Raw genomic sequence first — 57,671 nt, 5'->3', positions numbered from 1 at the left:
ACCAAGGCCGACCTGGTGCCGGACCCGGTCACCCTCGCGCACCTGGTGCAGGACGTGGAGACGAGCGCGCCCGGAGTGCCGGTGCTCACCGTCAGCGCCCTGCACGGCGAGGGGCTCGACGGCCTCGTCGCGCTGGTCGGCTCCGGTACGTCCGTGCTGCTCGGCCAGTCCGGCGCGGGCAAGTCCACGCTGGCCAACGCACTCGTCGGGGCGGACGTCATGGACGTGCGGGCCGCGCGGGACGTCGACGGCAAGGGCCGGCACACCACGACCACCCGCAATCTGCTCACCCTGCCGTCGGGTGGGGTGCTGATCGACACCCCCGGACTGCGGGGTGTGGGCTTGTACGACGCCGAGAGCGGGGTCGGCCAGGTGTTCTCCGAGATCGAGGAACTGGCCGAGCGGTGCCGGTTCCACGACTGCGCCCACGAGACCGAGCCGGACTGCGCGGTGCGGTCCGCCGTGGAGAGCGGCGAGCTTCCGCAGCGCCGGCTGGAGAGCTACCGGAAGCTGGTGCGGGAGAACCAGTGGATCGTGGCCAAGACCGATGCGCGGGTCCGTGCGGAGCTGCGACGGGACTGGCGGCGGAAGGGCGCCGAGGGGAGGGCGGCGATGGAGATCAAGCGGGGGCGTCGGATGTAGGGCGCCCCGGGCAAGCCCGCCATCGCCATGTCCGATTCCCGCCAGCCCCACCCCCGGCCGCGGTCCACACTGGAACACGTGATGGACGAGGACACCAGGTACGAGGCGGTACGGAGCCGGGACGGGCGGTTCGACGGCGTGTTCTTCTTCGCCGTCGAGACCACCGGCATCTACTGCCGGCCCAGCTGCCCGGCGGTGACGCCGAAGCGGCACAACGTGCGGTTCTTCGCGACGGCCGCCGCCGCGCAGCGCTCCGGGTTCCGGGCCTGCCGGCGATGCCGGCCGGACGCCGTGCCGGGGTCGGCGGAGTGGAACGTGCGGGCGGACGCCGTCGGGCGGGCCATGCGGCTGATCGCCGACGGCGTCGTGGACCGCGAGGGCGTCGCCGGGCTCGCCGCGCGGCTCGGCTACAGCGCGCGGCAGGTCCAGCGGCAGCTCACCGCGGAACTCGGCGCCGGCCCCGTGGCGCTCGCCCGGGCCCAGCGGGCGCACACCGCGCGGGTGCTGCTGCAGACCACCGAGCTGCCGGTCACCGAGATCGCGTTCGCGTCCGGGTTCGCCAGCGTGCGGCAGTTCAACGACACCGTCCGGGAGGTGTACGCCGCCACGCCGACCGAGCTGCGGGCCGCCGCTCCTCGGGGCCGGGGCGCCTCCCGGGGCGGCCGGGGAGTCCGCCGGGCCGCTCCGGGCGCCGGCATACCGCTGCGGCTCGCCCACCGCGGGCCCTACCAGGCCGCCGCCGTCTTCGACCAGCTCGCGGCGGAGGCGGTAACCGGTCTCGAGGAGGTTTCCGGCGCGCCGGGCAGCCGTACCTACCGGCGTGCGCTGCGGCTGCCGTACGGCACGGGGATCGTCGCCGTCGAGGAGCGTACCGGGGCGCCGAGGACCGGTACCGGCACCCATCCGGGCGGCTGGCTCGACGCGCGGCTGCACCTCACCGACCCCCGGGACCTGACCACCGCGGTGCAGCGGCTGCGCCGCCTGTTCGACCTCGACGCCGACCCGTACGCCGTCGACGAGCGGCTCGGCGCCGACCCCCGGCTCGGCCCGCTGGTCGCCGCGCGGCCCGGACTGCGCTCGCCCGGCGCCGTGGACCCGGCCGAGGCCGCCGTCCGCGCCCTGGTCGGGAAGGAAGGCGCTCAGGAGCTGGTGCGGCGGTACGGCAAGGCGCTCGACGCGCCCTGCGGCAGCCTCACCCATCTCTTCCCCGAGCCGGCCGTCCTCGCCGAGGCCGAGCCGGACGGGCCGCTGGGGGCGCTGACCGCCGCCCTCGCCGACGGCACCGTACGGCTGGACCCGGGCGCCGACCGGGACGACGCGCAGCAGGCCCTGCTCGCCCTGCCCGGCATGGACCCGGCCACCGTCGCCGCCGTTCGCGTGCGCGCCCTCGGCGATCCGGACGTCGCCCCGCCCGGCGCGCAGCTGCCGGACGACTGGCGGCCCTGGCGCTCGTACGCCGTCCGGCATCTGCGTGTGGCAGGGGAGTGGAACGACCGATGACAACCGTGTACTGGACCGAACTCGACGCCCCCGTGGGCCGCTTGCTGCTCACCGCCGACGCGGACGGGGCGCTCACCTCGCTGTCCGTGCCCGGGCAGAAGGGCGGGCGGAGCGTGCAGGACGGCTGGCGGCACGACGCCGGGCCGTTCCGCGCCGCAGCGGACCAGCTCGCCGCCTATTTCGCCGGTGAACTCAAGGAGTTCCGGATCCCGTTGAGCACGCACGGCACAGAGTTCCGGCAGCGGGTGTGGGCCGCGCTGGACCAGGTGCCGTACGGCGCCACCGTCACCTACGGGGAGATCGCCGCACGGATCGGCGCCGCCCGCGCGGCGGTTCGCGCCGTCGGCGGAGCGATCGGCGCCAACCCCCTGCTGATCGTACGCCCGTGCCACCGGGTCATCGGCGCGGACGGCTCGATGACCGGGTACGCGGGTGGAGTCGAACGGAAGGTGTGGCTGCTGACCCTGGAGGGCGTGCGCGTTCCGCCTCGCTGAACGCGGTCATGACGCCGGCCGAGCACGCCCGCCCGCCCCGCACATCGGCTCGCGCCCTGGGCCGGCGTCAGATGCATGCTCTCGGCGCCCGGTTGCGCCGAGCGGGTGGACAGCCGTCGCGGATGCGATGGCGCGGCCCCGGCGTGTGGCACGGTCTGCTCCGACGGGCAACGGGGAAGGGCAGATGCGGAGATGGCCGGGGCCGGACGGATCCTCGCGGTGCTTTTGCTGGCGATGCCGCCCGGCACGACGGCGTCGGCGGTGGCGGAGCCGGCACCGCCGCCCTGGACGGGCAGCTGGGAGACCGCGCCCTCGGGAACCGTTTCCGCACTGCCCGGCGCCGCGATCCGCAACGTCGTCCATCTCAGCGTCGGCGGTACGGCCGTGCGCATCCGCCTCGGCAACCGTTTCGGCACCGCGCCCCTGCGGCTCGGCGCGGTCACCGTCGCGCTGCGCCAGGGCACCGGCCCGGACGCCGTGCCCGGCACCCTGCGCACCGCCACCTTCCACGGCACCGCGACCGCCACCGTCCCGCCCGGGCAGGACACGGTCACCGACCCGGTGCCGCTGCCCGTCCCGGCCGCCGCCGACCTCCTCGTCACCGTGTACACCCCCGACGACAGCGGCCCCGCCACCTACCACCAGACCGCCCTGCAGACCAGTTACGTCGCCCCCGACGGCGCGGGCCGGGCCGCCGACGAGGACGGCGCCGCCTACACCACCCGCATCAGCCGCTGGTACTACGTCACCGGCGTCGACGTCCTCGGCTCCGCCGCGGGCAGCATCGTCGCGTTCGGCGACTCCCTCACCGACGGAAACGGTTCCACCCCCGACACCAACCACCGCTGGCCCGACCGGCTCGCCGAACAGGTCCTCGCCGACCGGCTCGGCGTCCTCAACGCGGGACTCTCCGGAAACCGGCTGCTGCGCGACGGCACCGGACCGAGCGCCCTCGCCCGCCTGGACGCCGACGCCCTGGACCGGGCCGGGGTACGGGTCCTGGTCGTCCTCGAGGGCATCAACGACATCAAGGGCACACCCACGGCCGACGACATCACCGCCTACGCCGCCGCCTACCGCACCCTCGTCGCCCGCGCCCACGCCCGGGGCATCCGGGTCGTCGGCGTCACCCTCACCCCGTACCGGGGCTTCGCCGCCTACACGGACGCCCGCGAGGCCGTACGGCAGCAGGTGAACGCCTTCATCCGCACCGGCGGCACCTTCGACGCGGTCGCCGACGCCGACGCCGCCCTCCGCGACCCGACCGACCCGACCCGCCTCCTGCCCGCCTACGACCCCGGCGACCACCTGCACTTCAACGACACCGGCATGACAGTGGTGGCCAGGACGGTACGCGGAGCCCTCGGCGCGGTGCGGTGAAGTCCGCCTCCCATTCCGCCCTTCATTCCGTCCCCCCTCCCACCGACCGTCGCCCCGCCGTGGCCCGGCGACCGCTCAGCCCCACACCACCGCCCCCAGCCACGCCCCCGCGATCAGCAGGCAGGCGAACAGTTCGGTCAGCACACTGGAGCCGCCCGAGCGCATCGCCGTACGGAGGGCGGCCATCGCCTCGCCGTGCCCGCCCAGGCGGAGCCGCTCGTGCAGATAGATGCCGGCCACGAAGCCCGGCAGGGCGCCCAGCACCGGCAGCAGTACGAAGCCGAGGAACGCCCCGGCGCCCGCGTACACCCCCATCCGCGGTGTGGCGCCGCTCTCGCGGAGCCGGCGCGGGGGCAGTGCCGCGCGCACCGCCAGCGACAGCAGCAGCACGGCGGTGGCGCCCATCAGGACCGCCCAGGCCAGCGGCTGCGGATCCGTCAGCGCCCACCACAGCACCGCGGCCCACACCAGCCACGAGCCCGGCACCCCGGGCACCAGCACTCCGCACAGGCCGAGCACGACGACCACACCGACCAGCAGGAGTTCCCACACTCCCATCTGCCCAGAGTGCCGGAGAAGGCACCAGAAGGCAGGTGGGTGCCGGGTCGGCCGAGCCTACGCCCGGCCGCCTGCGCCTCCGCCGCGTTCTCCACGCCGGAGACGACCACCGGATTGCGTGATCCACTGCGGCGGTCGAAGGGGGCTCGGCGGCGAGGGTCATGCGCTGGAGGTGAGGGTGTGCCAGCCGTTCTCGAGGAGATCGAAGGCGCGGGTGATCGCTTGGCGGGGGTCGTCGTGATCGCGGGCCGCGCGGGGCGCCTGGAGGGCGAAGTGGGCCAGGGCGGCGCAGGCGGGATCGTCGGCCGGCAGGCCGCTCTCTTCGGCGATGACCTGGGCCAGGGCGGCTGTGTGGCGCAGCCACATGCTCTGTGCGTAGTCGCGCAGGGCTGGCGTGCTGTTGACGAGGTCGAAGAAGGCGGTGAAGCGGGCATCGCCGTCGGCTGCGGCCATGCGGTGGCGCAGCGCGTGCTCGCGCAGCGCGGCGGGAATCGACTGTCCCTCGGGGCGCCGGCGTACGGCGGCGAGCAGCTGGACCTCCTGATCGGCGTCCTCGTCGAAGACGAGGGCCTCCTTGACCGGGAAGTGCTTGAACAGGGTCGTGGTGGACACGTCGGCGGCATCGGCGATCTCGCGGATGCCGACGTCGTCGTAGCCGCGCTCCAGAAACAGGCGCAGTGCGGCGTCTGCGATGGCCTGGCGGGTGGCGGCCTTCTTGCGCTCGCGGCGCCCCATCGGGGCGGGGCCGGTCTCGGTGTCGGTCATACCGGGAGCCTACCCTTCGATTGCCCAAGTTCAAAAGTTGAGCTGTTGCACTTATTGAGCTGGTGTGCTCTTCTGGGACGGCGGCCGTCGAATCTCCGCCCACCCCGTCCTCTTCAGCCCCGCTCAAGAAGGCCGGGCCGCCCCCGCCCTCGCTCGACACCACCAGGAACGCCCGCGCGAACTGACGCCGAGTCACGGCGCCGCAGCACACACGCCCCGCACGAACGGAGACCCACCGTGAACACCCCGCGCACCCCGCGCATCGCCATCATCGGCGCCGGCCCAGGCGGCCTGACCTGCGCCCGCATCCTGCAGCTGCACGGCATCGCCGTCACCGTGTACGACCAGGAGAGCTGCCCGGCCGCCCGTAACCAGGGCGGCACCCTCGACCTGCACCAGGACAACGGCCAGATCGCCCTGCGAGAAGCCGGGCTGCTGGACGACTTCTTCCGGCTCTCCCGCCCCGAGGGGCAGGAAATGCGGCAGATGGACAGCGCCGGCGCCCTCCTCTTCCACCACATCCCCGAAGGAGGCGAACGCTTCAAGCCGGAGATCGACCGAGGCACGCTGCGCGACCTCCTGCTGAACTCGCTGCAACCCGGCACCGTCCGCTGGGACCACACCCTGCGCTCCGTCGGGGGACCCTCGGTCGGCCCCCGCCAACTGCACTTCGCCGACGGCACCGTCGTCGAGGCCGACCTCGTCGTCGGAGCCGACGGCGCCTGGTCCAAGGTCCGCCGCACCCTCTCCGAAGCCACCCCCCAGTACAGCGGCGTCAGCTTTCTCGAGGCCCGGTTCCACGACGTCGACAACGCCCACCCTGAGATCGCCGAACTCGTCGGCCAGGGCTCAGCCGCAGCGGCCGACGGCAGCAGGGGCCTGTTCGCCCAGCGCAACAGCGGCGACCACATCCGCGTCTACATCATCCAGCGCGCCCCCGCGGACTGGATCGCCGCGGCCGGTCTGACCATCGAGGACACCGACGGCATCCGTGCCCTCCTGCTCGATCACTACCGTGACTGGGCACCGAGCCTGCGCCGCCTGCTGACCGACAACGAAGGTCGCTACGTCGACCGCCCCATCTACGCTCTGCCGGTGCCGCACACCTGGGAGCACAACCCGACCGTCACGCTGCTGGGAGACGCCGCCCACCTCATGCCCCCGCTCGGCGTCGGGGTCAACCTTGCGATGCTGGACGCCTGCGAACTGGCTCTCGCCCTCGCCCGCCATGACACCCTCGACAACGCCGTCCGTACCTATGAGAAGACGATGCTGTCCCGCTCCACCGAGATGCAACAGCTCCTCGAGAACGGCGCTGAAGAACTGATCTCCGAGGAACTGCCCGACTTCGCCCAGGACGGGGTGCCGGTGACGAACGTGCCATGAGCCCCAAACCAGGTGTGGATCTTTGCTGCGGTCTGCTGCACCTGGTCCGTGGCGAACCCGGCGAGGGCGCGCACCTGCTCGGCGGTGGGCAGGGCGGTGACGGTTGGGGGGCCGCCCGGCGGCCATCTGCCGCCTCCCGTACGGCTGTTCACTCCCTCACCCGACACGCCGTTCGACGGGCCGGGTGCGCCGGATTTTCCTGATGCCCCGTTTTCATACGCCCCGTGCGGTGGACAATTAGGGGCATGAGCCAGCAGGGGGGAAGGCCCGCCCGTCCTGAGGACGACTGGTGGGGACAGCTGTACGACGACTCCACCGAGGACACGGGACCCACGGGCGCGCCCGATTCCCTGGACGACCGTTTCGCCTCCGCGAAGCACACGGTGACGGGCCTGCCGCCTACGACACCGCCGCGTCAGGCCGTACCGCCGCGTGCTCCGGCGCCGGGCAGGCGGGACGGCGACGGCGACGCGCGGAGAGAAGACGGCGGCACGGACCGGGGTGCCGGGGGCGCGGACCGAGGTGCTGGAGGCGCGTGGGAAACGGAGTCCCCGGAGCCCGTGGTGCCGACGCAACGCGCCGCCCAGGACCCCGTCACCCCGCCGCCCGTCCCCCCGGCTCCGGCGACCCCGGCCGAGCCTCCTCCCGCTCCCGGCAAGGTGACCGGCGCGCCACCCCGGCAGCGGTCCCCCTGGGAGCCTGCGCCGGCCACACCCCCGACCGCGTCGACGTTCCTCCCGGCCGCCGGGCCCCCGGAACCGGCCCCGACACCGTCGGCACCGTCCGACCGGCAACCACCCCCCGCCCCCTCCCTGCCGACGGCACCGGCGCCCGACCGCCCGGAACAGTCCCAGTCGGCACCTGCCTCCGTCCCTGAGCCACAGATCCCACCGGCCCCCGCCTCGCCCTCCGCGCCGCCCGGAGACGGCTCGGCGCAGGAACTGCCGCTGCCGGCGGCGGGCACCGGGCTGCCGTTCCCGGAGGTGCATGCCGCGCCGCCGGGCACGACGGTCACCGCCGCCCGGTCCGCCGAGCCCGGCTCGCCCCGGCAGCCGGAGGACCTCGTCCCGCCCACCGGGTCGCAGGAGACATCCCTGCGTGTCGGGCCCCCTGACCCGCGCGAGCTGCCCGCGCCTCCCGCGACCGACCCAGCCACAACTCCCGCTGCGGGGCCCGCGCCCGACGTCGCCTCCTCGCCCCCGCCCCCCTCCGCCGTCGACTACGTCGGCTCCGGTCCGCCCACCTACGATCCCGAGCCCACCGCGCTGCCGGTCGCCGATCCGGACGGGCTGGGGGAGTTGGTCGCGGACACCGTGCTGGACGGTGCCCGGTACGGGGCCTGCACGCTGCGGGCCGTGTCGTTGCGCGGGGACTCGGCGCGGTACCGGGGCGAGCCGCGCCGGGACTCGCTGCTCACCGCCCGGTTCGGGTCGGGGGAGCAGGCGCTGGTGCTCGTCGCGATGGCGACCGGAGTGCGGGGCACCCCGGGCGCGCATCTGGCGGCGGCCGAGGCGTGCCGGTGGATCGGGCGGGCCGTGGGCCGCAGCCATCACCGGCTCGTGGAGGACATCCGCGCGGCCCGGCGCGGCGACCTGAAGTCGGGGCTGCACCGGCTGACCGACCGCAGCCTCGGCAAGCTCCGCGCGAGCGCCGCCGAACAGGGCATCGACCCGGAGGAGTACACGGCGAGCCTGCGCTGTCTGCTGGTGCCCGCCGACCCGGACTGCCGTACCCGCGTGTTCTTCGGCGTCGGCGACGGCGGCCTGTTCCGGCTGCGGGACGGCGCGTGGCAGGACATCGAGCCACAGGTGTCATCCGCCGACACCGCGGGCGGCTCGGTCGTCGGCTTCGGGTCGCCGCCGGCGAGAACGTTCGCCGAAACCCCCGATGGCGACCGGCTCACCATGGACTTCGGCATCCCCACCCCACCGAGCCCGTACGAACCCGCGCCCGAGCCGCCCCGCGCGCCGTTCCGGTTCCGTGCCTCGGTAGCCCGCCCGGGTGATGCCCTGGTGATGTGCACCACGGGCCTGGCCGATCCGCTGCGCGGCGAGGCCGCCCTCTGCGCCTACCTGGCCCGCCGCTGGTCCGGCCGCACCCCGCCCGGGCTCGCCGCGTTCCTCGCCGACGCCCAGGTGCGGGTGAAGGGTTACGCCGACGACCGTACGGCGGCGGCCGTGTGGGAGGCGTAACCGTTTTCCCTGTGCATCCATGGGTGCATGGCCAAACAGAACGTAGCCGAGCAGTTCGTCGACATCCTCGTCCGCGCCGGTGTGCGCCGCCTCTACGGCGTGGTCGGGGACAGCCTCAACCCGGTGGTGGACGCCGTCCGCCGCAACGCCGCCATCGACTGGATCCACGTACGCCACGAGGAGACCGCCGCCTTCGCGGCCGGCGCCGAGGCGCAGATCACCGGGAAGCTGGCGGCCTGCGCGGGCTCCTGCGGCCCGGGCAACCTGCACCTGATCAACGGCCTGTACGACGCGCACCGCTCCATGGCGCCGGTGCTCGCGCTCGCCTCGCACATCCCGTCGAGCGAGATCGGCCTCGGCTACTTCCAGGAGACCCACCCCGACCGGCTCTTCCAGGAGTGCAGCCACTACAGCGAGCTGATCTCCAGCCCCAAGCAGATGCCCCGGCTGCTGCAGACCGCCATCCAGCACGCGGTCGGGCGGAGCGGGGTCAGCGTCGTCGCGCTGCCCGGTGACATCGCAGCCCAGCCGGCCCCGGAGAAGGCCGCGCAGAGCGCCCTCGTCGCCTCCCGGCCGACGGTACGGCCCGGCGACGCCGAGATCGACGCGCTCGTGGAGATGATCGACGCGGCAGGGAGAGTGACTCTTTTCTGCGGCAGTGGCACAGCAGGAGCGCATGCGGAGGTCATGGAGTTCGCCGGGAAGATCAAGTCTCCGGTGGGGCACGCGTTGCGCGGCAAGGAGTTCATCCAGTACGACAACCCGTACGACGTCGGTATGAGCGGACTGCTCGGCTACGGCGCCGCCTACGAGGCCACTCACGAGTGCGACCTGCTGATCCTGCTCGGCACCGACTTCCCCTACAACGCCTTCCTGCCCGACGACGTGCGGATCGCCCAGATCGACGTGCGGCCCGAGGTGCTCGGCCGCCGCTCCCGCCTCGACCTCGCCGTGTGGGGCGACGTGCGCGAGACGCTGCGCTGCCTGATCCCGCGGGTGCGGGAGAAGACCGACCGGCGCTTCCTCGACCGGATGCTGAGGAAACACGCCGACGCGCTGGAGGGCGTGGTCAAGGCCTACACCCGCAAGGTCGACAAGCACGTCCCGATCCACCCCGAGTACGTGGCCGCCGTCCTCGACGAAGTCGCTGACGACGACGCCGTGTTCACGGTCGACACCGGCATGTGCAATGTGTGGGCCGCCCGGTACGTCTCGCCCAACGGCCGGCGCCGGATCATCGGTTCGTTCTCGCACGGGTCGATGGCGAACGCGCTGCCCATGGCGATCGGCGCCCAGTTCACCGACCGGCGCCGGCAGGTGGTCTCGATGTCCGGCGACGGCGGGTTCTCCATGCTGATGGGCGACTTCCTGACGCTCGTACAGTACGAACTGCCCGTCAAGGTCGTACTGTTCGACAACTCCTCCCTCGGCATGGTCGAGCTGGAGATGCTTGTGTCCGGGCTGCCCTCCTACGGCACCGCCAACACCAACCCCGACTTCGCCGCCGTCGCCCGCGCCTGCGGGGTCTACGGGATCCGGGTGGAGAAGCCCAAACAGCTGGCCGGCGCGCTCAAGGACGCCTTCCGGCACAAGGGACCGGCGCTGGTGCACATCGTCACCGACCCCAACGCGCTGTCCATCCCGCCGAAGATCAGCGCCGAGATGGTCACCGGTTTCGCGCTGTCCGCCTCCAAGATGGTGCTGGACGGCGGTGTCGGCCGTATGGTCCAGATGGCCCGCTCCAACCTGCGTAACGTGCCGCGCCCCTGAACCCGGAGGTGGAGGGGTGGATTTCGGCCACTTTCACGGCGCGTGACGGGGTGCCGACGGCCGATGCCGGGCGCATCTGCCTTGCCGTCCCGGGACGTCCGTGGCGCGCAGAGCCCTGCGGGGAGCCGGCCACCCGGGTGCGGCAGGGCCCGGCGGCGGGCCCGTACGCCGTACGGCCGTGGCCGAACCGCCGGTCATCGGGCATGTGTGATGACTGCCCGTGTGCGTGCTGGGCAAGGATCCCCCGTGAACGTGTTCGACCAGGAGGGGCAGGGTCCAGCGGCGTGCGGGCGGGGGTCATGAAGAGTCAGGCACGAGGGGGCGGTCCCGCGGTCGTCGGGGGCTCCTCGGCGACGGCGGGGGAAGAGGCCGGCACCATCACGGAACACGCGCACCGGCTCCGGCGCAGGCTGGGGCGGGCGGATCTGAAGGCGGTGCCCGAGGCCCGCCGGGAGTTGCGGGAACTGCTGCGGCACTGGGGGAAACCGGGCCGTTCGGAGATCGCCGAACTGCTCACCAGCGAACTGGTCACCAACGCGCTCGTCCACACCGACGACGACGCGGTCCTCACGGCGGTCGTGCAGCCGGGCGGACTGCGCGTGGAGGTACGGGACTTCCTGGCCCGCAGACCGGAGCTGAGAGGCCCGGACGCGGACGACGACACCCACGGGCGGGGTCTGGTGCTGGTGCAGTCCCTGGCGGACGCCTGGGGCGTACGGCCGCACGGGGTGGGCAAGTCGGTGTGGTTCGAACTGGGCGCCGAGGCTGCGTGACGCTCCGCGGGAAGGCCGGCTCACCGGATGGGTGCGGACAGAGCGGGAAACGGGCCGGGGGTGCGACCGGTGCGGTCACACCCCCGGCCCGTCATGAGCGGTGGTTCCGGTCGGACTGCCCTGCGCGGCGGTCCTAGCCGAACTGCTGCTCCAGGTCCTTCAGTTTGCGCTCCAGGGAGTCCAGGCGCGGCAGGGCCATGGTGTCGTCCTCGGCGGTGAGGTCGACGGTCACCTGCTCAGCGGACCCGCTGCGGACCGGCTGCAGGGAGGGGCGGGCGCGTACGGGCAGCTGTTCCGCGGTCGATATGGCAGGCTCCGCGGTGGCCGGGGCGGGGCCGCGCTCCACCGCCTGCACCTCCACCTCGACCTGCCGTCCGCCCCGGTTGACGAAGCCGCGGTGGCCCCGGCTGATGGCCTTCAGCTGGGCGCGCTCGATGCGCTGCTGCTCGCGCCGGCGCTGCCGCTGCTGCTCCTTCTGCCGCTTGTCGTCGCGGACCTCCTCGACCGCCTCGTCCAGGCTGCGCACGCCCTCCAGGAGCATCAGCGACCAGGCTCGGTAGGTCTCGCGGGGGGCGCGCAGCCAGCGCACGATGCGGATCTGCGGCAGCGGACGCGGCACCAGGCCCTGCTCGCGCAGCGCGGCCCGGCGGGTCTGCTTCAGCGCGCGGTCGAACAGGACGGCCGCCGACAGTGACATACCGGAGAAGAACTGCGGCGCGCCCGCGTGGCCGGCGCCCCGGGGCGCGTGCACCCAGTTGAACCAGGCCGCCGCCGCAGCGAACATCCACACGAGTATCCGGGAGCCGAGGGCCGCGTCACCGTGGCTGGCCTCGCGCACCGCGAGGACGGAGCAGAACATCGCCGCGCCGTCCAGGCCGAACGGCACGAGGTACTGCCAGCCGTCGGTCAGCCCCAGGTTCTGTTCGCCGAAGCCGACGAGGCCGTGGAAGGACAGGGCGGCCGCGACCGCCGCACAGCAGAACAGGAGCACGTAGGAGGCCGTGCCGTAGATGGCCTCCTTGCGCCTGCGGCGCTCCTCGCTGCGCTCCCACGAGTCGTCCGCGCTCGCGTTCTCCCCGGAGGAGCGCTTGCCGCGCGCGAGCACCGCCACCGCCGCCAGCATTCCCAGGAGCAGTACGGCGCCCGGTAGGAGCCAGTTCAGCGATATGTCGGTCAGTCTCATCAGGGGTCCCTTGCATTGGGATAGGGCGTAACGCCCGCCATAGTGGCCCACTCCCGACGGCCCTCAGGGGGTTTCGGGGCAAGAGGCCGCCAAGGAAGTGCAAGGGAATGCCCAGGGCGGCGTTCTGCTCGAACTGCCGCATGAGGGGCGGGAGTTGAGTTCGAATAAGACTACCGGTACGGGTGGTTCCTCGGAAAGTTCCCGCGACAGGTGGGGAAGTTGTGAATCACTCGTCCGCGGGGCCCGTCCGTCGGTGACCGGTCCGTCCCCGGTGATCTTAGTGGACCCGGGGCCGTACTCGGTCCCCTGAGGAGGCCTCAGGCCGCCGCGCTCGCCACGAGTTCCCGGATCGGGGTGCACGGTGTAGAACATGCGGCAGCTCGTCCGGTCCCGGGTGGGCAGCCGTGAGGGGCCGGCGCACGGCCATGCGGCCGGCGGTGTGGTCGTACGAGACGTGCGTCACATGCGGCCGGGGCGCCGCGATGGCGTCCGGGCGGGTCCGGTGCCCGTAGCCCCGCGGCATCTGCGGGCCGACCTTTGTAGGTAAGCCTAACCTTAGCTACTGGTCGGTGAATTTGAACTACCGGCTCGGACGCCTAAGGTGCTTGACGGACGGGTGACAACCCACCGTTAATGACCCAAGTGCCGACAAGCCGCCAGGAGGGACCCGTGAAGCAGAGCGCGCAGGGCTCCGCCGGGGCGGGGACATCGCGCGGGGCGCCGCCCGGTGGCGCCCGGGTGCCCGCGCAGCCGCGCCCGGCGGACGCCCCCGACAGCTTCCGCGAGCGGCACACCGCCGTGCCCGCCGCGCGCGGGGAGCACACGCACAGTGAGCGGCCGATTCCGGAGCCCCGGCCGGCGGTGCAGCGCTCCTCGGTGCGCGGGCAGATCCTGGACGCGCTGCGTACGGCGCTGGTGACCGGGGAGCTGAAGCCCGGCGAGGTCTACTCGGGGCCGGTGCTCGGTGAGCGGTTCGGTGTCTCGGCCACGCCCGTGCGGGAGGCCATGCAGCAGCTCGCCCTGGAGGGCGCCGTCGAGGTCGTGCCCAACCGTGGGTTCCGGGTGGTCGAGCGGGGGGCGCGGGAACTGGCCGAGCTGGCGGAGGTGCGGGCGCTCATCGAGGTGCCGGTGATGCTCCGGCTCGCCCGGACCGTGCCGGGTGAGCGGTGGGCCGAACTGCGTCCGCTCGCCGAGGAGACGGTACGGGCGGCCGGCACCGGCTGCCCGGCGACGTACGCGGAGTCCGACCGCGCCTTCCACCGCGCCCTGCTCGCCCTGTCGGGCAACGAGCAGCTGGTCGGCATCGCATCCGATCTGCACCGGCGCTCGCAGTGGCCACCGGTCCGGCGCGGCCGGGCCTGTCTGGTCGCCGACGCGGCCGAGCACCTGGCTCTGCTGGACGCGCTGATCGCCGGAGACGTCGATGTGGTGCGGGGGCTGGTCACGCAGCACTTCGCGGGCGCGGGCTGAGTGGGCGCCCGGCGCCGGGGAGACCGGGTGGGTTCGCTTACGGCGCCTTGACGGCCGACGCGACTACGCCGTAGCCACCCCCGGAGCCGGCGGCGCCAACTGCCGGGCCAGCCACGTCGGTACGCCTCCGAGCAGCCGGAACAACCGGCGCGCCTCCTCGCGCAACCGCGAAGCCTCCGGCTCGGTCTCCGCGTCGGCCAGCGAGGCCAGCGCAGGGGCCGTACCGACCAGATAGCCCAACTCCTCGCGGATCCGCAGCGATTCGGCGAAGCCATGCCGCGCCTCGGTCAACTCGCCGTCGCGCAGGGCGAGTCCGGCGAGGTGGCGCCAGGTGAAGGACAGCAGCAGCGGGTCCGCATGCGCGGCGGCGCCCGCGTGCGCCCGGCGGTACGCGGCCCGCGCCGCCTGCGGGGAACGGGTCAGGTTCTCCGCGATCAGGCCCCGGCGGAAGTCGAGCAGGGCCCGGCCCGGCGCTCCCGGAGGGATCAGCGCCGCCGCCCGCCCCAGCGCGGCCCGCGCCTCGTCCGCGCGGTCCCGGACGCCGTGCAGCGTTGCCGTGTAGGCGAGTTGGCCGCGCTCACAGGCGGCGGCCCCCCGCTCCTCGTCGGTGTGCGCGAGCGCCTCCGCCGTCCGCAGGGCGTCCTCCGCGTGCTCCCAGCCCCGCTCGGTGTACAGACACCGTTCGACCAGCAGCGCGGCCCGCTGCAGGGACGTGGCGGGGGTGTCCGGCGGCAGCAGGGCCGCCGCGTCCGCCCAGCAGGCCCGCGAGCGCAACCGCCATACCGCGGTCTGGAGCGGATCGTCACCGGCGGTCGTTCCGTTACCAGACATGGCGGGATGCGCCACGTTGCCCTCCCCGAGCACGCCATCGAGCTGTTGAGTGGTGGCGGCATTCCAGCACCAATCGCCGGGCCGGGCCAAGAGGGTGGGTGAAAGATTTCACAAAGTCGTGGGGCGCGGGCGTGACCGGGTTTGGCCGCCGCGCGCCCCCGCCGGCCTCAGCTCATGCGCAGCGCGAGGAAGAAGTCGAGCTTGTCCTCCAGGCGCGACAGGTCCCGTCCCGTCAACTGCTCGATCCGGCCAACCCGGTAGCGCAGCGTGTTGACGTGCAGGTGGAGCCGGGTGGCGCAGCGCGTCCAGGAGCCGTCGCAGTCCAGGAACGCCTCCAGGGTCGGGATCAGCTCGGCCCGATGGCGGCGGTCGTAGTCCGTCAGCGGGTCCAGCAGGCGCGCGGTGAAGGCGCGGCGGACGTCGTCGGGCACGAAGGGGAGCAGCAGGACGTGCGACGCCAGCTCCTGGTGCCCCGCAGCGCAGACCCGGCCCGGGCGGGCGGCCGCCACCCGGCGGGCGTGCCGGGCCTCCTCCAGGGCCCCGCGCAGCCCCTCCGCGGAGTGCACGGCCGCGCTGACGCCGAGCGTGAGCCGCCCGTCGTCGTTCAGGCCCGCCGAGAGCGTCTCCCGCACCGACTGCAGCAGGGAGTCGGCCAGCAGCCCGGTCTCCGAGCCGTCGTGCTCGGCGGAGACGGCCGGCAGCGGCACCAGGGCGATGGCCTCGTCGCCGGTGTGCGCGACGGCGATCCGGTCGGACGGCTCCGGGCCGGTCGCCTGCGGGTCGACCAGCACTTCCTCCAGGAGCGACTGGGCGACCGGGCCGCCCTCGACCTCGCCGCCGTCCCACTCCACGCGGGCCACCACGACCTGCCAGTGCGGGGCCGCGCCGAGCCCGGGCAGCAGCACCGGGGCGGCCACCCTCAGGCGGGCCGCGATCTCGGCCGGTGCGGCGCCCGTCTGGACCAGCTCCAGCACCTCCTGGGCGAGCCGGCGCCGCACCGTGCGGGCCGCGTCCCGGCGGTCCCGCTCGACCGAGATCAGCTGGGTGACGCCCTGCAGCAGGTCCAGCCGCTCCTCGGGCCAGTCGCCGGCGTCCGCCTCGACGGCCAGCAGCCAGTCCGACAGCACCGACTCGCGCACATCGCGGGCGGCCTGCGGGGAGCGGCCGGAGGAGCGGATCGGGAAGAGGGAGTAGGTGCTGCCGCCGAGCAGGACGCGGTGCGGGCCGCGGCGGCCGGTGCGGGTGGCCGCCAGGTGTTCGGCGGCGAGCTTGGCGCAGGTGTCGGCGGGCAGCGCCGGCCCCGCGACTTTGGAGCCCGCGATCAGCCGGCCGGTCGGGGCGAGCACCCAGGCGCGCAGGTCCAGGTCGGTGCCGAGCAGGTCCAGGACCACGTCCGGGCCGCCGCCCGCCGGGCCCGAGGTCATCATCCGCCGGTGCCGGTCGACCACGGCCGCCAGGTCGCCGGCGCGCTCGCCGGAGACCTGCCGTACGACGTGCTCGGTGATCGTGGCGAAGGCCACCGACTCGTGCACCGCGAACAGCGGCAGCCGGTGCCTGGCGCAGGCCAGCACCAGGTCGTCCGGCACATCGCCCAGCTCCGCCTCACCGGCGGCCAGCGCCGCCACCCCGGCCTGCACCAGGATCCGTACGAACGGCTCGGAGTCGGCCGCGTCCCGGCGCCAGGCCAGGCCGGTCAGCACCAGCTCGCCCCCGGAGAGGTAGCGGCTCGGGTCGCGCAGGTCCGTGGTCATGACCCCGCGCACCGTACGGTCCAGTTCCTCCTCGCCGCCGAGCAGCCGCAGGCCCAGCGCATCGGTGTCCAGAAGTGCGCGCAGCCGCATCTCGTCGCCGCCGTTCTATGTCTCGAAACCTACGATGGATCTTGGAGGGTGACGGGGGAGTCACCCCGAACCTGTGGCCCGGGGACGCGTTCGGCGGCCCTCCTGCTGTTTCCTGCGTTTCTCCAGGAAAACGGAGAGGTTACCGATGACCTCCGTTCATACGAATCTACAAGATGCTCGCCGTGGCCAGCGAACTCCTTCATGGTTTCGGTGACTGACCCCGCCGGAGCACAGGGCGGTGTACTGAGTCCACTCCGCGTAAACAGCACATGAACGAGCCGCGCCCGCCGCACACGGATTGGCTCAATCTGTACGACTCACGAGACGAAGAAGAGAGCCGGTCATGGACTTCCTTCGCCCCGCCAGCTGGGAGGAGGCGCTCGCCGCGAAGGCCGAGCACCCCACCGCTGTGCCGATTGCGGGTGGCACCGATGTGATGGTCGAGATCAACTTCGACCACCGCCGGCCCGAGTATCTGCTCGACCTCAACCGCATCGGTGACCTCTACGAGTGGGAGGTCGGCGAGGAGAGCGTACGGCTGGGCGCCTCCGTCCCGTACACCAGGATCATGCAGCATCTCCGTGCCGAGCTGCCGGGCCTCGCGCTCGCCTCGCACACGGTCGCCTCCCCGCAGATCCGCAACCGCGGCGGCGTCGGCGGCAACCTCGGCACGGCCTCGCCCGCCGGTGACGCCCACCCCGCCCTGCTCGCGGCGGGCGCCGAGGTCGAGGTGGAGTCGGCGGCCCGGGGCACCCGGCTGATCCCGATCGACGAGTTCTACACGGGCGTCAAGCGCAACGCGCTCCAGCCCGACGAGCTGATCCGCGCCGTGCACGTCAAGAAGGCCGACGGACCGCAGCAGTACTCGAAGGTCGGCACCCGCAACGCCATGGTCATCGCCGTGTGCGCCTTCGGCCTCGCCCTGCACCCCGAGACCCGTACGGTCCGGACCGGCATCGGCTCGGCCGCCCCGACCCCGGTCCGGGCCAAGGCCGCCGAGGAGTTCCTGAACGCGGCCCTGGCGGAGGGCGGCTTCTGGGACAACGGAAAGATCATCACCCCGTCGGTCGCCAAGCAGTTCGCCGACCTGTGCTCGGCCGCCTGCAACCCGATCGACGACGTCCGGGGCACCGCGAGCTACCGCCGCCACGCGGTCGGCGTCATGGCCCGCCGGACGCTCACCTGGACCTGGGAGTCGTACCGCGGCGCCCGCCGCACATCCGAGGGAGCTGCGTAATGCGCGTCAACTTCACCGTCAACGGACGTCCGCAGGAGGCCGACGACGTCTGGGAGGGCGAGTCCTTGCTGTACGTCCTGCGCGAGCGCCTCGGCCTGCCGGGTTCCAAGAACGCCTGCGAGCAGGGCGAGTGCGGCTCCTGCACCGTGCGCCTGGACGGCGTGCCGGTCTGCTCCTGCCTGGTCGCGGCCGGTCAGGTCGAGGGCCGCGACGTCGTGACCGTCGAGGGCCTGGCGGACTACGCCAAGCAGCGCGCCGAGGGCGGCTGCGCATCCGGCGCCTGCGGTACGACCCTCCAGGACGCCCAGCAGTGGAGGGCCAAGGGCACCGACTCCCAGACCGGCGAGGGCACCGAACTCTCGCCGATCCAGCAGGCGTTCATCGACGCCGGCGCCGTCCAGTGCGGCTTCTGCACCCCGGGTCTGCTCGTCGCCTCCGACGAACTCCTGGAGCGCAACCCGAACCCGTCCGACGCCGACATCCGTGAGGCGCTGTCGGGCAACCTGTGCCGCTGCACGGGCTACGAGAAGATCATGGACGCGGTCCGCCTGGCGGCCGCCCGCCAGTCCGAGGGGGTCTGACCATGCCGGCCAACGGCGCTCCTACGAAGATCACGCAGGGCTACCGGACCAAGGGCGGCATCGGCGAGTCCACGCTCCGTCCGGACGGCACCCTCAAGGTCACCGGCGAGTTCGCGTACTCGTCCGACATGTGGCACGAGGACATGCTGTGGGGCCAGATCCTGCGCTCCACCGTCGCCCACGCGGAGATCGTCTCGATCGACACCTCCGAGGCCCTGGCCACGGCGGGCGTGTACGCGGTCCTCACGTACGACGACCTGCCCACCGAGGTGAAGAACTACGGCCTGGAGATCCAGGACACCCCGGTCCTCGCGCACGGCAAGGTACGCCACCACGGCGAGCCGGTCGCGCTCGTCGCCGCCGACCACCCGGAGACGGCCCGCCGCGCCGCCGCCAAGATCAAGGTCGAGTACCGCGAACTCCCGGTCATCACCGACGAGAGGTCGGCCCTCGCGCCGGACGCGGTCCTCGTCCACGAGAACCGCGACGACCACCACTTGGGGCACGTCCCGCACCCGAACATCGTGCACCGCCAGCCGATCGTCCGCGGCAACGCGGACGAGGCCGCCAAGCGGGCCGACGTGATCGTCAAGGGCGAGTACACCTTCGGCATGCAGGACCAGGCCTTCCTCGGCCCCGAGTCCGGCCTCGCCGTACCGGAGGAGGACGGCGGCGTCCACCTCTACATCGCCACCCAGTGGCTCCACTCCGACCTGCGCCAGATCGCGCCCGTGCTCGGCCTGCCCGAGGACAAGGTGCGCATGACGCTGGCCGGCGTCGGCGGCGCGTTCGGCGGTCGCGAGGACCTGTCGATGCAGATCCACGCCTGCCTGCTGGCGCTGCGCACCGGCAAGCCGGTGAAGATCGTCTACAACCGGTTCGAGTCCTTCTTCGGGCACGTCCACCGCCACCCGGCCAAGCTGTACTACGAGCACGGGGCCACGCGCGACGGCAAGTTGACCCACATGAAGTGCCGGATCGTCCTGGACGGCGGCGCCTACGCCTCCGCCTCCCCGGCGGTCGTCGGCAACGCCTCCTCGCTGAGCGTCGGCCCGTACGTCGTCGACGACGTGGACATCGAGGCCATCGCCCTCTACACCAACAACCCGCCCTGCGGCGCCATGCGCGGCTTCGGCGCGGTCCAGGCGTGCTTCGCCTACGAGGCGCAGATGGACAAGCTGGCGAAGCGACTGGGCCTGGACCCGGTGGAGTTCCGGCAGCTCAACGCGATGGAGCAGGGCACCATCATGCCGACGGGCCAGCCCGTCGACTCGCCCGCCCCGGTCGCCGAACTGCTGCGCCGCGTCAAGGCGATGCCGCTGCCGCCCGAGCGCCAGTGGGAGTCCAGCGAGGGCCCCGACGTACGGCAGCTGCCCGGCGGTCTGTCCAACACCACGCACGGCGAGGGCGTCGTACGCGGGATCGGTTACGCGGTCGGCATCAAGAACGTCGGCTTCTCCGAGGGCTTCGACGACTACTCCACCGCCAAGGTGCGCATGGAGGTCGTGGGCGGTGAGCCGGTCGCGACCGTGCACACCGCGATGGCGGAGGTCGGCCAGGGCGGCGTCACCGTCCACGCGCAGATCGCCCGCACCGAGCTCGGCGTCACCCAGGTGACCATCCACCCCGCCGACACGCAGGTCGGCTCCGCGGGCTCGACCTCCGCCTCCCGGCAGACGTACGTCACCGGCGGCGCCGTGAAGAACGCCTGCGAGCTGGTCCGCGAGAAGGTCCTGGAGATCGGCCGGCGCAAGTTCGGCTCCTACCACCCGGCCTGGGCGACCGCCGAACTCCTGCTGGAGGGCGGCAAGGTCGTCACCGACGGCGGCGAGGTCCTCAGTGACCTGGTCGACGTTCTGGAGGACCAGGTCGTGGAGATCGAACAGGAGTGGCGGCACCGGCCGACCGAGGCCTTCGACCTGCACACCGGCCAGGGCAACGGCCACGTCCAGTACTCCTTCGCCGCCCATCGCGCGGTCGTCGAGGTCGACACCGAGCTCGGCCTGGTCAAGGTCATCGAGCTGGCCTGCGCCCAGGACGTCGGCAAGGCGCTCAACCCGCTCTCCGTCGTCGGCCAGATCCAGGGCGGTACCACCCAGGGCCTGGGCGTGGCGGTGATGGAGGAGATCATCGTCGACCCGAAGACCGCGAAGGTCAGGAACCCCTCCTTCACGGACTATCTGATCCCCACGATCCTCGACACGCCGACCATCCCGGTCGACGTGCTCGAACTCGCCGACGAGCACGCCCCGTACGGGCTGCGCGGCATCGGCGAGGCCCCCACCCTGTCGTCCACCCCGGCCGTCCTCGCGGCGATCCGGAACGCGACCGGGCTGGAGCTGAACCGGACGCCGGTGCGGCCGGAACACCTCACGGGCACCGCGTAACACACAACCCCACAGCTCTCCGGGCGGCGCAGGGAACGTCACACACTCCGCCGCGCCGCCCGGAGGAACCCCCTTTGAGTTCCGCACCGCTCGCGGTCCTTGAAGTACCAGGAAATTCGTTCGTCTCGGGCCGTCCCCCGGGTCGTCCATTCCCAAATCCCGTGACCGTCAGCGCGGTTGCACGGGTGCCCCTGTGAACCTTGGGAGATGGCACCATGACCCAGCAGTCAGTGGAGCCCACGACCACCGCCGAAGACGCGGGCGCGGGTTCGCGTCCGCCGGCCGGCAGGTCGTGGCTCGACCGGTACTTCCACATATCCGAAAGAGGATCCACCGTCGCGACCGAGGTCCGCGGTGGCGTCACCACCTTCATGGCGATGGCGTACATCCTTCTGCTCAACCCCGTGATCCTCAGCGGCGCGGACAAGTCCGGCGACTCTTTGGGCCAGAAGGCCCTCATCACGGCCACCGCGCTCGGCGCGGCGGGCACCACCCTCCTCATGGGCTGGGTCGGCAAGGTGCCGCTCGCCATGGCCGCCGGACTCTCCGTCTCCGGTGTGCTCGCCGGTCTGGTCATGGGCACCAAGGACCTGACGTGGGCTCAGGGCCTGGCGATGTGCGTCGCCTACGGCGTGGTGATCATGCTCCTGGTGGTCACGGGCCTCCGCGAGATGATCATGAACTCGATCCCGCTGCCGCTCAAGCACGGCATCACGATCGGCATCGGTCTGTTCATCGCGTTCATCGGCCTGGTCAAGGCCGGGTTCGTGCATGCCGGTACGGCAACCCCGGTCACCCTGGGCAACGGGGGTGAGCTCGTCGGCTGGCCCGTCCTGCTCTTCGCCGTGACGCTGCTGCTCATCTTCGCGCTGCAGTCCCGGAACGTTCCCGGCGCCATCCTCATCGGCATCGTCACCGGCACCGTTCTCGCGGTGATCGTCAACGCCGCCGGCCTCGTCGACGACAAGGGCTGGGCCAACGGCTCGGGTCCCGCGCTGCACGGCAGCGCCGTGTCGATGCCGGACTTCTCGCTCATCGGCAAGGTGTCCTTCAGCGGCCTGGGCGACGTCGGCTACATGACGGTCACCTTCATCGTCTTCACGCTGGTGCTCGCCGGCTTCTTCGACGCGATGGCCACCATCATCGGCATCGGTACCGAGGCCGGACTCGCCGACTCCCAGGGGCGGATGCCGGGCCTGTCCAAGGCGCTGTTCATCGACGGTGCCGGCGGCGCCGTCGGCGGTGTGGTGGGCGGCTCCGGTCAGACCGTGTTCATCGAGTCCGCGACCGGCGTCGGCGAGGGGGCCCGTACCGGACTGGCCTCGGTCGTCACCGGAGGCTTCTTCGCCCTTTGCCTCTTCTTCACGCCGATCACGGCGATCGTGCCGCGCGAGGTGGCCTCGGCCGCCCTCGTCACCATCGGCGCGATGATGATGATGAACGCCCGGCACGTGGACTGGGGCGACCGCTCCGTCGCGATCCCGGTCTTCCTGACCGTCGTGATCATGCCGTTCACGTACTCGATCACCCCCGGTGTCGCCGCCGGTGTGATCTCCTACGTCGTCATCAAGCTCGCCCAGGGCAAGTGGCGGGAGATCGGTCCCTTCATGTGGGGTCTGACGGTGCTCTTCCTCGTCTACTTCTCCCTGCATCCGATCCGAGCCCTGCTGGGCGTGCACTAGCCGGTTGAACGTCCCTTCCACGCAACCCCGTTAGGAGACCGACAGATGCTGGACATCGCCGACGAGTTGAACCGGTGGGTCGAGCAGGGCCGTGACTTCGCCGTCGCCACCGTGGTCGCCGTCGGCGGCAGCGCCCCGCGCCAGCCCGGCGCCGCCCTCGCGGTGGACGCCGAGGGCACGGCCGTCGGCTCGGTCTCCGGCGGGTGCGTGGAGGGCGCCGTGTACGAGCTGTGCCAACGGGCGCTGGAGGACGGGCAGACCGTGCTCGAACGCTTCGGCTACAGCGACGAGGACGCCTTCGCCGTCGGCCTGACCTGTGGCGGCGTCATCGACATCCTCGTCACACCGGTCCGGGCGGACGGTCCCGCCCGGCCGGTGCTCGCCGCCGCGCTCGCCGCCGCCGCCCATGGGGAGGCGGCGGCGGTCGCGCGGATCGTGGAGGGACCGGCTGAGCTGCGGGGCCGGGCCCTCCTCGTGCGCGCCGACGGTTCCCGCGACGGCGGTTTCGGCGCCCATCCCGAACTGGACCGCACGGTCGCCGCCGAGGCCGGCGCCTTCCTCGACGCGGGCCGCACCGGCACCCTGGAGATCGGCGAACAGGGCTCGCGCTGCGGCGCCCCGCTGACCGTCCTGGTCGAGTCCTCCGTCCCCGCCCCCCGCATGATCGTCTTCGGCGCGATCGACTTCGCCTCCGCACTGGTCCGTGTCGGCAAGTTCCTCGGCTACCACGTCACGGTGTGCGACGCCCGCCCGGTGTTCGCCACGAAGGCCCGCTTCCCGGAGGCGGACGAGATCGTGGTCGAGTGGCCCCACAGGTACCTGGAGCGCACGGAGACCGACGGCCGTACGGTCCTCTGCGTCCTCACCCACGACGCCAAGTTCGACGTGCCGCTGCTCGAGCTGGCCCTGCGGCTGCCGGTCGCCTACGTCGGCGCGATGGGCTCCCGCCGCACCCACCTCGACCGCAACGAGCGGCTGCGCGAGGTCGGGGTCACCGAGCTGGAACTGGCCCGGCTGCGCTCGCCGATCGGCCTCGACCTCGGCGCCCGTACGCCCGAGGAGACGGCGCTGTCCATCGGCGCGGAGATCGTCGCCGGCCGGCGGGGCGGCTCGGGTGTGTCGCTGACCGGTGCGCACACGCCGATCCACCATGACACGAACCCGGCACCCGTCGGTCACATCGGCTCGGTGGCCTGAGGTCCCTTCGGCCGTTCTTCCGGGCGCCCGGGGGGAGCGTGCCGGGAAAACGGTTTGCCGGGCGCCTGGGCCGCCGTATTGCATGAGGTCATGGTGTCCACCGACCGGCTGGCGGCCTTCGCCGCCCTGTCCTTCCTGCTGATCGTGATCCCCGGCCCGAGCGTGCTCTTCGTCGTCGGGCGGGCGCTGGCGCACGGCCGGCGCGCCGCGCTGACCACGGTCCTCGGCAACACCCTCGGCGCGTATGTGCTCGTGGCGGCCGTGGCGCTCGGCATCGGCTCGATCGTGGAGCGCTCGGTGCTCGTCTTCACGGCCCTGAAGCTCGCCGGCGCCGCCTACCTCGTGTACCTCGGGATCAAGGCATGGCGGCAGCGGGGCTCCCTGCGGGCCGCGTTCACGCAGTCAGGACCGGCCCACGGCGGCCTGCGCACCCTCTGGGAGGGGTTCGCGGTCGGCGTGGCCAACCCCAAGACGATGGTGTTCTTCGCCGCCGTGCTGCCCCAGTTCGTGGACCGCGAGCAGGGCCGGGTGCCGGTGCAGATGTTGCTTCTCGGCCTGGTCTTCAACGCCATCGCGGTGGCCTCCGACAGCCTGTGGGGACTGGTGGCCTCCGCCGCCCGCGACTGGTTCGCCCGCTCACCCCGGCGGCTTGCCGCCGTCGGCGGGATCGGCGGGCTGACCATGGTCGGGCTCGGTGTGACGGTGGCGGTGACGGGGCGCAAGGACTGAGCGCTCCACGGGCTGCCGTGAGGAGCCGTCCGGCGTCTGCGCCACCGTCGTGGCCGGCCGCGCCGTTCCTTGCGCCCTGCGGACGCTCACTCCCGCCGCAGCAGCCGGTTCACGGCGCGCCCGAACACCGTACGGGCCGTGCGCTCCACCAGGCCGTCCGAGGCCGAGGGCAGGAAGCGCAGACTCACCTCCTCGCGCCACACGACCCGGCTACGGCCGCCCGGTCCCGGCCACACCTCGATCTCCGCCCAGCCGAGGACCATCCGTCCGCGTTTCTCCAGGCGGCACAGCCCGGCTTCGCCGTCGGCGGGCGGGCGCCAGAGGGTGACCTCCATCAGGTCGTCGAAGGCGAGCGGACCGATGCCGGACCGGGCCACGAAGCGCGTACCCACGTGGGTCGGCGGGGGCGTGAGCACCGTGATCCGGGTCAGCGGGACCACGTCGGCGTGGCGGGGCCACTCCGTGAGCCGGCGCCAGGCCTCGTCCAGGGCGAGCGGGGCCGTACGTTCGAAGGAGAAGGTGGGCACGGGATGATCGTAGGCAATGAGCGACCCCGCTACTGCCCCATATATAGAGCATGAGTTCGAATATCTCCCCAATGCCCGACCGGTAGCACCATGGAAGGAGGGGCACCGCGGAGGAGGACGATCATGCGCTTCCGGGATCGGGCCGAAGCCGGACGGGAACTCGCCGGACTGCTGAGCGACCTGCGGGAGCAGGGCACCCTGGTCGATCCGCTCGTCCTCGCCCTACCGCGCGGCGGTATCGCCGTCGCCGAGCCCGTCGCCCGCGCCCTGGGCGCCCAGCTCGACGTGCTCATCGTGCGCAAGATCGGTGCCCCGCATCACCAGGAGTTCGCCGTCGGCGCGCTCGTCGGGGACGACCCGCCCCTCTTCAACGCCGGGACCCTGGACCGGCTCGGCCTGACCGAGGAGTCCATGGCCCCGGTGGTGGAACGCGAGCGGCGGGAACTGCGGCGCCGCGAGGAGCGGTATCGCGGCGACCGTCCGGCGCCGGATCCTGCGGGGCGTACGGTGATCGTCGTCGACGACGGGCTGGCCACCGGCGCCACGGCCCGCGCGGCCCTGCGGCATGTGCGGCGGCGCCGGCCCGCCCACCTGGTGCTGGCCGTGCCCGTCGGCGCGCCGGACTCCGTGGCCCAGCTCGCCTCCGAGGCCGACACGATCGTGTGCCCGCACCGGCCGGCCGGGTTCACCGCGGTGGGGCAGTGGTACGAGGACTTCGAGCAGTTGACGGATGCGGAGGTGCTCGCGGCGCTGGGCAGTCGCGGGTAAGCGCCGTTGGGGTCTCTCGCCGTTGCCGGGTGCGGGTCCGTCTTGGGTTGCTCGCGCCCACGCGGCGGAGCCGCGTATCGATAGAGCCCCGCGCCCCTGCGGGGCGCTTCCTTCCCGCCCTTCGTAACACCCCCGTGCACACCAGTAGTACCGGGCCGGTACTCGGAGTAGCCTCGGGGCCATGACGCGCACGGGGGAGCGAGCCGTCAAGTCGCGGTTACGGACGCCGTCCTGGATCGCGCGCATCGAGGCGCCGGACGGACAGGTCCTCGGTGCCGGGGTGCTGCTCGCCCCCGACCGCGTGCTCACCGCAGGGCATGTCGTCGGGCCCGGCCACCGCTACACCGTCCGCCTGATCGGCGTACCCGGCCTGGACGCCGTACCCGCCACCGTCCGCGAGGACGAGTACGTGCCGGAGCAGGAGGACGCCTTCGGTGACCGCAGCGGTGATCTCGCCCTGCTGCGGCTGGCCGCGCCGCTGCCGGCGGCGCACACCACCCGGCTCTACCGGCTCGCCGCACCGCACGGACCGGTGAGCATGTACGGCTTCCCGGCCGGCGACGACGGCGGCCGCTGGCACGGCGCCACCCTGGTCGCCGCCCGCGGCCGGGACAGCCAGGTGCAGCTGCGCCCGCTGGCCCCGGGCGAGCTGGCCGCACCCGGCTTCAGCGGCGGGGGAGTGGTCGACCACGCCACCGACCAGGTCATCGGGATCGTCCTCAGCGTGGACGAGGGGCCGGGTTGGGCCTTCAGCTATATGAGTCCCACCGAGACCATCCTCCGGCATCTTCCGCAGGTCGCCGCCTGGACCGACGGCGCCGAGGCGGTCGACCCCCGGCTGCGCACCGGAGCCGCGGAGGCGGCCGGCGCGCTGGACGTGCCGTTCGCCACCGAGCTCGCCTCCTGGTTCCGCGGCGAGGGCTGGCCGGTCCTCGTCACCGTCGCCCCCGCCCGCAGCGACCGCGCCTGGACCCTGCACCGGGCCGTCACCCTCGCCGACCGGGAACTGCGCACCGACCGCAACACGAGCGGCTTCAGCCATGACCCGCCCGAGACCGTGCCCCCGGCCGGCGGGCACGATCTCGCCCTGGACGTCAAGGGGCTGACGGCCGGTCAGGTCATGGAGCGCATCGCCACCCGACTGGGCATCCGCGACGACATCCGGCCCGAACGGCTCGGCGCCCTGCGCGTCCCGCTCGCCGCCGTCCTGGTCGGCGTCGACCAGGCCGCCGAACCCGACGCGCTGCTCGGCCTGCTGGACCGGCTCGCCCGGCAGGGGGCCCGGCTGCTGCTGGTCTTCCGCCACCGGGGCCAGCGCGCGGAGCAGGCCGCCGAGTCCCTCGTACACCGCCCGCTGCACGACCGCTGGAGTCGACTGCACGACGAACTCGACCGTATCGTCCACGAGTTGGGACCGGGCCTCGACCGGCTCCGGGAGCGGGTGCTGCCCGGCGCCGGCACCCGGCAACTGGTGGAGCAGGCCGAGGCCGGAGTACGGCGGACCCGCATGCTGCGCGCCTGGGTCGCCCACACCCCCGAGCGGGAGCGCGAACCCGGCAGCGCCGACCTGCTGTTCACCTTCGAGGACGCCGCCGACCGCCGCAGACAGCGCCTGGAACAGGCCATCGGCGTCCTCGACACCCGGCTGCGCCGCCGCGAGGAACTCCTCGGCCGGGTCAGCGCCGAGTGGCCGCTGTGCCGCAGACGGGCCGCCGCGCACGGCGACCGGGTCATGGAGGCCTACCGGCTCTACGAGCACGCCCTGTCCCTGCTGCGGCACACCCCCTGCGACATCGAGCGGGCCGAGGCCGCCGTCGAGCGCTTCGTCGGTTTCTGCTCGGCCGCCGCTCCGTCCGCCCCGGCCGCGCCGACGCGGCCCGCCGCCCCCGGCGCACCCCGGAAGGAGAGCGCACCGTGACCTCGTGCGCCCGGCCCGGCTGCGCGGGCCACATCATGGGCACCGGCTACTGCGACACCTGCGGCCGCCGCCACGCCGAGCCGCACACCGCGTCGCATCCGGAGCCACCGGCACCGGCCGGACCGCGCGCCGAACCGCGGGCCCCGGCCCCCAGCACCCCGGCCGAGGACAGCCCCGGCCCGCCGGCCGTGCACGCCGTCGCCGGGGTCGGGGACCTCGACCAGCACGGACTGGTCGTACTGCCCGAGGTGCCCGTCCCCGACGACGTGCTCGTGACCGACCCCCGCCCGCCGACCGGCGGCCGTCGCTGCGGTGCGAACGGCTGCACCATGACCATCGGCGTCGGCTACGGCGGCCGGCCCGCCCCCGCCACGGGCCACTGCCCCCGCTGCGGCACGCCCTACTCCCTGCTGCCCCAGCTGAACGAGGGCGACGTGGTGGCCGGCCACTACCGCGTCCTCGGCTGTCTCGGCGGGGGCGGGCTCGGCTGGATCCATCTCGCCGAGGACACCCGCGCCGACGGCCACCGGGTCGTCCTCAAGGGCCAGATCGACGCCCACGACGCGCTCGCCCGCCGCACCGCCGTCGAGGAGCGCCGCTCGCTGACCGACCTGCACCACCCCGACATCGTCCGGCTCATCACCTACGCCGACCACCAGGTCCCGGGCCGCCCGCCCACCGGATACCTGGTCATGGACTACATCGGCGGCCGCTCCCTGCAGCAGCTGTTCGCCGCCGACGACGTCGAACGGATCTTCCACGGCCGCCCCCGCCTGGACCACGTCCTCACCTACGGCTGCAAGATCCTCGGCGCCCTGCAGTACATGCACGAACGCGGGCTGCTCCACTGCGACATGAAACCCGCCAACGTCATCCACTTCGGCCGGGCGATCAAGGTCATCGACCTCGGCGCCGTCCGCGCGATCGGCGACCGCACCTCCGCCTACGTCTACACGGCGGCGTTCGCCCCGCCCCAGGAGGAGATCGGCCGGCGCGGCTGGCACGTCGACAGCGACCTCTACACCGTCGGCATGACCCTCCAGGCGCTGTGCCACGGCACCGAACCGGCCCGCGGCCTCGCCCCGGACTCCTTCCGCCGGCTGATCGACCGCGCCACCCACCCGGAGCCGCGGGCGAGGTTCCGCTCGGCAGCCGAGATGTCCCGGCAACTCTGGGAAGTCCTACGGGAGTTCCGCTCGCTCCAGTTCGGCGAGCAGCTGCCGGAGAGCTCCACCCGGTTCCGCGCCACCGGCGCCAGCCTCGACGCCGGGCTCGGCGCGATCCCGGCCCTGGACCACTTCACCGCCCACCCCGGCGGGCAGCCGCCCGGCCTCGACGTCTCCCCGCCCTCCGCCGCCGAGGTCGCCGGCGCCCTCCCGGAACCGGTCCCCGACCCCGACGACGGCGCCGCCCTGCTGCTGGACACCTTCCCGCCCGACGCCCCCGACCGGGTCGCCCGGCAGTGGCCCCGCGAATCCCGCCTCGGCACCCCGGAGACCGCGCTGTGGCTGTGCCGCGCCTACCTCAGACGAGGCGAGCGGGACCAGGCCGAGAGCTGGCTCGCCGAGGCCGAGACCCAGCTCGGCGAACACGCCGCCGCACACGACTGGCGCATCGCCTGGCACCACGGCGTCCTCCACCTCAGCAGCGGCGAGGTAAGCCGGGCCGGCACCCGCTTCGACGCCGTCTACCGGGCCCTGCCCGGCGAGTACGTGCCCAAGCTCGCCCTCGCCTACTGCACGGAACACGCGTCCGAGGTGCCCGGCCCGCAGCGCATCCCGCGGGCCATGCGGTTCTACGAGGCCGTCTGGAAACGTGACTTCGCGCACACCGCCGCCGCCTTCGGGCTGGCCCGCGGTCATCTGGCCGGCGGTGACCGGGACGCCGCCGTCCGCGTCCTCGACGACGTGCCCGCCACCTCCCGGCACCACGACGCCGCCCGGATCGCGGCCGTCCGGGTCCGCGCCGGCATCCTGCGCGGTGACCCGCCCACACCGGCCGACCTGCGCGACGCCGCCCGGCGACTGCCCGAGCTGCGCCTGGACGGCGGCGCCGCCGACGGCGAGTCCCGGGCCCGGCTGGTCGCCGAGGTCCGCACGAACGCCCTGCGCTGCCGGCCGGACCAGGGCTGGGGACCGGAGTTCCCCGCCGGCGACCTCCTCGGACCCGGTGACGAGGACGGCCTGCGCCGCCTGCTGGAGCACTCCTTCCGCCTGCTGGCCGCGCAGGCCCGCACGGCCGACGAGCACGGCCGGCTGCTCGACCTCGCCCACGCGGTACGGCCGGTCACCACCTTCTGACGCCCGAGCACGCCCGAGCACACACCGTGAGCACCTGGGGGACACACGATGACCGTGGCCGAGGAGATCGAGGTGACACTCGCGGTCGGCCAACAGAAGGAACTGCCCGCCGTGCCCGCGCCCGGGCAGCCCGCCGACCGGGAGATGCACGCCATCCTGGAGATCGGCGTCCGCAGCCACGGCGGCCACGGCGGCCCGGGATCCGGCCCCGCCCCCGCGCACGGGGCGGGCCCCGCACTCGCCGAGGTGCTGATCGTCGACACCTCCCGCTCCATGCTCCACCCCGCCGCCAAACTGCACGCGGCGAAGGACGCCACCGCCGCGGCACTCCGGCTGCTGCCCGACGGCACCGCGTTCGCCGTGCTCTCCGGGCGGTTCGACGCCACCGTGGTGCACCCCGGCCCCGGCCGCGCCCCGATGGCCGTCGCCGGCCCCGCCGAACGGGAGGCCGCCGAGCGGGCCGTACGGATCCTGGACGCGGACGGCGGCACCGCCCTCGGCACCTGGCTCGACCTCGCCCGGCGGCTGCTGAAGGAACAGGCCGCCCCCGTCAAGCACGTCCTGCTCCTCACCGACGGGCGCAACGAGCACGACCACCGGGCCGCGATGTCGCTGGACACCGCCCTGGACGCCTGCGAGGGCCGGTTCGTCTGCGACGCCTGGGGCATCGGCGACGACTGGGACGCCGAACTGCTGCTGCGCATCGCCCGGCGGCTGCACGGCCGCGCCGGAGCGGTCCGCGAGGAGTCCGAACTGCCCGCCACGTACGAGGAGTTGGTGACCGGGCTGCTCGGCACCGCGATCCCCGAGCTGCGGATCAGGATCACCCCCACCCCCGGCACGGTGATCCGCCGGGTCAAGCAGGTGGTGCCGGGCGAGCAGGAACTGACCCCCGTTCCGGCCGGCTCCGGCGGCCGCGGCACCGAGTACGTCACCCGGGCCTGGGGCGACGAGACACGGCACTACCAGGTCGTCCTGACCGCCGACCCGGCCGGCCGCGAGACCGGCGAGGACCTTCAGCTCGCCGCCGTGGAGGTCGCCGTACCGCCCTTCGGACGCCCGGTACGGCTGCCCACGCCGCGGCCCGTGCTGGTCCGCTGGACCGACCACCCGCTCGACGCCTCCCGGCAGCATCCCGGAGTCCGCCGGCACGAGCTGTACCAGCAGGCGAGCGCCGCCGTCGCGGGGGCCTACCGGGCCTGGCTGCGCGGCACCGGCGGCCGGGCCGCGGCGGACCGGCACCTGGCCCGCGCCCTGGCCCTCGCCGGTGAGCTGGGCGACGCCCAACTCCTGGGCGCACTGCGGCGGATCGAGGAACCGGGCGCCGGCCGGGTCCGCGCCGGCCTGAAGGACGTCGACTGGCAGCACCTGATCCTCTCCAGCGCCCTGACGACCCCGCCGCAGCCACCCAGCCCCGGCCCGCCGGCCACGCCCCCACCCGGCACCGCCACACCCCCCGACGCCGACGCCCTGATCGAGTGCCCCCACTGCAAGTGGCTCGGCCCGGCCGACTCCGTCTACTGCGGGGGCGACTGCGGCCGCCGACTGAGGGAGCCGACCTCATGACCCCTGGCAGGGGCGCAACGCCTCCCGCCGACCGCCGCGGCACCGCCAGAAGACCGGCTCACCAGCTGCACCGGCTGTTCCCTCCGGGCCGGCGCGCACCGGACGGCGGCAGTTCCACCGCCCACGATCTCGCCGTACGCCACCGCCTGCTGCTGGCCCTGTCCGCCCTGCTGACGCTGTCGCTGTTCCTGTCCTACGAGGGCGTGCACGGTGACGCGAACCCGCTGCGCACCTCCAGCGCTCCGGCCGTGCTGTCCATCGACACCGCGCTGTACGCGCTCGGCCAGGCCCAGCAGGACGCCGGCGCGGCGGCACCGACCAGCGACTTCCAGAAACAGATCTCGGTCGCGGCCCAGAGCCTCGCGGCCGCCGCCGGGGACGACGTCGGCGGGCCGGCGGGCCGGCAGGCCCTGCAGACGGTCGCCGGACTGATCACGGTGTACGCCGTCAAGGTCCAGCAGGCCCAACTCCAGCCCGCCGACAGCGTCTTGCGCGAGGCCTACCTGAGCTACGCCACCAGCATCCTGACCGACAAGGGCACCGGGATCCAGGCCCGGCTGACGGCACTGCAACGGCAGCAGCGAGCCGCGGTGCACCGGCAGACCTCGTTCGGCCCGCTGCTGTGGCTCGGCTGGAGCACGACCCTGCTGCTGGCCCTCTCCCTCGGCGCGGCCCTGCTGGAGACCCAGCTGTTCCTGCGCCGGCGCTTCCGTCGCCGGTACAACCGGGGCCTCCTCGCGGCGGGCGCCCTGCTGGCGGCCGGGCTCGCCGCCACGCTGCTGTTCACGGTGTGGACGCACCAGGGGATGGCGCACACCCGTGAGCTGCTCGACCGCCCGCTGACCGGGCGGCTCATCACCGACGCCGGGCCGCACACCGCGGCGTACCTGGCGCACACCGGTTTCCGCGCTTCGGCCGCGGTCTGGATCCTGATAGGAGGCATCCTGCTCATGGCCCTCGCCGAGACGGGACTGCGGCGGCACATCGACGACTACCGGTTCACGCCCCGGTGAGCGCCCCGCAGGGCGGCCCCGCGACGCCGGCCACCGGCTCTCGTGCCCGCCGTATCCGCACCCTGACCGTGCTGGCGAGCTGCCTGGTCCTGCTGGCGGCGGCCGTCGTGTTCGCCGTACGCGCCCTCGGCCAGGAGCCGACCGTCACGCTGCTCGCCAACTGGACCGGCACCGACGAGCGGAACTTCCGGGAGTCGGTGATCGAACCCTTCGAGCGCAGGTACCACATCCACGTCGACTACCAGGGCAGCTCCGCCGAGAGCCAGGTGCTCGGCGCCGACGTGGAGGCCGGGACGCCACCGGACGTGGTGGTGCTGACCGGCCCCGGTGAACTCGCGGACTACGCCGGGCGGGGACAGTTGAAACCCCTCGACGACCTCGTGCCCCGCGCCGGCTTCGGCGCCTCCTGGACCACGCCGCTGGACGGGCACGTGTACTGGTTCCCGCTCAAGGCCGACCTGAAGTCGGTCGTCTGGTACCCGGCCGGCACGAGCGAGCGGCAGCGCGCCGAGGCGGCGACCCGGCCCGGCCAGTGGTGCGTCGGCATGGGCTCCGGCGCGACCAGCGGCTGGCCCGGCACGGACTGGATCGAGGACATCCTGCTCCAGCGGTACGGCCCCGGCACGTATCAGCGCTGGGCGCGCGGCGAACTGCCCTGGACGTCCAGCCAGGTGCGGTCGGCTTGGACCACCTGGGGGCGGCTGGTGGGGGCCGGCGGGGAGCGCGAGCTGGTCCGGCGGGCGCTGAAGACGCCGTACCAGGACGCGTCGAAACCGGTTGCCGCGACGCCGCGCGGCTGCACGCTGGAGCACCAGGCGTCCTTCATCCGCAACCAGGAGTCCTGGAAACGCGTGGACGGCCGTTACGAGCCCTCGGCCCGGCGGATCCCCGGGGCGCGGGCGAGCGACGCCTGGGAGGTCTCCGGGGACCTGGTCGCCCTGCTGCACGACACCCCGCAGGCCAAGACGCTGATCCGGCACCTCGCCTCGGCGGGCGCCCAACGCGCCTGGAACGCCCGGGAATCCGGTTTCTCGGTCAGCCCCCAGGCGCAGCCTGCGCCCTCCGCCGCCGGCTCGGCCTGGCACCGCTCCCTCGCCGCGATCCTTCTCGACGACCGGGCGGTGCACTGCTTCGACGCCTCCGACGCGATGCCGCCGTCGGTACGGGACGCGTTCGCCGAGGCGGCGATCGAGTTCCTCGCCCACCCCGATCACCTGAACGCCCTGCTGGCCTCCCTGGACACCCTCAGCCACACCCACGACCTGACCTGGCTCCCCTCGGTCTGCGACCGCACACCGTGACCAGCCCGCGACACCCGAACACCGCGCGTTTTCCGGCCGGCACCGGTGCCTCGGTCATTCCCGCTCCTCGACGGGCGGCTACAGCCAGTCCCGCTTCTTGAAGACCACGTACAGCGTCAGACACACCACGCCCATCAGCCCGATGGCGAACGGGTAGCCGAACAGCAGGTGCAGCTCCGGCATGTGGTCGAAGTTCATGCCGTAGATCGTGCCGACGAGGGTGGGAGCGAAGAGGATGGCCGCCCATGAGGAGATCTTCTTGACCTCCTCGTTCTGCTCGAAGCCCGCCTCCGCCAGCGCCCGCATCTCCGCGTTCTGCTGCTGGGTCACCAGCGTGGCGTTGACCGTGAGAATCTCGGAGAGGGCCTGGCGGAAGCCGTCGACGCGTTCGCTGATGTGCGTGACGTGGTCGGCGACGTCCCGCAGATAGCGCTGGAGTTCCTCGTCGGTCTCGTACTTGGCGAATCCGGCCATCAGCCCGTGCAGCATGCCGACCAGCGGGCGGGTGGCGCGCTGGAACTCCACCATCTCGCGGGAGAGTTCGTAGATGCGCCGGGAGACCTCGGGATCACCGCGGAACACCTCGGTCTCGATCTCGTCGATGTCGTTCTGGACACCGGAGACCACCGGCGCGTAGCCGTCGACGACGGCGTCGAGGATCGCGTACAGGACCGCTTCCGGGCCGAGCTTGAGCAGGTCCGGGCTGTCCTCCATGCGGCGGCGGACCGCCGACAGGTCCGGCGCCGCGCCGTGCCGGACCGTGATGACGAAGTCCGGGCCGACGAACACGTGCAGCTCGCCGAAGTCCACCTCCTCCGGCGCGTCCAGATAGCGGGCGGCACGCAGCACGACGAACAGCGTCTCGCCGTACCGCTCCAGCTTGGGCCGCTGGTGCGCCTCCATCGCGTCCTCGACCGCGAGCGGGTGCAGCCCGAACTCGGCGGCCAGCGAGTGCAGATCGGCCCCGGTGGGCCGGGCCAGGCCGATCCAGGCCATGCCCGAGGGCTGCTCGCGCAGCTCGCGGTAGGTCTCGGCGAGCGTGGCGGGGGCCGAGACGCGGACGCCGTCGCGGTACAGCGCCGCCTGGACGATGCTCACCGGCTCGGCGCCGTCCGTGTCGGCGGGGGCGGGCGCGGGCGCCTCGGCAAGGGGGGACTGGGGCTGGGTGAGGGCGCGGCGCCAACCGGACCTGCGCCCGTTTCCGCCGTTCCTGCCGTTCTCTCGCTCGGACATCGGCCGCCTCGTAGGAACCCAGGGGGACAGGAGGAGCAGGATATCGGCGGGCCGCCGCGAGCGGCGCGCGCCGCTGTGCAGGGTTGGGTGAGAGTTACGGACAGAAGGTGTCCGCGATCCCGGTCAACGGCGTCCTGCACCCGCAGACGCCGTACGACGTCCGCTTCGGGACGGTCGTACGACCCTGAGGACCAGCTTCTGCAGTCGGCGCATGGAACTCCGCCGGCTCAGTTGTTCGTCGCCGTCGCCGAGGAGTTGCACTTCGGGCGGGCCGCCATGGGGGAGCGACGCGTACCGGATCCCGGCGGAGACCGTCCAGGTGTGGATCCACGAGGTCCCGGCGGACAGCTGGGGCGCGGCCGGGAGGCTCACGGCCGACAAGTAGCCCCCGCGTTCCACGGGGGTGAACGTGGAGAGGGGGGCGCTGCGGGCCGCTCGTGGTGGCTCGCAACGCCCCCCTGGCATCTACCTGAGGGGTGCTCAGGTGTCTCTCTTCCGGGTCACGAGTGGACCTGCGCAGTCACGAGTTGACCTGCGCGGTCACCAGGTCCGAGAAGGTGGCCAGCCGGGTGTACACACCCGGATGACCCGCCTCCGCGCACCCCTCGCCCCAGGAAGTGATCCCTGCCAGGACGCCCCCGATGAGCAGGGGACCGCCGCTGTCGCCCTGGCAGGTGTCTACGCCGCCGGAGGAGTATCCGGCGCACACCATGTCGGACTGGACGAAGCCCGAACCGTAGGAGGAACGGCAGCTGGAGTCGGACACGACCGGGACGGTCGCGGTCCGCAGCTGGTTGGAGGAGCTGCCGATCCCCGAGGTGCTCCCCCAGCCGAGGATCCGGGCCGTGGTGCCGGCCGCGTACACCCCCGTCTGGGAGGAGGAGACGTACGACACCGGTTGGTACGGCATCGACGTCGACAGAGTCAGTACGGCCACGTCGTGGCCGCTTATGGCATCCGTGTAGTCCGGGTTGACCCAGATCTTGCTGACCTTGCTGACCGTGCCGTCGGTGCCGTTGAGATAGGTCCGGCCGCCGACCACACGGACGTTGCCCGCCCACTCGCCGGCCATGCAGTGCGCGGCCGTCACCACCTTCGTGGGGGACACCAGGGTGCCGCCGCAGAACTGGCTGCCGGACGCGTCGGTGATCTGCATGACGAACGGGTACGCCGTCGTCGTCGTGGTCGTACCGCCGACGACGGGCTGGGGTGCGGCGCTCGCCGTGGGGGAGGCGAGCAGCGCGGTCGCCGCGGCGGCGGCGCCGGCCACCAGGGTCGCGGCGGCCTGTCTTGCACGTCTGGGCCCGAACATGAGTCTCCTGAGTGGATTGCACCGGTGGGGGATCGCACGGGTGTGGGGGTTTGCACGGGGGTCGCGGGACCGACCCCCGTATGCCCGGGCGAGCGGCACGCCTTTTACGCTAGGACCCGGCGCCCTCGGCTCCCAATGAGGGAACCCCCTAGGGGGTTGGGTGAGGGAAAACCCTCGGTCCGGTTCAGTTAACCGGCCGCGTACTCACTTCGCGCGGCGAGCCGCCGCCAATCGGACGATGTCCACCCGCGACCGGATCCCCAGCTTGCGGTAGACCCGGGTCAGGGTCGCCTCCACCGTCTTGACGCTGATGAACAGCCGGGCGGCGATCTCCCGGTTGGTGGCGCCCTCCATGACCAGCGCGGCGACCTGACGTTCCATCGCGGCCAGCACGTCCAGCGCGTCCAGGGCGCCCGGCACGGCCCGCGCGGGTTCCGGCTCGGGGGCGGTGAGGGATTCGTCCACCTGGCGTAGCCAGGGCAGTGCCCGGCAGCGGCGGAACATCCGGGTGGCCTCGTCGTACGCCGAGGAGCGCTTGCCGCGCAGCCGGGCGAGCGCGAACGCGGCCCGCGCCTCCTCCAGCCCGTAGCCGAGTGTGCCGAGCCGGTCCTGAGCGGACGTCAGCTGGGCGATGGCCGCCTCCAGCTCGCCCCGGGCGGCCCGCACCAGGGCCTCGGAGCGGTCCAGGACGGCGAGGACGCTCTCCCGGCCGAGCCTCAGTGCGTGCTCGCGGCTGACGTCGATGACGTCCTGCGCCTCGGCCGGTTCACCGATCCGGACCAGCGCCTCGGCGAGATCGCCCTGCCAGCGGCCGCGCGCCGGGTCGGTGATGCCGAGGCCCAGCTCCAGGGTCCGCACCCGGCGCAGCGAGCGGACCGTGCCCGCCGGGTCCCCGGCCACCAGCTGGGCGTACCCGAGCGCGCCCAGGGCCCGGGAGAGGTACATCTGGTCGCCGTCCTCCTCGGCGTGCTCCACCGCCTCCCGGGCGAGGGCGAGGGCCCGGTCCACGTCCCCGCCGGAGGCCTCGGCGAGCGAGGTGAGCATCGCCGAGGCGGTCTCGCCGATCCCGGAGTCCCGGGCCAGGCGCAGGCTCTCGCGGGCCAGCTCCAGGGCGCGTCCGCAGTGCCCGGCGCGCAGCTCGGTCTCGGCGATGCCGCGCAGGAAGTGCACCTCGCTCTCCACCGAGCCGCGCCGGCGCACCTCGCGCAGCAGCGCGGTGACCGTCGCCCGGGCCTCGGTCAGCTGGTCGCTCATGACCAGCCAGCGGAACCGGGCGCTGCCGGCGCCGTTGTGGTGCCAGGCCACCCGGGGGTCCTGGGGCTCCTTCAGGGCACGTTCGATGGTCCGGGGCGCCTCCGGGTGGCCCATCAGGGTCTCGGTCTGGGCCTGGAAGGCGAGGGAGAGCAGTTCGGTGCGCCGGTCCTTGCCGCGCGCGGCCAGCTCGGCGGCGTGCGCGGCGGCCTCGCGGGCCCTGGTGAAGTCGCCCTCCACGATCAGTGCCCGCCAGGCCAGCTGATAGTGCACCAGCGCCAGCAGCCGGGGGTCGTCGCCGGCGTCGGCGAGGGCCTGCGGGAAGACGGCGTCCACCTCGGCCATGGTGTGGCCGGCGGTGTCGATGACGATGATCCAGGCCCGCACCCGTTCGGCGGGCACACTCGCCCGGGACAGCACCTCGCGGGCGATGTCCCGGGCCAGGTCGATCTCGCCCGCGGTGATCGCGTCCTCGGCGGCCTGCAGCCGGCGCTCCTCCGGCCCGGGCGCCCCGTCGGCGGGGGTGTGCCGGGCGGCGAGCAGCCCCAGGTGGGCGGCGACCGAGGGCGCGCCGCGGTCCCGGGCGAGGGCGGCGGCCTCGGCGAGCCGGGCGGCGACGTCCGGGTCGGTGCCGGTGGTGGCGAGGGCCAGATGCCGGGCCCGTTCGATCGGGTCGGAGGCGGCCGTGGACAGGGCCGCGTGTGCGGCGCGCCGCTCGTGCGCGGGCGCCTCCGCGTACAGCGCGGCCGATATCAGGGGGTGCGCGAACCGTACGGCGGGGGCGTCGGGCTCGGTGGCCAGCAGCCCGAGTTCGGCGGCCTGGGCGCACTCGGCCTCGGCGTTCTCCCGGCCGGCGGCGTGCAGCAGCGCCGGGGTGGGGCGGGCGCCGGCACTGGCCACCAGCAGGGTGCGGCGGGCCTCGACCGACAGCATGTCCAGGCGGCTGAGCACCAGGGCGCGCAGGCTGGTCGGCACCGGCAGCGGCTCGCCCGGCCTGGGCGGGGTGGGGCTGTCGGCGAGGGCGCGGCCGAGTTCCAGGGCGAACAGCGGGTTGCCGGCGCTGGTGCGGTGGATCTCGCGGACGGTGGAGCGGGGCAGGGCGCCGTGGCCGCGGTGGTCGAGGAGCTGGGCGACCTGGGCGCGGGACAGCGGGCCGAGCCGGACCGCGAGGGTGCCCGGCGGGCAGGCGCGCAGATGCCGGTCGTACTCCTGGCTCTCCTGGCCCTCGGTGCGTACCGCGCACAGCAGCTGCACCGGGGTGCCCTCCAGCCGGCGGGCGGCGAAGCCGAGCAGTTCGGCGCTGGCCGGGTCCAGCCACTGCAGGTCGTCGGCGACGACGAGGACACCGCCGTGCGCGGCCAGTGCGCGCAACGCGGAGAGCACCGCGAGGCGCAGGGCGAGTCCGTCGCGCTGGAGGCTGGACTCGCCCCGGCCGGTGAGCGCCGACTCCAGGGCGGTGCGCTGGGCGACGGGCAGCCCGGGGGCGACGTCGTCGAGGACCAGGCCGAAGAGGTCGGCGAGGGCCAGGAAGGGGAGATGTGATTCGGACTCGGTGGCGGAGCAGCGCAGGACGGTGCGGGCGGTGGCGCCGTATTCCTCGGCCAATGCCCGCAGGACGGTGGATTTCCCTATTCCGGCGGGACCGTGGAGCAGCACGCTGCCGCCCGAGGCGAGTTGGTCACGGGCGCCGGCGAACAACTCCTCGCGGCCGATGACCAGGTCGGGGCGGCAGCTGGCAGGCTCCTGGAAGTCCCGTCGCACGGTCACCGCTCCCCTCGTGTGTCGTGTCCGGGCCAAATTCTAGGCAACGATCCTTGAAATTCGGACGGAGGCTGTGGTGAGGGAAATAACAAACGGTCAAGCATGAGGAAATTCAGGGCAGCGCCGCTTGAATGGAAAGGTTTCCCAACTGCCCGCTTCACGGCAGCAGCCCCGCCCTGCGGGCCGCGGTCACCGCCTCCCCCCGGGTGTGCGCGCCCAGCTTCCGCATCGCCGAGCGCAGATAGCCCTTCACCGTCTCCGCACGCAGTCCCAGCCGCTCGGCCACGGCCGCGTTGGTCGCTCCCGCCGCCACCCAGGACAGCACGTCCAGCTCGCGTGGCGCCAGGGTCACGCCGTCGGCCCGTGCCGGCGCCGTCAGCAGTCCGCAGGCCGCCAGCAGTTCGGCCCGCAGCTCCGGATCGGTGATCCGGGGGGCCAGGGCCCGCAGCGCCGCATGCGCCTCGCGCACCTGTTCCCACGCGGCCCCCCGGTCGCCACCGGCGGGCTCCGGCCGGGCCGCCACCAGCAGCCCCCGCGCCTCGTCCCGCACCACCAGCGCCTGCTCCACGTCCCGGGCGACGCCCATGGCCGCGCCCAGTGTGCGGTCGCCGAGGGGCTGGGCCGAGCGCAGCGCGCCGTAGAGCACGCCGCGCACCCGGCGCCGTACCACCACCGGTACCGCGACGACCGAGCGGATGCCCTCCGCGGCCACCGGGACGTCGTACTCGTGGCTGATCTGCCGGGAGCTGGAGTAGTCCGTCACCGCGCACGGCCGGGCCAGCGCCACCGCCTTGCCGCCGAGCCCGTTGCCGGAGGTCACCGCGAGCGAGCGCAGGGCGGCCGTGGTCGTCCCGCTCAGCTCGCTGATCCGGATCTGCGGCCGGCCGGACTCGACCAGGCCGCCGAAGGCGACGGGCAGCCCAGTGGCACGCCGCAGCCGGACCAGTGCGCTGCCGATCTCCACCGTTCCCGCCGCGTCTGCCGTCACGTGTCCGCCCCTTCTGCCGTCCCCACCCCCGTTCGGGGGTAGTGAGACCTGCATCACGGATTAGACGATGCCAGAGAGCCGCCCGGCAATGGTCCGGAACAGCGGGAGTGAGCCGCAGGGCGGAGCAGGCCGCGGGCTCATGCCGCGAGCGCCCGAGGTGAACGACCCACAGCGCAAGGAGTGTGTGATGACGACGGCGACCGAGTCGTTCCGCAAGGCCCGGGACTTTCTGCTGGCGCACCGAGAGGACTATGCGGCCGCCTACGACGGCTTCGCCTGGCCGCGGCCCGCGCAGTTCAACTGGGCGCTGGACTGGTTCGATGCGATCGCCGCCGGCAACGACCGGACCGCGCTGCACATCGTCGAGGAGGACGGCGGGGAGACCCGGCTGTCCTTCGCCGAGATGTCCGAGCGGTCGAACCGGGTCGCCAACCATCTGCGGGCGCGGGGTGTCGCCGCCGAGGACCGGATCCTGGTCATGCTCGGCAACCAGGCCGAGCTGTGGGAGACCGCGCTGGCCGCGATGAAGCTGCGCGCGGTGGTCATCCCCGCCACCCCGCTGCTCGGTCCGGCCGATCTGCGCGACCGGGTGGACCGGGGCCGGGTGAAGCACGTGATCGTACGGGCCGAGGACGCCGCGAAGTTCGCCGAGGTGCCCGGCGACTACACCCGGATCACCGTCGGCGGCCCGCCGCAGGAGGGCTGGGAGCCGTACGAGGACGCGTACACCGCCCCCGCCGAGTTCCTCCCCGACGGCCCCACCCTGGCCGACGACCCCCTGATGCTCTACTTCACCTCCGGTACGACCGCCCGCCCCAAGCTGGTCGAGCACACCCAGACCTCGTACCCGATCGGGCATCTGGCCACCATGTACTGGATCGGCCTGAAACCCGGTGACGTGCACCTGAACATCTCCTCGCCGGGCTGGGCCAAGCACGCCTGGTCCAATCTGTTCGCGCCGTGGAACGCCGAGGCGACCGTCTTCCTCTTCAACTACACACGGTTCGACGCGGCGCGCCTGATGGCCGAGATGGACCGGGCCGCGGTCACCACCTTCTGCGCCCCGCCGACCGTGTGGCGCATGCTCATCCAGGCCGACCTGAGCCTCCTCGCCACCCCGCCCCGCGAGGTGGTGGCCGCCGGAGAGCCGCTCAACCCCGAGGTCATCGAACAGGTCCGGCGAGCCTGGGGCGTGACCATCCGGGACGGCTTCGGGCAGACCGAGACGGCCGTGCAGGTCTCCAACAGCCCCGGCCAGCTGCTGAAGACCGGTTCCATGGGCCGCCCGAGTCCCGGCTACCGGGTCGAGCTCCTCGACCCGGTCTCCGGCGCGCCCGGCGCCACCGAGGGCGAGATCGCCCTCGACCTCTCCGAACGTCCGGTCGGCCTGATGACCGGCTACCACGGCGACCCGGACCGCACGGCGGAGGCCATGGCGGGCGGCTACTACCGCACCGGGGACATCGCCTCCCGCGACGAGGACGGCTATCTGACCTACGTCGGCCGCGCGGACGACGTCTTCAAGGCCAGTGACTACAAGATCAGCCCGTTCGAGCTGGAGAGCGCGCTGCTGGAGCACGAGGCGGTGGCCGAGGCCGCCGTGGTGCCCGCGCCGGACGAGCTGCGGCTCGCGGTGCCGAAGGCCTACGTCGTGCTCGCCGAGGGCTTCGAGCCCGGACCGGACACCGCGAAGGTGATCTTCGAGCACTCCCGCCAGGTGCTCGCCCCCTACAAGCGCATCCGCCGGCTGGAGTTCGGCGCGCTGCCCAAGACCGTCTCCGGCAAGATCCGCCGGATCGAGCTGCGCGAGGCGACGGCCCAGGGCTCTCAGAACGAGTACCGCGAGGAGGACTTCCGGTGACCGGACTGTCGTACACGCACGGGACGAGCCCGACCGCCCTGCTCGGGGACACCATCGGCGCCAACCTCGACCGGGCCGTGGCCGCTTGGCCGGACCGCGAGGCCCTGGTCGACGTGCCGTCGGGGCGGCGCTGGACGTACGCCGAATTCGGCGCGGCCGTCGAGGAGCTGGCGCAGGCGCTGGTCGCGAGCGGAGTCGTCAAGGGCGACCGGGTGGGCATCTGGGCGGTCAACTGCCCGGAGTGGGTCCTGGTCCAGTACGCCACCGCCCGCATCGGCGCGATCATGGTGAACATCAACCCGGCCTACCGCACCCACGAGGTCGAGTACGTTCTCAACCAGGCGGGGATCTGCCTGCTGTTCGCCTCCCTGAGCCACAAGAGCAGCGACTACCGCACGATGGTCGAGGAGGTGCGCGGCAGGTGCCCGGCGCTGCGCGAGGTCGTGTACATCGGCGACCCGAGCTGGGAGGAACTGCTCGGGCGGGGCACCGGTGACGCTCCGTACGAGGAACTGTCCTGCGACGACCCGATCAACATCCAGTACACCTCCGGGACCACCGGTTTCCCGAAGGGCGCCACCCTGTCCCACCACAACATCCTCAACAACGGTTATTTCGTGGGGGAGTTGATCGCCTACAGCGAGCAGGACCGGATCTGCATACCGGTGCCCTTCTACCACTGCTTCGGCATGGTGATGGGCAACCTGGCGGCCACCTCGCACGGCGCCTGCATGGTCATCCCGGCCCCGTCCTTCGAGCCGAAGGCCACCCTGGAGGCGGTGCAGCAGGAGCGCTGTACGTCCCTGTACGGCGTGCCGACCATGTTCATCGCCGAGCTGAACCTCCCCGACTTCGCCACGTACGACCTCTCGACGCTGCGCACCGGCATCATGGCGGGCTCGCCCTGCCCGGTGGAGGTCATGAAGCGGGTCGTCGCCGAGATGCACATGGCGGAGGTCTCCATCTGCTACGGCATGACCGAGACCTCCCCGGTGTCCCTGCAGACCCGCCGGGACGACGACCTGGAGCACCGCACGGGCACCGTCGGCCGCGTGCTGCCGCACCTGGAGGTCAAGGTCGTCGACCCGGCCACCGGCGTCACCCGACCGCGTGGCGCGGCAGGGGAGTTGTGCACCCGCGGCTACAGCGTGATGCTCGGCTACTGGAACGAGCCCGAGAAGACCGCCGAGGCCGTGGACGCGGGCCGCTGGATGCACACCGGGGACCTGGCGGTGATGCGCGAGGACGGGTACGTCGAGATCGTCGGCCGGATCAAGGACATGATCATCCGGGGCGGCGAGAACATCTACCCGCGCGAGATCGAGGAGTTCCTCTACGCCCACCCGAAGATCAGGGACGTCCAGGTCGTCGGAGTGCCGCACGAGGCGTACGGCGAGGAGGTCCTGGCCTGTGTGATCCCGCACGACGCGGCCGACCCGCTCACCCTGGAGGAACTGCGCGCCTTCTGCCGGGGCCGGCTCGCGCACTACAAGATCCCCAGCCGGCTGCAGCTCCTCGACTCCTTCCCGATGACGGTGTCCGGAAAGGTGCGCAAGGTCGAACTGCGCGAGACGTACGGGGCGTGAGTTTCTCTCCGTACGGGCGGTGAGCCCGTCTCCCGCGCACGGAGGAGACGGGTTCGCCGTGCGGCTGGACGCGGCCGGCCGGCTCCGCGGGCGCCGCCGGGGCTCGGTGACAGCGAGTACGACACGCTGCTCCCGCCCCTGCTCTCGCTCGCCCGGGAGGGCCGGCCTGGCTGACGCTGGGACTGGTGCGGCCGTGGGGCGAGACCTGGCCGAGATGGATTTCCCATCCTGGGCGGCCGCGCCTCCCCGTCCTCGCGGCCGACTTGCGCGCCGTCACCGTGCACTACTGCGGGCGCCGCCGCGTCCATGGCTGACCGCCCGGCGCGCCCACCTCGTTCAGGGCGTCGGCCGCGTCGTTCACCGGCTGCGGGACGCCCGCGAGGTCCAGGGCGAAGAGGGGGACACTCAGGGTGTCCGCGCGGGCCCGGGCGTCGGCGGTGTAGCCCGCGAGGGAGAAGTACACACAGTCCGCGGACTCCGTCATCGCCGTCAGCCACAGGCATTCCACGTCCCGCGGCGCCGCCGGGCGCACGGTCGGGTCCACCTGGGCGAGGAGTCCGTGCGCGGCGAGCCCGATGCCGTTCGGGGGCCGCTGGTCGGCGCGGCGGATGTCCCGGTAGCCGAGCCAGCGCAGATAGAGCCCGGCGACGGTGACGGCGTCGCGGGCGGTGCGGATGGCGCGCGGCTGGAAGGCGGGGCGGTGGGCGAGGGATCCCGTGGCCACCGCCGACGGCATATCGCTGTCCGCCGGGGATCTGCCGGCCGTCGCCGCCGGCATGCCGGTGTCCGCCGGAGGCGTCGTCGCCACCGGGATGCGCAGGACCGTGCCGCACGCGCATCCCAGTTCCGGCTGCGGCCACTGGCCCGGACGCCCGCAGGCGGTGCACGGAACGGAGATCCACTCGTCGTCCCAGGCCCGGTGGGCCGCCACAGCCGGTTCGGCGGCCGGATCCAGCCGCGGGGCGGTGGGCGCGCCGCACGCGCACGGATACGACGGCGCGGTGTAGACGTGCTCGCGCCGACAGGCCGGGCAGCGTACCGGCACGCTCTCGGGCATGGCCCACCCCCAGGCGTCACGTCGGAACCGTCGCGTCGGGACAGCGGCTCCCATCGTCCTCCTCCGCCTCCCCGCTTGTCCGGTGCTTGCCATGTCTCGCCCTCTCTTGACGACGGTTGGCGCGCACTTCTACATTGATTCCAGATAGTAGAAGTTAAATTCCGCGATACGGAAGATGCTCGCGGTAGTTCGACAATCTGGAGACTGTGCTCACCGCGGGGCGCGACGGGAGTACGCATCCGAGAAGCCGAAGCAGGAGTACTCGATGGCTCGTATGACCGCTGCCCGCGCGGCAGTTGAGATCCTCAAGCGCGAGGGCGTCACCGACGCCTTCGGTGTGCCGGGCGCGGCGATCAACCCCTTCTACAAAGCCCTCAAGGAGGGTGGCGGCATCAACCACACCCTCGCCCGCCACGTCGAGGGCGCCTCGCACATGGCCGAGGGGTACACCCGCACCAGGCCGGGCAACATCGGCGTCTGCATCGGCACCTCAGGCCCGGCCGGCACCGACATGATCACCGGCCTGTACTCGGCCATCGGCGACTCCGTCCCGATCCTGTGCATCACGGGCCAGGCGCCCACCCATGTGATCCACAAGGAGGACTTCCAGGCCGTCGACATCGCCTCGATCGCCAAGCCGGTGACGAAGATGGCGGTCACCGTCCTGGAGGCCGCGCAGGTCCCCGGCGTCTTCCAGCAGGCCTTCCACCTGATGCGCTCCGGCCGTCCCGGCCCGGTCCTGATCGATCTGCCGATCGACGTCCAGCTCACCGAGATCGAGTTCGACCCGGAGACGTACGAGCCGCTGCCCGTCTACAAGCCGGCCGCGACCCGCGCCCAGATCGAGAAGGCGATCACCTTTCTTCTGGAGTCGGAGCGCCCGGTCATCGTGGCCGGCGGCGGCATCATCGGCGCCGACGCCGCCGATCTGCTGGTCGAGTTCGCCGAGCTGACCCGGACCCCGGTCATCCCCACCCTGATGGGCTGGGGCGCGCTGCCCGACGACCACGAGCTGAACGCCGGCATGGTCGGCGTGCAGACCTCGCACCGCTACGGCAACGCCAACTTCCTGGAGTCGGACTTCGTCCTCGGTATCGGCAACCGCTGGGCCAACCGCCACACCGGCTACAAGCTCGACGTCTACCGTGGCGAGCGCAAGTTCGTCCACGTCGACATCGAGCCCACCCAGATCGGCAAGATCTTCCCGCCGGACTACGGTGTCGTCTCCGACGCGAAGGTGGCGCTGGAGCTGTTCGTCGAGGTGGCGAAGGAGCTGAAGGCGGCGGGCAGGCTCCCCGACCGCGCCGACTGGGTCGCCTCGACGCAGGAGCGCAAGGCGACCCTGCTGCGCCGTACGCACTTCGACAACGTGCCCATGAAGCCGCAGCGCGTGTACGAGGAGATGAACAAGGCCTTCGGCCCGGACACCCGGTACGTCACCACCATCGGCCTCTCCCAGATCGCCGGCGCGCAGATGCTGCACGTCTACAAGCCGCGCCACTGGATCAACTGCGGCCAGGCCGGCCCGCTGGGCTGGACCATCCCGGCCGCGATCGGCGTCGCCAAGGCCGACCCGGAGTCCCCGGTCGTCGCACTGTCCGGCGACTACGACTTCCAGTTCCTGATCGAGGAGCTGGCGGTCGCCGCCCAGCACAGGATCCCGTACGTCCATGTGCTGGTGAACAACGCCTACCTGGGCCTGATCCGGCAGGCGCAGATCGGCCTGGACATCAACTTCCAGGTCAACCTGGAGTTTGAGAACATCAACACTCCGGAGATCGGCGTCTACGGCGTCGACCACGTCAAGGTCGCCGAGGGCCTGGGCTGCAAGGCGATCCGGGTCACCGAGCCGGACCAGCTGGGCGCCGCCTTCGAGCAGGCGAAGAAGCTGGCCGCGGAGTACCGGGTGCCGGTCGTCGTCGAGGCGATCCTGGAGCGGATCACCAACATCTCGATGAGCCGCACCATGGACATCAGTGACATCTCCGAGTTCGAGGACCTGGCCACCGAGCCGGGCCACGCGCCGACGTCGATCAAGCCGCTGAAGGTCTGATCCCCCAGGCACAGCAGCGAGGGCGGCCCGTCCGGAAGGACGGGCCGCCCTTTCGCGTCCCCCGTGGCTCCCCGCAGCGGGCCCGCCGCCCCCGTGCCGGCGGGCCCCTGGTGCACGTAATCTGCCCTACCGCGGGGGCGGTTGAAGCCTCCAGCCCTGTCTTCAGAGGTTCATTTGAGGATGGCGTGGCCCGGCTACGACCGCTGTCGTACGCCCAGCCGCTACAGCTCGTGCTCCGACAGCCCGGGCCAGTCGTCGGGCCCGCCGCCCTGCCACTCGATGAGATCGCTCTCCTCGACCTCGATCCGGTCCAGATCGGCCAGCCGCAGGATCTCCACGACATCGTCCAGATGCGAGGCGATCCCCAGTGTCACGTCTCCCTCGGTGACCCGCCGCGACCCGTCCAGGGCGGGGGAGTGCACCACGATGTGCGGGAACTGCGCATTGCCCATGTGTTCAGCGTGCGGCGGATACGGCGGACCCGCACGCCGGGCCCGGACAGCACGAAGCGCTCCCCCTGACCGGGGGAGCGCTTCGTGTCCGTATGGTGACCGTCCGGCGGCGCGAGGCTGGGCGCGACAGGTCGTTCGCGCCGCCGGACGGAGGGGGTGGCCCCCGTCGGAGGGGGCTGGGTGGGACCGTGGGGGCGTGCGACGGAGCCGGGGGCCCTTCCCTCTGGTCGAGAAGGGGACCCGGTCCTTCACCACCGCACTGGCTCGCACGCCGCCACGGTCCGCGCCCTGCCCGCGCCCACCGCCGTACGACCACCCCTCATCCGGGCCGTACGGCGTGCCGCGCGGGCCGCGTGCGGGGATTCTGACCTCCCGTCAGATCCCGTACGCTGCTTGCGGATCGCCCGCCTCAGTCCTCGCGCAGCGCGCGGACCGCCTCCTCCACGCGCTTGCCGTACTCCGGGTCGGCGGCGTGGAAGTGGGTCAGGTTCTTCTCGATCACGTCGTCGCGGGAGACCTGCGAGAGGCTGCCGGCGATGTTCGCGACGAGGCGGGACCTCTCCTCCTCGGACATCAGGCGGTACAACTCGCCCGCCTGGTAGAAGTCGTCGTCCTTGGTGTGCAGCGGGGCGGAGTGGTTGCCCGTGTGGCCCGACACCGCCAGCGGCGCCGACAGCGGGCGGCCGGTCTCCACCGGGCCGTCGTAGGAGTTCGGCTCGTAGTTCTTGGCGCCGCGGCCCTGCGCGTTGAACGCCATGTAGCCGTCGCGGCCGTAGTTCCGGGCGCCGCCCGGGACCGCCTTCGGGGAGTTGACCGGCAGCAGGGTGTGGTTGACACCGAGGCGGTAGCGGTGCGCGTCCGCGTAGGCGAACAGGCGGCCCTGGAGCATCTTGTCGGGGGAGGGGCCGATGCCGGGCACGAAGTTGTTCGGGGAGAAGGCGGCCTGCTCGACCTCGGCGAAGACGTTGTCCGGGTTGCGGTCCAGCACCAGGCGGCCCACACGCTGCAGCGGGTAGTCCTTGTGCGGCCACACCTTGGTCAGGTCGAACGGGTTGAAGCGGTAGTCCGCCGCCTCGGCCGCCGGCATCAGCTGGACGTACAGGGTCCACGACGGGTGCACGCCGCGCTCGATCGCCTGCAGCAGGTCCGTCTGGTGGGAGTTCGGGTCCTTGCCCGCGAGCTCCGCGGCCTGCTCGCTGCTCAGCGAGCGGATGCCCTGGTTCGTCTTGAAGTGGTACTTGACGAAGAAGGCCTCGCCCCGGGCGTTCGTCCACTGGTAGGTGTGCGAGCCGTAGCCGTTCATGTGCCGGTACGACGCCGGGATGCCGCGGTCGCCCATCAGCCAGGTCACCTGGTGCGTGGCCTCGGGGGCGTGCGCCCAGAAGTCCCAGACGTTGTCCGGCTCCTGACGGCCCGTGAACGGGTCGCGCTTCTGCGAGTGGATGAAGTCGGGGAATTTGATCGGGTCCTTGATGAAGAACACCGGGGTGTTGTTGCCGACGAGGTCGTAGTTGCCCTCCGCGGTGTAGAACTTCACCGCGAAGCCGCGCGGGTCACGGACGGCGTCCGCGCCGCCGAGGGAGTCGGCGACCGTGGAGAAGCGCACGAACACCTCGGTGCGCTTGCCGATCTCGCTCAGGAAGTCGGCGTGGGTGAAGCCGGTGACGTCGTCCGTCACCTCGAAGTGGCCGTACGCGCCGGAGCCACGGGCGTGCACCACGCGCTCCGGGATGCGCTCGCGGTTGAAGCGCGCGAGCTTCTCCAGGAGGTGCTGGTCCTGGATCAGGAGCGGGCCGCCTACGCCGGCCGAGGCGGAATTCTGGTTGTCTGCGACCGGGGCGCCGGACTCCGTGGTGAGAGTTCGCGCCGTGAGCACGCGCTTCGACATCGTGGACCTTCCGTGCGGTGGCAGCGGAAATCTGTTTCCGCTTTGTGGAGCCTAAAAGTTGGTGGAACTGAGCGTCAACAGTTTGTTGAAGTCGATTCCGGGCCGCGGCACCGCCTGGGCGCGACAGGACAGGTGTCAGCGGCGCCGCGGCCCGGAAGTCTCTACAGCTGAGCGCCGGAGAGGCGCTCGACCGCGCGCAGCAGGGCCGAGTGGTCCAGGCCGCCGTCGCCCTGGGCGCGCAGCGAGGCGACCAGCTGGGCGACCACGGCACCGACCGGCAGCGCGGCGCCGACGGTGCGGGCGGCGTCGGTGACGATGCCCATGTCCTTGTGGTGCAGGTCGATACGGAAGCCCGGCTTGAAGTCGCGGTTCAGGAAGTTGTCCTTCTTCCGCGTCAGCACGGTGGAGCCCGCCAGACCGCCGTTGAGGACGTCCAGCGCGGCCGCGAGGTCCACGCCCGACTTCTCCAGGAAGACCACGGCCTCGGCGCACGCCTGGATGTTGACGGCGACGATCAGCTGGTTGGCCGCCTTGACGGTCTGACCCGAGCCGTGCGGGCCGCACAGCACGATGGTCTTGCCGAGCGCCTCGAAGATCGGCTCGGCCTGGTCGAAGTCGGCCTGCTCACCGCCGACCATGATCGACAGCACGGCCTCGACGGCGCCGGCCTCACCGCCGGACACCGGGGCGTCCAGCACCCGGATGCCCTTGTCCTTGGCGGCGGCGGCCAGGTCGACGGAGGTCTGCGGGGTGATCGAGGACATGTCGATCAGCAGGGCGCCCTGCTTCGCGTTCTCCAGGATGCCCTCGGGGCCGTAGGCGATGGCCTCGACCTGCGGGGACGCGGGGACCATGGTGATCACCACGTCGGCGTCGCGCACGGCCTCGGCGATGGAGCCGGCAGCGGTGCCGCCGGCGGCGGCCAGGCGGTCCAGCTTGTCCTGCTCCAGGGTGTAGCCGGTGACGTCGTAACCCGCCTTGATCAGGTTCTCGGACATGGGGGAGCCCATGATGCCGAGGCCGATCCAGGCGATCTTGGGAAGAGTGCTCATGTCAGGGGTGCCTCTCTCAACTGCCTTGCAAAGTCATGGGTGTTCAGCGCGCCGCACGGGCTTCGCGCGGAAGCCACTCGAAGCCCTCGGCGCTCGGGCGGTCGCCCGGCTTGTACTCCAGGCCGACCCAGCCGTCGTAACCGGCCTTCCTCAGCTGGTCGAGCAGCTCCTCCAGCGCGAGCGAACCCGTCCCGGGGGCGCCGCGGCCGGGGTTGTCCGCGATCTGCACGTGGCCGGTCTTCGCCGCGTACTGCTCGATGACCGCCGGCAGGTCCTCGCCGTTCATGGACAGGTGGTACAGGTCCATCAGGAACCTGGCGTTCCCGAGCCCCGTCGCCTCGTTGACCTTGTCCACGACCTCGATGGCGGCGGGCGCGCTCACCAGCGGGTACAGCGGCGACTCCGGCCGGTTCAGCGTCTCGATCAGCAAGGTCGCGCCGATCCGGTCGGCCGCCCGGGCCGCGAGGGCGAGGTTCTCCAGGGCGAGCGCGTCCTGCTCCGCCGGGTCCACGCCCTCGACGCGGTTGCCGTACAGGGCGTTGAGCGCCTTGCAGCCGAGGGAGGCGGCGAAGCCGGCGGCCACGTCGATGTTGGCGCGGAACTTCTCCGACTCCTCGCCCGGGACCGACAGGGTGCCGCGGTCCGGGCCCGGCAGCTGTCCGGCGTAGAAGTTCAGCCCCGTGAGCCGGACGCCCGCGTCCTCGATCGCCTTCTTCAGGGCGTCGAGCTCGGACTGCTCGGGGGTGGGGGAGTCGACCCAGGGCCACCACAGCTCGACCGCCGTGAAGCCCGCCGCGGCGGCGGCCGCGGGGCGCTCCAGGAGCGGGAGTTCCGTGAAGAGGATCGACAGGTTGACGTTGAAGCGCTGGTCTGCGAATCCCACGGGGACGGCGCTCCCTTCCCTGTTATTCCGTATTGCGGAAGTTCATTTCTGCTGTATGGAAAGCCTGCCTGTGAGTCGGGAGGACTGTCAAGAGAGCCCACGAAAAAGTGCCCCCGCGCGATCGCGCGGGGGCACAAGTGAAGGCCTGGTCAGAGGGCGTCGACGCCGCTCACCTTCCAGCCGTCGGAGGTACGGGTGAGCGTCATCCGCACCCGGTTCAGGTCCAGCCGGGGCTGCGGGACCTGGGTGCTCTCGGTCACCTGGTTGACGAAGAGCAGGACGACGGCCCTGTCCGGTGTCGCCGACACCACGGAGGCCGCGGGGGCGCCGCCGTCGGCGGGGGTGGCCACGGTTGCCTTCACCACGCCGTGGTACTTCGTCGCGGTCGGCGCGACCACCGTTTTCGTGGTCCTGCCGTACTGGTCGCGGAAGTGCCCGGTCAGCAGGGCACGGGCCCGGGCGAAGTCGCGGTCCAGGTGCCGGTAGTCGTACGACAGCACGGCCGGCGCCGCCTTCTGCGCGGCCGCGAGGGCCTCGCCGCGGGCCTGCTCCGCCTGCCGCCCCTCCCGGTACCGCCAGCCGAGTACGCCGGCCACGACCAGGGCGGCCACGAGGACGACGCCCAGGACCGCGATGAGCACGCGCCGCGCGACCCGGCGCGGCGGAGCGCTCTGCTCCGGATCGTTCTCGGACGACTCGGGTGAGTCGGACGACTCGGGCTCCGGCGGGTCCACCCAGCCGTCCGCCGGGGGATCGATGAGCAGCGTGCGCCCGGGGGAAGCCTCCTCCTCCTCCCGGCGGGCAGCGCGCTCCGGCCGCCCGGCGCGCTTGGCCGCCGCCCGGGCGGCCGCGGTCAGGGTACGGCGGGCCGGGGAGCCGCTGCCGCGCGTTCGGGTCGGGTTCGCCATGGTCTCTCTCCTCACTGATGGCCGCACCGGCGGGTCAGCCCACGAACGTGACGTCGGAGGTCAGCCAGCGGCCGCCGACCCGCACGAGGTCGAGCTGGAGCCGGTAGGTGCGCGCCTGGCCCTCGGGCGCGGCGGTGTTGGTCACCTTGCTGTCGGCCACGACCAGTACGCGCGCCGAGCGCGCGTCGGACCGCACGATGCCCGCATCCAGCACCTGCCCCTCGGACACCGACTTGTTCTGCGCGACCAGCTTCGTCAACTGGGCTGTCTGCGCCGCGAACTGCTTCTTGAAGTCGCCGGTGGCACCCTTCAGCACGTTGCGGCTGTCCCGGTCGTAGTGCCGGTAGTCGAGCGAGGTGAAGTTGAGCGCCGACTGGCGGGCCGCCGCCAGGACCTCCTGGCGGCGCTGTTCCGCCCCGCGCTGGTCGGCCAGCTTCAGGCCCAGCCAGACGGACAGCACGGTCGTCAGCACGGTCGCGGCGACAAGGCCTGCCGACAGCAGCCGCATGCGCCCCCCTGTCATGCCATCGGTCCCACGAGCAGCCATTGCCACGACTCCTTTCCGAATACGGTCTGTTCGCCGCCCGTCGAGCCGATCTCGACGGGCGCTCCGTCCGGGCCGGTCAGGGTGCCGGTCTCCGGGTCGTACGGGGCCACGAACGCGGCCTGGTCCGCGCCGTCCGCACCGGTCGTCGCGCCGGGGGCGTTCTGCGCACCGCGCACCGAGGTCTTGCTCCCGCGCGGCGCCGTGCAGCGCGCGTGGGTGTTCGCCGCGCGGGTGCCGGTGTCGGCCGGGTCGCGGCGCTGGGTGCCGTAGCCCTGGGTGCAGGCGGGCGGGTCGTCGGCGTTCACGGTCAGCCCGAAGTGGGTGGTGCCGTCGCCGGGGATCACCGTGTAGCTGCCCGCCACGGTGAGCGGGAGCGTGACCAGGGCCTGCTCGACGCCGGGCAGCCGGGCCACGGTGATCTGGCCGCCGCTGATGAGGTTGGCCAGCAGGACCGGCACCTGCGGCCGGGTGGACCTCAGCAGGGAGTCGAGCTCCTGTGTGGCGGGCGCCGTATTGCCGATCAGCCGGCGCAGATCCCCGTCGCTCGACTTCAGCTGTTCGGTGAGCGTGGCCAGATCACGGGAGAACGACTTGATGGCCGAGCCCTGGTCGGCCTGGGTCTTGAGCACCTTCCGGGAGTCCTCGATCAGCGAGACCGTCTGCGGGAGCGATGCGGACGCCGACTCCACCAGGGAGTTGCCGGAGTCGACCAGACGGCTCAGGTTCGGCCCGGTACCGGCGAACGCCTTGCCGAGCTCGTCGACGGTGACCCGCAGATCGTCCTTGCCGACCGAGTTGACCAGCCGGTCGAGGCTGAGGACCAGGTCGGTGACCGGCAGCGGGGTCCGGGTGCGGCTGCGTGGGATCGGGCTGCCGTCGATGAGGTACGGCCCGCCCGACCCGCGCGGCTGGAGGTCGACGTACTGCTCGCCCACCGCCGAACGGTCGGCGATCACCGCGAGCGTGTCGGCCGGGATCCTCGGGGCACCGTCCTCGATCTTCAGTGCCACCGAGACCCCGGACCCGTTCAGCCGCAGGTCGCCCACGCGGCCCACCGGCACCCCGCGGTAGGTGACCTCCGCGCCGGGGAACACGCCCCCGGACTCGGCGAAGTCGGCGCGCACGGTGTATCCACGGTGCAGCACGTCGTCCACCAGGCCGGTGTACCGGGCGCCGACGTACGACACCCCGAGGGCGGTGACGGTCGCGAAGGCGAGCAGCTGGGCCCTGACCGTACGTGTGATCACGGCAGTATCCCCTTCAGCATCAGCTCGGCCAGGCCGAGGTCGATCCCGGGTGGGAGGCGACGTGAGCCGTCCCCCGTGTCGTAGCCCGCGGTGCACACCGGCGGACACAGCAGGGTGCTGCCGTCGGAGGGCTTCGAGGGCACGGCGGGTGCGGAGGGCACGGACGGGGTGGACGGGAGGGACGGAGTGGCCGGCAGGGACGGCAGGGGGGCCGGCGTGGGGACACCCGGAAGACGCGGGGTCCCGGGGGCCGGGGACTTCCCGCCCCTGCCCGGCTTGCCGGTGAGGTTGCCGTAGATGCCCGCCAGGTCGAGATCGGCGGTGATCCGCAGATTGACGTAGTCGCCCTTGACCGCGTCCGTGGCGTTGCGCGGGAACGGATATGTGGTCAGCAGCTCGAGCGAGTTGGGCAGGTCGTCGCCCGCCTTGTTCAGCTGCTGCAGGATGGGCTGGAGACTCTTCAGGTCGGCGACCGTGTCGGCGTGGGAGGCGTTCACCACCTTGGTGCCGGTCGTGCCGAGCCGGGACAGTGCGGTGAGCATCTTCGTCAGGTCGCGGCGCTGGTCGGCGAGGGCCTTCAGGGCCGGCGGCATGGTGTCGACGGCCACGGCGATCGTCTTCTTCTCCTTCTTCAGCCGCTTGGCGAGCCGGTCGACGCCCTTGAGCGCGCGCACGATCTCGCTCCGCTGGTCGTCGAGGCCGCCGAGGAAGGTGTCGAGCTGCTTCAGCAGCGACCTGACCCGGTCCTCACGGCCGTTCAGGGCCTGGTTCAGCTCCACGGTGATCGTCTTCAACTGGGCCACCCCGCCGCCGTTGAGCAGCGCGGACAGAGCCGACAGCACCTCCTCGACCTCCGCGTTGCGGCCGCTGCGGGAGAGCGGGATGCGGTCGCCGTCGCGGAGCCGTCCGACGGGTGGCGTGCCCGTCGGCGCGGACAGGGCCACGTACTTCTCGCCGAGCATGCTGGTCTGCCGCAGATCGGCGACCGCGTTGCCGGGCAGCTTCACCGAGTCGGCGATCCTGAGCCGCACGCGTGCGTGCCAGCCGTCCAGCTCCACCTTCTCGACCGTGCCCACGGTGACGTTGTTCACCTTCACCGCCGACTGCGGCACCAGGTCCAGTACGTCCCGGAACTCGACGGTGACGTGGTAGGCGTGGCCGTCCGAGGCGGCGCCGCCGGGAAGCGGGACGTCGTACCAGCCGTTGAACTCGCAGCCGGTCAGCAGCAGTGAGCCGACCGCCGTCCAGGCGGCCACCCGCCCCAAGCGCTGCACGCTCATGCCCGTGCCCCCAGGATTCCGCCGAGGGTCTTGTCGACGGTGCCCGTCACCGCCGGGGCCGACGGCACCTCGGGCAGGGAGTCGAAGAGTTTCCTCAGGTCCGTGCAGTCGGGGTTCTTGCCGCCCTCGTCCCCGGTCGTCCGCAGGATCGAGCAGAGCAGGGACGCCGGGTCCTGGGAGGTCTGGGCGTTGTTGCGGGTGTCGAGGGTGCCGGCCACGGGGTTGTAGGCGTTCTGCAGGTTCGACAGGCCGGTGGGCGCGACGGTCAACAGCTCCTCCAGTGCGGCCCGTTGGGTGACGAGCACCTTGGTGACCTTGGCCAGGCCCCGTACGTCCGAGGTCAGCGCCTTCTTGTTGCCCTTCACAAAGCCGTTGACGTCGCCGAGGGCGGCGGCCAGGTACTTCAGCGCGGCCGCGAGATCCTTGCGCTCCCCGGCCAGCTGCCCGGCCACGTCGGCGAGGTCGGTGTCGAACGACCGCACGCTGGTGTCGTCCGCCGCGAGTGCGGCCGTGAACACCTGCAGGTTCCGCACGGTCCCGAACAGGTCGCCGCGTCCGTCGGACAGCGTGGTGACCGCCTGGGAGAGGTCCTCGACCGTCTGGTTCAGGTTCTTCCCCTGGCCCTGGAGGTTGTCGGCGCTCACCCCGAGCAGCCGGGACAGCGAGCCCTTCTTGTTGGCGCCGTCCGGGCCGAGCGCCTCGGCGGTGGTGTGCAGGCTGTCGAAGATCCGGTCCAGCTCGACGGGGACGGCCGTCCGGGACTCGGGGATGACGTCGCCGTTCCGCAGCACGGGTCCCTTCCGGTACACCGGCAGCAGCTGCACGTAACGGTCGCTGACCACCGAGGAGTTGACGATGGCGGCCTGTGCGTTCGCGGGGACCTTGCGGCCCCGGTCGTACTCCAGCTCCACCCGTACCCGGCCGCCCTCCGGCGTGATCTTCCTGACCTCGCCGATGCGGACACCGAGCACGCGGACGTCGGAGCCGGGGTAGATGCCGACGGTGCGCGGGAAGTACGCCGTGACCCGGACGGGGTCCGGGCCGGGCCACAGGAGGACGGCGAGGCCCGTGACGACCGCGAGCGCGGTGAACAGGGCCAGGAGTCTGCGGGTCATCGGGTGCCTCCCGTCCGTGGGGTGACCGGGGCGGCGACCAGGTTCTGCACATAGGAGTCGAACCAGCGGCCGTTGCCGAGGGTGTTGGTGAAGAGACGCACGTAGGGGGCGAGGAGCCGGACGCTGCGGTCCAGGCTCGCCTGGTTGCGTTCGAGCATCTTCACGAAGGTGTCGAGGTTCTTCAGGGCGGGCCCGATGTCCTTGCTGTTGTCGTCGACCAGGCCGGACAGCTCGATGCCCAGCACGGCGGAACTCTTGAGCAGGTCGTGGATCGCCGTGCGTCGCCGGCCGATCTCCTTGAAGAGCGCGTCGCCGTCCTTCACCAGCGCCGAGAAGTCCTTCGTGTGGTCGGCCAGCACCTTGGTGACTCCGTTCGCGTGGTCGAGGAGCCCGCGCAGTGCCTTGTCGCGGGAGGCGACGGTCCGGGAGATCCGCGACAGTCCCCTGATGGACGCCCGCACCTCCGCGGGCGAGTCCTGGAAGGTGACGGAGATCGTGTCCAGCGCCTTCGCGAGCCGGTCCGTGTCGACCTCCTCGGTGGTGGTCGTGAGGTCGCTGAAGGCCTGGACGACGTCGTACGCCGACACCGTCCGCCCGATCGGGATCTCACTGCCCGGCTTCAACTGCCCGGGCCCCTTGGGGGAGAGGGCCAGATACTTCGCGCCGAGGATCGTCTTGACCCGGATCGACGCGCCCGTGTCGGTGCCGAACGCCGGGTGGCCCTTCACCTTGAAGGTGACCTTGACATGGTCGCCGTCCAGGCCGACGTCCTCGACCTTGCCGACCTTGACTCCCGCGATCCGCACCTCGTCGCCCGGCTTGAGCCCGCCCGCCTCCGAGAAGGCCGCGCTGTAGGTGTCGCCGCCGCCGATCAGCGGCAGGCTGTCGGCGTTGAAGGCGGCGACCGTGAGCAGCGCGAGGACGGTGAGACCGACGGCGCCGACGACGACCGGGTTCCGCTCACGGAAGGGCTTCAGCCGAGGGCGCCGCAGCCGGATCCTGGGCAGTTTCGGCGGCAGGACACGTACCTTCACCAGGGGCTGGGGGCGGGTCTTGCGCTTGGGCAGCCGGGGCAGGAGCCTCGGCAGTTTCGGGGGCAGGACCCGCACTTTCACCAGGGGCTGGGGGCGGGTCTTGCGCTTGGGCAGCCGGGGCAGGAGCCTCGGCAGTTTCGGGGGCAGGACCCGTACCTTCACCAGGGGCTGG

At 72.5% G+C, this 57,671-nt stretch carries 46 protein-coding genes (1 of these 46 cut by a window edge); 25 read left to right on the top strand and 21 right to left on the bottom strand.

The features are described 5' to 3' along the window. From rsgA to ACZ418_RS33280, 4 genes are all read left to right on the top strand, one after another. Positions 1 to 642 carry the 3' portion of a ribosome small subunit-dependent GTPase A gene (gene rsgA, locus ACZ418_RS33295; protein ID WP_468370617.1) on the top strand. It extends 468 nt beyond the left edge of the window, so the window shows 642 of its 1,110 coding nt (coding positions 469-1,110); its start codon lies beyond the left edge, outside the window; the stop codon is at positions 640 to 642. A gap of 81 nt (positions 643 to 723) precedes the next feature. After that, a complete protein-coding gene (locus tag ACZ418_RS33290) occupies positions 724 to 2,142 on the top strand; it encodes a bifunctional transcriptional activator/DNA repair enzyme AdaA (protein WP_468370747.1) in 1,419 nt (472 codons plus the stop codon). Further along, the gene (locus ACZ418_RS33285; RefSeq protein ID WP_468370615.1) at positions 2,139 to 2,636 is read left to right on the top strand and encodes a methylated-DNA--[protein]-cysteine S-methyltransferase; all 498 of its coding nucleotides are present in this window, start codon (positions 2,139 to 2,141) and stop codon (positions 2,634 to 2,636) included. The genes ACZ418_RS33290 and ACZ418_RS33285 overlap by 4 nt, the downstream gene beginning before the upstream one ends. A gap of 192 nt (positions 2,637 to 2,828) precedes the next feature. Next, positions 2,829 to 4,016 (top strand): SGNH/GDSL hydrolase family protein, encoded by a 1,188-nt coding sequence (locus tag ACZ418_RS33280; protein WP_468370613.1) that lies wholly within the window; start codon positions 2,829 to 2,831, stop codon positions 4,014 to 4,016. Positions 4,017 to 4,091: 75 nt separating this feature from the next. Here the strand turns inward: ACZ418_RS33280 and ACZ418_RS33275 are convergent, their stop codons facing one another. Next, positions 4,092 to 4,574, bottom strand: a complete 483-nt coding sequence (locus tag ACZ418_RS33275; protein WP_468370611.1) for a DUF456 domain-containing protein — start codon at positions 4,572 to 4,574, stop codon at positions 4,092 to 4,094. 159 nt (positions 4,575 to 4,733) lie between these two features. Next, positions 4,734 to 5,339 carry a TetR/AcrR family transcriptional regulator gene (locus ACZ418_RS33270; protein WP_468370610.1) on the bottom strand — a complete coding sequence of 202 codons (606 nt, stop codon included), beginning with the start codon at positions 5,337 to 5,339 and terminating at the stop codon, positions 4,734 to 4,736. A gap of 237 nt (positions 5,340 to 5,576) precedes the next feature. Between ACZ418_RS33270 and ACZ418_RS33265 the strand changes: the two genes are divergently transcribed. From ACZ418_RS33265 to ACZ418_RS33250, 4 genes are all read left to right on the top strand, one after another. After that, positions 5,577 to 6,725, top strand: a complete 1,149-nt coding sequence (locus ACZ418_RS33265) for an FAD-dependent oxidoreductase (RefSeq protein WP_468370609.1) — start codon at positions 5,577 to 5,579, stop codon at positions 6,723 to 6,725. 245 nt (positions 6,726 to 6,970) lie between these two features. Further along, the gene (locus tag ACZ418_RS33260) at positions 6,971 to 8,917 is read left to right on the top strand and encodes a protein phosphatase 2C domain-containing protein (RefSeq protein WP_468370607.1); all 1,947 of its coding nucleotides are present in this window, start codon (positions 6,971 to 6,973) and stop codon (positions 8,915 to 8,917) included. 27 nt (positions 8,918 to 8,944) lie between these two features. Continuing rightward, positions 8,945 to 10,687: a pyruvate dehydrogenase gene (locus ACZ418_RS33255; protein WP_468370605.1), complete on the top strand. Its 1,743-nt coding sequence runs from the start codon at positions 8,945 to 8,947 to the stop codon at positions 10,685 to 10,687. A 299-nt stretch (positions 10,688 to 10,986) separates the two neighbouring features. Further along, positions 10,987 to 11,460, top strand: coding sequence for an ATP-binding protein (locus tag ACZ418_RS33250; RefSeq protein WP_468370603.1), 474 nt, complete (start codon positions 10,987 to 10,989; stop codon positions 11,458 to 11,460). Positions 11,461 to 11,593: 133 nt separating this feature from the next. Here the strand turns inward: ACZ418_RS33250 and ACZ418_RS33245 are convergent, their stop codons facing one another. Continuing rightward, positions 11,594 to 12,643, bottom strand: coding sequence for a DUF2637 domain-containing protein (locus tag ACZ418_RS33245; RefSeq protein WP_468370600.1), 1,050 nt, complete (start codon positions 12,641 to 12,643; stop codon positions 11,594 to 11,596). 669 nt (positions 12,644 to 13,312) lie between these two features. Here ACZ418_RS33245 and ACZ418_RS33240 point away from each other — a divergent pair. Continuing rightward, the gene (locus ACZ418_RS33240) at positions 13,313 to 14,113 is read left to right on the top strand and encodes a GntR family transcriptional regulator (protein WP_468370597.1); all 801 of its coding nucleotides are present in this window, start codon (positions 13,313 to 13,315) and stop codon (positions 14,111 to 14,113) included. Positions 14,114 to 14,176: 63 nt separating this feature from the next. Here ACZ418_RS33240 and ACZ418_RS33235 read toward each other — a convergent pair whose 3' ends face one another. Together ACZ418_RS33235 and ACZ418_RS33230 are read right to left on the bottom strand one after the other, a co-directional pair. Beyond that, entirely contained in the window at positions 14,177 to 14,944 is a 768-nt protein-coding gene (locus tag ACZ418_RS33235) for a hypothetical protein (RefSeq protein WP_468370595.1), read from the bottom strand. A gap of 167 nt (positions 14,945 to 15,111) precedes the next feature. Beyond that, complete coding sequence (locus ACZ418_RS33230) at positions 15,112 to 16,785, bottom strand: PucR family transcriptional regulator (RefSeq protein ID WP_468370593.1); 1,674 nt, start codon at positions 16,783 to 16,785, stop codon at positions 15,112 to 15,114. A gap of 343 nt (positions 16,786 to 17,128) precedes the next feature. Here ACZ418_RS33230 and ACZ418_RS33225 point away from each other — a divergent pair, with 343 nt between their 5' ends. From ACZ418_RS33225 to ACZ418_RS33200, 6 genes are all read left to right on the top strand, one after another. Then, positions 17,129 to 18,022 (top strand): FAD binding domain-containing protein, encoded by an 894-nt coding sequence (locus ACZ418_RS33225; RefSeq protein WP_468370590.1) that lies wholly within the window; start codon positions 17,129 to 17,131, stop codon positions 18,020 to 18,022. Continuing rightward, positions 18,022 to 18,603: a (2Fe-2S)-binding protein gene (locus tag ACZ418_RS33220; protein WP_468370587.1), complete on the top strand. Its 582-nt coding sequence runs from the start codon at positions 18,022 to 18,024 to the stop codon at positions 18,601 to 18,603. Before ACZ418_RS33225 ends, ACZ418_RS33220 begins: the two co-directional genes overlap by 1 nt. Before the next feature lie 2 nt (positions 18,604 to 18,605). Continuing rightward, positions 18,606 to 20,990, top strand: coding sequence for a xanthine dehydrogenase family protein molybdopterin-binding subunit (locus ACZ418_RS33215; RefSeq protein ID WP_468370585.1), 2,385 nt, complete (start codon positions 18,606 to 18,608; stop codon positions 20,988 to 20,990). Between the two features lie 215 nt (positions 20,991 to 21,205). Next, positions 21,206 to 22,672 (top strand): NCS2 family permease, encoded by a 1,467-nt coding sequence (locus tag ACZ418_RS33210; protein ID WP_468370583.1) that lies wholly within the window; start codon positions 21,206 to 21,208, stop codon positions 22,670 to 22,672. A 45-nt stretch (positions 22,673 to 22,717) separates the two neighbouring features. Continuing rightward, on the top strand, positions 22,718 to 23,869 hold the full coding sequence (locus ACZ418_RS33205; protein ID WP_468370581.1) for an XdhC family protein: 1,152 nt from the start codon (positions 22,718 to 22,720) through the stop codon (positions 23,867 to 23,869). Positions 23,870 to 23,959: 90 nt separating this feature from the next. After that, entirely contained in the window at positions 23,960 to 24,598 is a 639-nt protein-coding gene (locus ACZ418_RS33200; protein ID WP_468370579.1) for a LysE family translocator, read from the top strand. Between the two features lie 86 nt (positions 24,599 to 24,684). On the opposite strand, the gene ACZ418_RS33195 is transcribed toward ACZ418_RS33200, so the two are convergent. Further along, positions 24,685 to 25,125, bottom strand: a complete 441-nt coding sequence (locus tag ACZ418_RS33195; protein WP_468370576.1) for an SRPBCC family protein — start codon at positions 25,123 to 25,125, stop codon at positions 24,685 to 24,687. 123 nt (positions 25,126 to 25,248) lie between these two features. Between ACZ418_RS33195 and ACZ418_RS33190 the strand changes: the two genes are divergently transcribed. The 6 genes from ACZ418_RS33190 to ACZ418_RS33165 all read left to right on the top strand — a co-directional run bounded on the left by ACZ418_RS33190 (position 25,249) and on the right by ACZ418_RS33165 (position 33,991). Next, positions 25,249 to 25,893, top strand: coding sequence for a phosphoribosyltransferase (locus tag ACZ418_RS33190; RefSeq protein WP_468370572.1), 645 nt, complete (start codon positions 25,249 to 25,251; stop codon positions 25,891 to 25,893). 181 nt (positions 25,894 to 26,074) lie between these two features. Next, entirely contained in the window at positions 26,075 to 27,811 is a 1,737-nt protein-coding gene (locus ACZ418_RS33185; protein ID WP_468370569.1) for a trypsin-like peptidase domain-containing protein, read from the top strand. Next, positions 27,808 to 30,111 (top strand): tetratricopeptide repeat protein, encoded by a 2,304-nt coding sequence (locus ACZ418_RS33180; protein WP_468370567.1) that lies wholly within the window; start codon positions 27,808 to 27,810, stop codon positions 30,109 to 30,111. Before ACZ418_RS33185 ends, ACZ418_RS33180 begins: the two co-directional genes overlap by 4 nt. Before the next feature lie 48 nt (positions 30,112 to 30,159). Next, positions 30,160 to 31,677 (top strand): VWA domain-containing protein, encoded by a 1,518-nt coding sequence (locus ACZ418_RS33175; RefSeq protein ID WP_468370565.1) that lies wholly within the window; start codon positions 30,160 to 30,162, stop codon positions 31,675 to 31,677. Continuing rightward, positions 31,674 to 32,690 carry a hypothetical protein gene (locus tag ACZ418_RS33170; protein ID WP_468370562.1) on the top strand — a complete coding sequence of 339 codons (1,017 nt, stop codon included), beginning with the start codon at positions 31,674 to 31,676 and terminating at the stop codon, positions 32,688 to 32,690. Before ACZ418_RS33175 ends, ACZ418_RS33170 begins: the two co-directional genes overlap by 4 nt. Continuing rightward, complete coding sequence (locus tag ACZ418_RS33165) at positions 32,687 to 33,991, top strand: extracellular solute-binding protein (protein ID WP_468370560.1); 1,305 nt, start codon at positions 32,687 to 32,689, stop codon at positions 33,989 to 33,991. Before ACZ418_RS33170 ends, ACZ418_RS33165 begins: the two co-directional genes overlap by 4 nt. A gap of 78 nt (positions 33,992 to 34,069) precedes the next feature. Here the strand turns inward: ACZ418_RS33165 and ACZ418_RS33160 are convergent, their stop codons facing one another. Next, a complete protein-coding gene (locus tag ACZ418_RS33160; RefSeq protein ID WP_468370557.1) occupies positions 34,070 to 35,224 on the bottom strand; it encodes a magnesium and cobalt transport protein CorA in 1,155 nt (384 codons plus the stop codon). A 211-nt stretch (positions 35,225 to 35,435) separates the two neighbouring features. Here ACZ418_RS33160 and ACZ418_RS33155 point away from each other — a divergent pair, with 211 nt between their 5' ends. After that, a complete protein-coding gene (locus ACZ418_RS33155) occupies positions 35,436 to 35,609 on the top strand; it encodes a tautomerase family protein (protein ID WP_468370554.1) in 174 nt (57 codons plus the stop codon). A 135-nt stretch (positions 35,610 to 35,744) separates the two neighbouring features. On the opposite strand, the gene ACZ418_RS33150 is transcribed toward ACZ418_RS33155, so the two are convergent. The 3 genes from ACZ418_RS33150 to ACZ418_RS33140 form a co-directional block, all read right to left on the bottom strand. Beyond that, positions 35,745 to 36,536, bottom strand: a complete 792-nt coding sequence (locus ACZ418_RS33150; RefSeq protein WP_468370551.1) for a S1 family peptidase — start codon at positions 36,534 to 36,536, stop codon at positions 35,745 to 35,747. 204 nt (positions 36,537 to 36,740) lie between these two features. Continuing rightward, positions 36,741 to 39,554, bottom strand: coding sequence for an ATP-binding protein (locus ACZ418_RS33145; protein WP_468370549.1), 2,814 nt, complete (start codon positions 39,552 to 39,554; stop codon positions 36,741 to 36,743). A 151-nt stretch (positions 39,555 to 39,705) separates the two neighbouring features. After that, positions 39,706 to 40,536 (bottom strand): helix-turn-helix transcriptional regulator, encoded by an 831-nt coding sequence (locus tag ACZ418_RS33140; protein ID WP_468370546.1) that lies wholly within the window; start codon positions 40,534 to 40,536, stop codon positions 39,706 to 39,708. Between the two features lie 187 nt (positions 40,537 to 40,723). Here ACZ418_RS33140 and ACZ418_RS33135 point away from each other — a divergent pair, with 187 nt between their 5' ends. Together ACZ418_RS33135 and ACZ418_RS33130 are read left to right on the top strand one after the other, a co-directional pair. Further along, positions 40,724 to 42,397: an AMP-binding protein gene (locus ACZ418_RS33135; RefSeq protein ID WP_468370544.1), complete on the top strand. Its 1,674-nt coding sequence runs from the start codon at positions 40,724 to 40,726 to the stop codon at positions 42,395 to 42,397. Then, entirely contained in the window at positions 42,394 to 43,983 is a 1,590-nt protein-coding gene (locus ACZ418_RS33130; RefSeq protein ID WP_468370542.1) for an AMP-binding protein, read from the top strand. Before ACZ418_RS33135 ends, ACZ418_RS33130 begins: the two co-directional genes overlap by 4 nt. A gap of 283 nt (positions 43,984 to 44,266) precedes the next feature. On the opposite strand, the gene ACZ418_RS33125 is transcribed toward ACZ418_RS33130, so the two are convergent. Continuing rightward, positions 44,267 to 45,040 carry a hypothetical protein gene (locus ACZ418_RS33125; RefSeq protein ID WP_468370540.1) on the bottom strand — a complete coding sequence of 258 codons (774 nt, stop codon included), beginning with the start codon at positions 45,038 to 45,040 and terminating at the stop codon, positions 44,267 to 44,269. A 265-nt stretch (positions 45,041 to 45,305) separates the two neighbouring features. On the opposite strand from ACZ418_RS33125, the gene gcl reads away from it, so the two are divergent. Beyond that, the gene (gcl, locus tag ACZ418_RS33120) at positions 45,306 to 47,093 is read left to right on the top strand and encodes a glyoxylate carboligase (RefSeq protein ID WP_468370537.1); all 1,788 of its coding nucleotides are present in this window, start codon (positions 45,306 to 45,308) and stop codon (positions 47,091 to 47,093) included. Between the two features lie 221 nt (positions 47,094 to 47,314). Here the strand turns inward: gcl and ACZ418_RS33115 are convergent, their stop codons facing one another. The 10 genes from ACZ418_RS33115 to ACZ418_RS33070 all read right to left on the bottom strand — a co-directional run bounded on the left by ACZ418_RS33115 (position 47,315) and on the right by ACZ418_RS33070 (position 57,463). After that, entirely contained in the window at positions 47,315 to 47,545 is a 231-nt protein-coding gene (locus ACZ418_RS33115; RefSeq protein WP_468370533.1) for a hypothetical protein, read from the bottom strand. Positions 47,546 to 47,954: 409 nt separating this feature from the next. Then, positions 47,955 to 49,433, bottom strand: coding sequence for a catalase (locus tag ACZ418_RS33110; RefSeq protein WP_468370530.1), 1,479 nt, complete (start codon positions 49,431 to 49,433; stop codon positions 47,955 to 47,957). 161 nt (positions 49,434 to 49,594) lie between these two features. Next, positions 49,595 to 50,485, bottom strand: a complete 891-nt coding sequence (locus tag ACZ418_RS33105; protein ID WP_468370527.1) for a 2-hydroxy-3-oxopropionate reductase — start codon at positions 50,483 to 50,485, stop codon at positions 49,595 to 49,597. 43 nt (positions 50,486 to 50,528) lie between these two features. Then, on the bottom strand, positions 50,529 to 51,368 hold the full coding sequence (locus ACZ418_RS33100; RefSeq protein WP_468370525.1) for a TIM barrel protein: 840 nt from the start codon (positions 51,366 to 51,368) through the stop codon (positions 50,529 to 50,531). A gap of 149 nt (positions 51,369 to 51,517) precedes the next feature. Continuing rightward, on the bottom strand, positions 51,518 to 52,276 hold the full coding sequence (locus ACZ418_RS33095) for a hypothetical protein (protein ID WP_468370522.1): 759 nt from the start codon (positions 52,274 to 52,276) through the stop codon (positions 51,518 to 51,520). Positions 52,277 to 52,310: 34 nt separating this feature from the next. Beyond that, positions 52,311 to 52,799, bottom strand: a complete 489-nt coding sequence (locus ACZ418_RS33090; RefSeq protein WP_468370519.1) for a hypothetical protein — start codon at positions 52,797 to 52,799, stop codon at positions 52,311 to 52,313. Continuing rightward, complete coding sequence (locus tag ACZ418_RS33085; protein ID WP_468370517.1) at positions 52,796 to 54,070, bottom strand: MCE family protein; 1,275 nt, start codon at positions 54,068 to 54,070, stop codon at positions 52,796 to 52,798. The genes ACZ418_RS33090 and ACZ418_RS33085 overlap by 4 nt, the downstream gene beginning before the upstream one ends. Further along, on the bottom strand, positions 54,067 to 55,350 hold the full coding sequence (locus tag ACZ418_RS33080) for an MCE family protein (RefSeq protein WP_468370514.1): 1,284 nt from the start codon (positions 55,348 to 55,350) through the stop codon (positions 54,067 to 54,069). The genes ACZ418_RS33085 and ACZ418_RS33080 overlap by 4 nt, the downstream gene beginning before the upstream one ends. Further along, positions 55,347 to 56,465, bottom strand: coding sequence for an MCE family protein (locus ACZ418_RS33075; RefSeq protein WP_468370511.1), 1,119 nt, complete (start codon positions 56,463 to 56,465; stop codon positions 55,347 to 55,349). The genes ACZ418_RS33080 and ACZ418_RS33075 overlap by 4 nt, the downstream gene beginning before the upstream one ends. Beyond that, the gene (locus ACZ418_RS33070) at positions 56,462 to 57,463 is read right to left on the bottom strand and encodes an MCE family protein (RefSeq protein ID WP_468370745.1); all 1,002 of its coding nucleotides are present in this window, start codon (positions 57,461 to 57,463) and stop codon (positions 56,462 to 56,464) included. The genes ACZ418_RS33075 and ACZ418_RS33070 overlap by 4 nt, the downstream gene beginning before the upstream one ends. Positions 57,464 to 57,671 lie beyond the last annotated feature (208 nt).

The organism is Streptomyces sp. NPDC030820 (assembly GCF_055572075.1).
Note: the sequence above shows the minus strand (reverse complement) of the source record. Positions and strands in the feature narration are given on the sequence as shown.

Bases quoted from the DNA above. Each gene is read 5' to 3' on its own strand.
- ACZ418_RS33135 (WP_468370544.1), top strand. From the start codon at position 40,724: ATGACGACGGCGACCGAGTCGTTCCGCAAGGCCCGGGACTTTCTGCTG.
- ACZ418_RS33220 (WP_468370587.1), top strand. From the start codon at position 18,022: ATGCGCGTCAACTTCACCGTCAACGGACGTCCGCAGGAGGCCGACGAC.
- ACZ418_RS33105 (WP_468370527.1), bottom strand. From the start codon at position 50,485: ATGAGCACTCTTCCCAAGATCGCCTGGATCGGCCTCGGCATCATGGGC.
- ACZ418_RS33185 (WP_468370569.1), top strand. From the start codon at position 26,075: ATGACGCGCACGGGGGAGCGAGCCGTCAAGTCGCGGTTACGGACGCCG.
- ACZ418_RS33245 (WP_468370600.1), bottom strand. From the start codon at position 12,643: ATGAGACTGACCGACATATCGCTGAACTGGCTCCTACCGGGCGCCGTA.
- ACZ418_RS33235 (WP_468370595.1), bottom strand. From the start codon at position 14,944: ATGTCTGGTAACGGAACGACCGCCGGTGACGATCCGCTCCAGACCGCG.
- ACZ418_RS33190 (WP_468370572.1), top strand. From the start codon at position 25,249: ATGCGCTTCCGGGATCGGGCCGAAGCCGGACGGGAACTCGCCGGACTG.
- ACZ418_RS33260 (WP_468370607.1), top strand. From the start codon at position 6,971: ATGAGCCAGCAGGGGGGAAGGCCCGCCCGTCCTGAGGACGACTGGTGG.
- ACZ418_RS33255 (WP_468370605.1), top strand. From the start codon at position 8,945: ATGGCCAAACAGAACGTAGCCGAGCAGTTCGTCGACATCCTCGTCCGC.
- ACZ418_RS33230 (WP_468370593.1), bottom strand. From the start codon at position 16,785: ATGCGGCTGCGCGCACTTCTGGACACCGATGCGCTGGGCCTGCGGCTG.
- gcl (WP_468370537.1), top strand. From the start codon at position 45,306: ATGGCTCGTATGACCGCTGCCCGCGCGGCAGTTGAGATCCTCAAGCGC.
- ACZ418_RS33150 (WP_468370551.1), bottom strand. From the start codon at position 36,536: ATGTTCGGGCCCAGACGTGCAAGACAGGCCGCCGCGACCCTGGTGGCC.
- ACZ418_RS33170 (WP_468370562.1), top strand. From the start codon at position 31,674: ATGACCCCTGGCAGGGGCGCAACGCCTCCCGCCGACCGCCGCGGCACC.
- ACZ418_RS33110 (WP_468370530.1), bottom strand. From the start codon at position 49,433: ATGTCGAAGCGCGTGCTCACGGCGCGAACTCTCACCACGGAGTCCGGC.
- ACZ418_RS33270 (WP_468370610.1), bottom strand. From the start codon at position 5,339: ATGACCGACACCGAGACCGGCCCCGCCCCGATGGGGCGCCGCGAGCGC.
- ACZ418_RS33095 (WP_468370522.1), bottom strand. From the start codon at position 52,276: ATGGCGAACCCGACCCGAACGCGCGGCAGCGGCTCCCCGGCCCGCCGT.
- ACZ418_RS33250 (WP_468370603.1), top strand. From the start codon at position 10,987: ATGAAGAGTCAGGCACGAGGGGGCGGTCCCGCGGTCGTCGGGGGCTCC.
- ACZ418_RS33200 (WP_468370579.1), top strand. From the start codon at position 23,960: ATGGTGTCCACCGACCGGCTGGCGGCCTTCGCCGCCCTGTCCTTCCTG.
- ACZ418_RS33225 (WP_468370590.1), top strand. From the start codon at position 17,129: ATGGACTTCCTTCGCCCCGCCAGCTGGGAGGAGGCGCTCGCCGCGAAG.
- ACZ418_RS33160 (WP_468370557.1), bottom strand. From the start codon at position 35,224: ATGTCCGAGCGAGAGAACGGCAGGAACGGCGGAAACGGGCGCAGGTCC.
- ACZ418_RS33205 (WP_468370581.1), top strand. From the start codon at position 22,718: ATGCTGGACATCGCCGACGAGTTGAACCGGTGGGTCGAGCAGGGCCGT.
- ACZ418_RS33285 (WP_468370615.1), top strand. From the start codon at position 2,139: ATGACAACCGTGTACTGGACCGAACTCGACGCCCCCGTGGGCCGCTTG.
- ACZ418_RS33075 (WP_468370511.1), bottom strand. From the start codon at position 56,465: ATGACCCGCAGACTCCTGGCCCTGTTCACCGCGCTCGCGGTCGTCACG.
- ACZ418_RS33115 (WP_468370533.1), bottom strand. From the start codon at position 47,545: ATGGGCAATGCGCAGTTCCCGCACATCGTGGTGCACTCCCCCGCCCTG.
- ACZ418_RS33290 (WP_468370747.1), top strand. From the start codon at position 724: ATGGACGAGGACACCAGGTACGAGGCGGTACGGAGCCGGGACGGGCGG.
- ACZ418_RS33155 (WP_468370554.1), top strand. From the start codon at position 35,436: ATGGAACTCCGCCGGCTCAGTTGTTCGTCGCCGTCGCCGAGGAGTTGC.
- ACZ418_RS33210 (WP_468370583.1), top strand. From the start codon at position 21,206: ATGACCCAGCAGTCAGTGGAGCCCACGACCACCGCCGAAGACGCGGGC.
- ACZ418_RS33090 (WP_468370519.1), bottom strand. From the start codon at position 52,799: ATGACAGGGGGGCGCATGCGGCTGCTGTCGGCAGGCCTTGTCGCCGCG.
- ACZ418_RS33175 (WP_468370565.1), top strand. From the start codon at position 30,160: ATGACCGTGGCCGAGGAGATCGAGGTGACACTCGCGGTCGGCCAACAG.
- ACZ418_RS33215 (WP_468370585.1), top strand. From the start codon at position 18,606: ATGCCGGCCAACGGCGCTCCTACGAAGATCACGCAGGGCTACCGGACC.
- ACZ418_RS33280 (WP_468370613.1), top strand. From the start codon at position 2,829: ATGGCCGGGGCCGGACGGATCCTCGCGGTGCTTTTGCTGGCGATGCCG.
- ACZ418_RS33125 (WP_468370540.1), bottom strand. From the start codon at position 45,040: ATGCCCGAGAGCGTGCCGGTACGCTGCCCGGCCTGTCGGCGCGAGCAC.
- ACZ418_RS33080 (WP_468370514.1), bottom strand. From the start codon at position 55,350: ATGAGCGTGCAGCGCTTGGGGCGGGTGGCCGCCTGGACGGCGGTCGGC.
- ACZ418_RS33275 (WP_468370611.1), bottom strand. From the start codon at position 4,574: ATGGGAGTGTGGGAACTCCTGCTGGTCGGTGTGGTCGTCGTGCTCGGC.